Source organism: Enterococcus sp. E5-162 (assembly GCF_035725965.1).
GTDB lineage: Bacteria > Bacillota > Bacilli > Lactobacillales > Enterococcaceae > Enterococcus_B > Enterococcus_B lactis.
Map to the genome: position 1 here is coordinate 1 of NZ_JAPRFV010000010.1, position 57,671 is coordinate 57,671.

General features: G+C 36.1%; 64 protein-coding genes, 1 tRNA gene and 5 pseudogenes. 8 read left to right on the forward strand and 62 right to left on the reverse strand.

Features of this window, described 5'->3' with window-relative positions:
• Nucleotides 1-609, forward strand: a 609-nt coding sequence (locus OZZ83_RS10230; RefSeq protein ID WP_278023916.1) for an IS66 family transposase, incomplete at its 5' end; no start/stop codon positions are given.
• Nucleotides 610-1,258: 649 nt separating this feature from the next.
• Here OZZ83_RS10230 and OZZ83_RS10240 read toward each other — a convergent pair.
• From OZZ83_RS10240 to OZZ83_RS10375, 28 genes and pseudogenes are all read right to left on the reverse strand, one after another.
• Complete coding sequence (locus OZZ83_RS10240; protein WP_278023800.1) at nt 1,259-2,020, reverse strand: oligosaccharide flippase family protein; 762 nt, start codon at nt 2,018-2,020, stop codon at nt 1,259-1,261.
• 8 nt (nt 2,021-2,028) lie between these two features.
• Nucleotides 2,029-3,138: a hypothetical protein gene (locus tag OZZ83_RS10245; RefSeq protein ID WP_278023798.1), complete on the reverse strand. Its 1,110-nt coding sequence runs from the start codon at nt 3,136-3,138 to the stop codon at nt 2,029-2,031.
• A 22-nt stretch (nt 3,139-3,160) separates the two neighbouring features.
• The gene (locus OZZ83_RS10250; RefSeq protein ID WP_010718199.1) at nt 3,161-4,165 is read right to left on the reverse strand and encodes a polysialyltransferase family glycosyltransferase; all 1,005 of its coding nucleotides are present in this window, start codon (nt 4,163-4,165) and stop codon (nt 3,161-3,163) included.
• 1 nt (nt 4,166) lies between these two features.
• Nucleotides 4,167-4,922, reverse strand: coding sequence for a WecB/TagA/CpsF family glycosyltransferase (locus tag OZZ83_RS10255; RefSeq protein ID WP_010718200.1), 756 nt, complete (start codon nt 4,920-4,922; stop codon nt 4,167-4,169).
• Nucleotides 4,923-5,199: 277 nt separating this feature from the next.
• Complete coding sequence (locus OZZ83_RS10260) at nt 5,200-5,889, reverse strand: sugar transferase (RefSeq protein WP_278023810.1); 690 nt, start codon at nt 5,887-5,889, stop codon at nt 5,200-5,202.
• A gap of 98 nt (nt 5,890-5,987) precedes the next feature.
• Nucleotides 5,988-6,751: pseudogene (locus OZZ83_RS10265) on the reverse strand (tyrosine-protein phosphatase).
• A gap of 27 nt (nt 6,752-6,778) precedes the next feature.
• Nucleotides 6,779-7,477, reverse strand: a complete 699-nt coding sequence (locus OZZ83_RS10270) for a CpsD/CapB family tyrosine-protein kinase (RefSeq protein ID WP_278023796.1) — start codon at nt 7,475-7,477, stop codon at nt 6,779-6,781.
• Nucleotides 7,478-8,513: 1,036 nt separating this feature from the next.
• The gene (locus tag OZZ83_RS10275; RefSeq protein WP_278023795.1) at nt 8,514-9,425 is read right to left on the reverse strand and encodes a conjugal transfer protein; all 912 of its coding nucleotides are present in this window, start codon (nt 9,423-9,425) and stop codon (nt 8,514-8,516) included.
• A 16-nt stretch (nt 9,426-9,441) separates the two neighbouring features.
• On the reverse strand, nt 9,442-10,449 hold the full coding sequence (locus OZZ83_RS10280; protein WP_010754258.1) for a bifunctional lytic transglycosylase/C40 family peptidase: 1,008 nt from the start codon (nt 10,447-10,449) through the stop codon (nt 9,442-9,444).
• Nucleotides 10,446-12,569 carry an FUSC family protein gene (locus OZZ83_RS10285; RefSeq protein ID WP_278023793.1) on the reverse strand — a complete coding sequence of 708 codons (2,124 nt, stop codon included), beginning with the start codon at nt 12,567-12,569 and terminating at the stop codon, nt 10,446-10,448. Before OZZ83_RS10285 ends, OZZ83_RS10280 begins: the two co-directional genes overlap by 4 nt.
• Nucleotides 12,570-12,573: 4 nt before the next feature.
• The gene (locus OZZ83_RS10290) at nt 12,574-15,021 is read right to left on the reverse strand and encodes an ATP-binding protein (RefSeq protein ID WP_278023791.1); all 2,448 of its coding nucleotides are present in this window, start codon (nt 15,019-15,021) and stop codon (nt 12,574-12,576) included.
• On the reverse strand, nt 15,008-15,397 hold the full coding sequence (locus OZZ83_RS10295; RefSeq protein WP_081185903.1) for a conjugal transfer protein: 390 nt from the start codon (nt 15,395-15,397) through the stop codon (nt 15,008-15,010). The genes OZZ83_RS10290 and OZZ83_RS10295 overlap by 14 nt, the downstream gene beginning before the upstream one ends.
• Nucleotides 15,398-15,456: 59 nt before the next feature.
• Nucleotides 15,457-15,960, reverse strand: coding sequence for an antirestriction protein ArdA (locus OZZ83_RS10300; RefSeq protein ID WP_278023788.1), 504 nt, complete (start codon nt 15,958-15,960; stop codon nt 15,457-15,459).
• Between the two features lie 12 nt (nt 15,961-15,972).
• Nucleotides 15,973-16,194, reverse strand: coding sequence for a hypothetical protein (locus tag OZZ83_RS10305; RefSeq protein ID WP_010718211.1), 222 nt, complete (start codon nt 16,192-16,194; stop codon nt 15,973-15,975).
• A 93-nt stretch (nt 16,195-16,287) separates the two neighbouring features.
• Entirely contained in the window at nt 16,288-17,469 is a 1,182-nt protein-coding gene (gene mobT / locus OZZ83_RS10310) for a MobT family relaxase (RefSeq protein WP_278023808.1), read from the reverse strand.
• A gap of 259 nt (nt 17,470-17,728) precedes the next feature.
• The gene (locus tag OZZ83_RS10315; RefSeq protein WP_278023784.1) at nt 17,729-18,019 is read right to left on the reverse strand and encodes a hypothetical protein; all 291 of its coding nucleotides are present in this window, start codon (nt 18,017-18,019) and stop codon (nt 17,729-17,731) included.
• Nucleotides 18,009-19,147: pseudogene (locus tag OZZ83_RS10320) on the reverse strand (DNA cytosine methyltransferase). Before OZZ83_RS10320 ends, OZZ83_RS10315 begins: the two are co-directional and overlap by 11 nt.
• Before the next feature lie 109 nt (nt 19,148-19,256).
• On the reverse strand, nt 19,257-19,565 hold the full coding sequence (gene trxA, locus OZZ83_RS10325; RefSeq protein WP_278023782.1) for a thioredoxin: 309 nt from the start codon (nt 19,563-19,565) through the stop codon (nt 19,257-19,259).
• On the reverse strand, nt 19,549-20,745 hold the full coding sequence (locus OZZ83_RS10330; protein ID WP_278023806.1) for an MFS transporter: 1,197 nt from the start codon (nt 20,743-20,745) through the stop codon (nt 19,549-19,551). The genes trxA and OZZ83_RS10330 overlap by 17 nt, the downstream gene beginning before the upstream one ends.
• 37 nt (nt 20,746-20,782) lie before the next feature.
• Nucleotides 20,783-21,730, reverse strand: a complete 948-nt coding sequence (gene trxB / locus OZZ83_RS10335; protein WP_104670544.1) for a thioredoxin-disulfide reductase — start codon at nt 21,728-21,730, stop codon at nt 20,783-20,785.
• Nucleotides 21,731-21,743: 13 nt separating this feature from the next.
• Complete coding sequence (locus OZZ83_RS10340) at nt 21,744-22,064, reverse strand: DsrE/DsrF/TusD sulfur relay family protein (protein WP_104670520.1); 321 nt, start codon at nt 22,062-22,064, stop codon at nt 21,744-21,746.
• Between the two features lie 202 nt (nt 22,065-22,266).
• Nucleotides 22,267-22,914 carry an ArsR/SmtB family transcription factor gene (locus tag OZZ83_RS10345; RefSeq protein WP_278023779.1) on the reverse strand — a complete coding sequence of 216 codons (648 nt, stop codon included), beginning with the start codon at nt 22,912-22,914 and terminating at the stop codon, nt 22,267-22,269.
• Nucleotides 22,915-23,130: 216 nt separating this feature from the next.
• Nucleotides 23,131-24,483 (reverse strand): annotated as a pseudogene (locus tag OZZ83_RS10350) (FtsK/SpoIIIE domain-containing protein).
• A gap of 69 nt (nt 24,484-24,552) precedes the next feature.
• Nucleotides 24,553-24,906: a type II toxin-antitoxin system RelB/DinJ family antitoxin gene (locus OZZ83_RS10355; protein WP_104670683.1), complete on the reverse strand. Its 354-nt coding sequence runs from the start codon at nt 24,904-24,906 to the stop codon at nt 24,553-24,555.
• Nucleotides 24,907-25,281 carry a YdcP family protein gene (locus tag OZZ83_RS10360; protein WP_104670682.1) on the reverse strand — a complete coding sequence of 125 codons (375 nt, stop codon included), beginning with the start codon at nt 25,279-25,281 and terminating at the stop codon, nt 24,907-24,909.
• A gap of 12 nt (nt 25,282-25,293) precedes the next feature.
• Nucleotides 25,294-25,608: a YdcP family protein gene (locus tag OZZ83_RS10365; RefSeq protein WP_104670681.1), complete on the reverse strand. Its 315-nt coding sequence runs from the start codon at nt 25,606-25,608 to the stop codon at nt 25,294-25,296.
• Nucleotides 25,609-25,720: 112 nt separating this feature from the next.
• The gene (gene fss3 / locus OZZ83_RS10370; protein WP_325066059.1) at nt 25,721-28,960 is read right to left on the reverse strand and encodes a fibrinogen-binding MSCRAMM adhesin Fss3; all 3,240 of its coding nucleotides are present in this window, start codon (nt 28,958-28,960) and stop codon (nt 25,721-25,723) included.
• 81 nt (nt 28,961-29,041) lie between these two features.
• Entirely contained in the window at nt 29,042-29,704 is a 663-nt protein-coding gene (locus OZZ83_RS10375; RefSeq protein ID WP_278023775.1) for a hypothetical protein, read from the reverse strand.
• A 614-nt stretch (nt 29,705-30,318) separates the two neighbouring features.
• Between OZZ83_RS10375 and OZZ83_RS10380 the strand changes: the two genes are divergently transcribed.
• Nucleotides 30,319-30,549, forward strand: a complete 231-nt coding sequence (locus OZZ83_RS10380; RefSeq protein WP_002337499.1) for a hypothetical protein — start codon at nt 30,319-30,321, stop codon at nt 30,547-30,549.
• 5 nt (nt 30,550-30,554) lie between these two features.
• Nucleotides 30,555-30,854 carry a DUF5960 family protein gene (locus OZZ83_RS10385; protein ID WP_113783928.1) on the forward strand — a complete coding sequence of 100 codons (300 nt, stop codon included), beginning with the start codon at nt 30,555-30,557 and terminating at the stop codon, nt 30,852-30,854.
• Nucleotides 30,855-31,367: 513 nt separating this feature from the next.
• Here OZZ83_RS10385 and OZZ83_RS10390 read toward each other — a convergent pair.
• From OZZ83_RS10390 to OZZ83_RS10530, 29 genes and pseudogenes are all read right to left on the reverse strand, one after another.
• Nucleotides 31,368-31,441: transfer RNA gene (locus tag OZZ83_RS10390), tRNA-Ile, on the reverse strand.
• Between the two features lie 331 nt (nt 31,442-31,772).
• Nucleotides 31,773-32,222, reverse strand: coding sequence for a protein-export chaperone SecB (locus OZZ83_RS10395; RefSeq protein WP_002334686.1), 450 nt, complete (start codon nt 32,220-32,222; stop codon nt 31,773-31,775).
• The gene (locus tag OZZ83_RS10400; RefSeq protein ID WP_002334687.1) at nt 32,222-32,503 is read right to left on the reverse strand and encodes a hypothetical protein; all 282 of its coding nucleotides are present in this window, start codon (nt 32,501-32,503) and stop codon (nt 32,222-32,224) included. Before OZZ83_RS10400 ends, OZZ83_RS10395 begins: the two co-directional genes overlap by 1 nt.
• A complete protein-coding gene (locus OZZ83_RS10405) occupies nt 32,500-33,078 on the reverse strand; it encodes a hypothetical protein (RefSeq protein WP_278023432.1) in 579 nt (192 codons plus the stop codon). Before OZZ83_RS10405 ends, OZZ83_RS10400 begins: the two co-directional genes overlap by 4 nt.
• Before the next feature lie 318 nt (nt 33,079-33,396).
• A complete protein-coding gene (locus OZZ83_RS10410) occupies nt 33,397-34,416 on the reverse strand; it encodes a peptidoglycan recognition protein family protein (protein WP_278014535.1) in 1,020 nt (339 codons plus the stop codon).
• Nucleotides 34,417-34,426: 10 nt separating this feature from the next.
• Entirely contained in the window at nt 34,427-34,624 is a 198-nt protein-coding gene (locus OZZ83_RS10415) for a phage holin (protein WP_014386998.1), read from the reverse strand.
• Nucleotides 34,625-34,646: 22 nt separating this feature from the next.
• On the reverse strand, nt 34,647-34,940 hold the full coding sequence (locus tag OZZ83_RS10420) for a hypothetical protein (RefSeq protein ID WP_002306392.1): 294 nt from the start codon (nt 34,938-34,940) through the stop codon (nt 34,647-34,649).
• Nucleotides 34,941-34,976: 36 nt separating this feature from the next.
• Entirely contained in the window at nt 34,977-35,114 is a 138-nt protein-coding gene (locus OZZ83_RS10425) for an XkdX family protein (protein ID WP_002290625.1), read from the reverse strand.
• Nucleotide 35,115: 1 nt separating this feature from the next.
• Complete coding sequence (locus tag OZZ83_RS10430) at nt 35,116-35,562, reverse strand: hypothetical protein (RefSeq protein WP_108144930.1); 447 nt, start codon at nt 35,560-35,562, stop codon at nt 35,116-35,118.
• Complete coding sequence (locus OZZ83_RS10435) at nt 35,559-35,708, reverse strand: hypothetical protein (protein WP_002290627.1); 150 nt, start codon at nt 35,706-35,708, stop codon at nt 35,559-35,561. Before OZZ83_RS10435 ends, OZZ83_RS10430 begins: the two co-directional genes overlap by 4 nt.
• A 16-nt stretch (nt 35,709-35,724) precedes the next feature.
• Nucleotides 35,725-37,761 carry a BppU family phage baseplate upper protein gene (locus tag OZZ83_RS10440; protein ID WP_325066060.1) on the reverse strand — a complete coding sequence of 679 codons (2,037 nt, stop codon included), beginning with the start codon at nt 37,759-37,761 and terminating at the stop codon, nt 35,725-35,727.
• A gap of 17 nt (nt 37,762-37,778) precedes the next feature.
• Complete coding sequence (locus OZZ83_RS10445; protein ID WP_240388954.1) at nt 37,779-38,603, reverse strand: hypothetical protein; 825 nt, start codon at nt 38,601-38,603, stop codon at nt 37,779-37,781.
• Between the two features lie 3 nt (nt 38,604-38,606).
• Nucleotides 38,607-39,656: a hypothetical protein gene (locus tag OZZ83_RS10450; protein WP_071244211.1), complete on the reverse strand. Its 1,050-nt coding sequence runs from the start codon at nt 39,654-39,656 to the stop codon at nt 38,607-38,609.
• Nucleotides 39,653-40,525, reverse strand: coding sequence for a phage distal tail protein domain-containing protein (locus tag OZZ83_RS10455; RefSeq protein ID WP_002342059.1), 873 nt, complete (start codon nt 40,523-40,525; stop codon nt 39,653-39,655). The genes OZZ83_RS10450 and OZZ83_RS10455 overlap by 4 nt, the downstream gene beginning before the upstream one ends.
• Before the next feature lie 3 nt (nt 40,526-40,528).
• On the reverse strand, nt 40,529-42,037 hold the full coding sequence (locus OZZ83_RS10460; RefSeq protein ID WP_325066061.1) for a transglycosylase SLT domain-containing protein: 1,509 nt from the start codon (nt 42,035-42,037) through the stop codon (nt 40,529-40,531).
• Nucleotides 42,038-42,560: 523 nt separating this feature from the next.
• Nucleotides 42,561-42,932: pseudogene (locus OZZ83_RS10465) on the reverse strand (major tail protein); the annotation flags it as partial.
• A 60-nt stretch (nt 42,933-42,992) separates the two neighbouring features.
• Nucleotides 42,993-43,403 (reverse strand): hypothetical protein, encoded by a 411-nt coding sequence (locus tag OZZ83_RS10470; RefSeq protein ID WP_077974383.1) that lies wholly within the window; start codon nt 43,401-43,403, stop codon nt 42,993-42,995.
• A complete protein-coding gene (locus OZZ83_RS10475) occupies nt 43,400-43,804 on the reverse strand; it encodes a hypothetical protein (RefSeq protein WP_073357564.1) in 405 nt (134 codons plus the stop codon). Before OZZ83_RS10475 ends, OZZ83_RS10470 begins: the two co-directional genes overlap by 4 nt.
• Before the next feature lie 15 nt (nt 43,805-43,819).
• Nucleotides 43,820-44,182 (reverse strand): hypothetical protein, encoded by a 363-nt coding sequence (locus tag OZZ83_RS10480; protein ID WP_002371762.1) that lies wholly within the window; start codon nt 44,180-44,182, stop codon nt 43,820-43,822.
• The gene (locus OZZ83_RS10485) at nt 44,172-44,450 is read right to left on the reverse strand and encodes a hypothetical protein (protein WP_002371763.1); all 279 of its coding nucleotides are present in this window, start codon (nt 44,448-44,450) and stop codon (nt 44,172-44,174) included. Before OZZ83_RS10485 ends, OZZ83_RS10480 begins: the two co-directional genes overlap by 11 nt.
• A 75-nt stretch (nt 44,451-44,525) precedes the next feature.
• A complete protein-coding gene (locus tag OZZ83_RS10490) occupies nt 44,526-45,686 on the reverse strand; it encodes a phage major capsid protein (RefSeq protein WP_071244203.1) in 1,161 nt (386 codons plus the stop codon).
• A gap of 4 nt (nt 45,687-45,690) precedes the next feature.
• On the reverse strand, nt 45,691-46,395 hold the full coding sequence (locus tag OZZ83_RS10495; RefSeq protein WP_002371767.1) for a head maturation protease, ClpP-related: 705 nt from the start codon (nt 46,393-46,395) through the stop codon (nt 45,691-45,693).
• Nucleotides 46,382-47,554 carry a phage portal protein gene (locus tag OZZ83_RS10500; protein WP_073357563.1) on the reverse strand — a complete coding sequence of 391 codons (1,173 nt, stop codon included), beginning with the start codon at nt 47,552-47,554 and terminating at the stop codon, nt 46,382-46,384. The genes OZZ83_RS10495 and OZZ83_RS10500 overlap by 14 nt, the downstream gene beginning before the upstream one ends.
• Before the next feature lie 43 nt (nt 47,555-47,597).
• On the reverse strand, nt 47,598-48,680 hold the full coding sequence (locus OZZ83_RS10505) for a putative phage abortive infection protein (RefSeq protein ID WP_158182303.1): 1,083 nt from the start codon (nt 48,678-48,680) through the stop codon (nt 47,598-47,600).
• A gap of 34 nt (nt 48,681-48,714) precedes the next feature.
• Nucleotides 48,715-50,091, reverse strand: a pseudogene (locus OZZ83_RS10510) (terminase TerL endonuclease subunit); the annotation flags it as partial.
• Nucleotides 50,085-50,831, reverse strand: a complete 747-nt coding sequence (locus OZZ83_RS10515; protein ID WP_281666643.1) for a Sak single strand annealing protein — start codon at nt 50,829-50,831, stop codon at nt 50,085-50,087. The gene OZZ83_RS10515 and the pseudogene OZZ83_RS10510, both read right to left, overlap by 7 nt.
• On the reverse strand, nt 50,824-51,165 hold the full coding sequence (locus OZZ83_RS10520; protein WP_109023184.1) for a hypothetical protein: 342 nt from the start codon (nt 51,163-51,165) through the stop codon (nt 50,824-50,826). Before OZZ83_RS10520 ends, OZZ83_RS10515 begins: the two co-directional genes overlap by 8 nt.
• 55 nt (nt 51,166-51,220) lie before the next feature.
• The gene (locus tag OZZ83_RS10525) at nt 51,221-51,349 is read right to left on the reverse strand and encodes a hypothetical protein (RefSeq protein ID WP_267896184.1); all 129 of its coding nucleotides are present in this window, start codon (nt 51,347-51,349) and stop codon (nt 51,221-51,223) included.
• Nucleotides 51,342-52,040: a Rha family transcriptional regulator gene (locus tag OZZ83_RS10530; protein WP_109023185.1), complete on the reverse strand. Its 699-nt coding sequence runs from the start codon at nt 52,038-52,040 to the stop codon at nt 51,342-51,344. The genes OZZ83_RS10525 and OZZ83_RS10530 overlap by 8 nt, the downstream gene beginning before the upstream one ends.
• A gap of 53 nt (nt 52,041-52,093) precedes the next feature.
• On the opposite strand from OZZ83_RS10530, the gene OZZ83_RS10535 reads away from it, so the two are divergent.
• The gene (locus tag OZZ83_RS10535) at nt 52,094-52,882 is read left to right on the forward strand and encodes a hypothetical protein (RefSeq protein WP_045136053.1); all 789 of its coding nucleotides are present in this window, start codon (nt 52,094-52,096) and stop codon (nt 52,880-52,882) included.
• A 50-nt stretch (nt 52,883-52,932) separates the two neighbouring features.
• On the opposite strand, the gene OZZ83_RS10540 is transcribed toward OZZ83_RS10535, so the two are convergent.
• The 4 genes from OZZ83_RS10540 to OZZ83_RS10555 are packed head-to-tail and all read right to left on the reverse strand — an operon-like array spanning nt 52,933 to nt 53,756.
• A complete protein-coding gene (locus OZZ83_RS10540; protein ID WP_159086156.1) occupies nt 52,933-53,106 on the reverse strand; it encodes a hypothetical protein in 174 nt (57 codons plus the stop codon).
• 3 nt (nt 53,107-53,109) lie between these two features.
• A complete protein-coding gene (locus OZZ83_RS10545; protein WP_002351656.1) occupies nt 53,110-53,280 on the reverse strand; it encodes a hypothetical protein in 171 nt (56 codons plus the stop codon).
• A gap of 30 nt (nt 53,281-53,310) precedes the next feature.
• A complete protein-coding gene (locus OZZ83_RS10550; protein ID WP_002325021.1) occupies nt 53,311-53,559 on the reverse strand; it encodes a hypothetical protein in 249 nt (82 codons plus the stop codon).
• Nucleotides 53,560-53,570: 11 nt separating this feature from the next.
• Entirely contained in the window at nt 53,571-53,756 is a 186-nt protein-coding gene (locus OZZ83_RS10555; RefSeq protein WP_002315391.1) for a helix-turn-helix domain-containing protein, read from the reverse strand.
• 285 nt (nt 53,757-54,041) lie between these two features.
• Between OZZ83_RS10555 and OZZ83_RS10560 the strand changes: the two genes are divergently transcribed.
• The 4 genes from OZZ83_RS10560 to OZZ83_RS10575 all read left to right on the forward strand — a co-directional run bounded on the left by OZZ83_RS10560 (nt 54,042) and on the right by OZZ83_RS10575 (nt 57,106).
• Nucleotides 54,042-54,416: a helix-turn-helix domain-containing protein gene (locus OZZ83_RS10560; protein WP_002337457.1), complete on the forward strand. Its 375-nt coding sequence runs from the start codon at nt 54,042-54,044 to the stop codon at nt 54,414-54,416.
• Nucleotides 54,417-54,420: 4 nt separating this feature from the next.
• Nucleotides 54,421-54,849: an ImmA/IrrE family metallo-endopeptidase gene (locus OZZ83_RS10565; RefSeq protein WP_070676686.1), complete on the forward strand. Its 429-nt coding sequence runs from the start codon at nt 54,421-54,423 to the stop codon at nt 54,847-54,849.
• Between the two features lie 90 nt (nt 54,850-54,939).
• The gene (locus OZZ83_RS10570; protein WP_077974389.1) at nt 54,940-55,854 is read left to right on the forward strand and encodes a DUF4352 domain-containing protein; all 915 of its coding nucleotides are present in this window, start codon (nt 54,940-54,942) and stop codon (nt 55,852-55,854) included.
• A 115-nt stretch (nt 55,855-55,969) separates the two neighbouring features.
• The gene (locus tag OZZ83_RS10575) at nt 55,970-57,106 is read left to right on the forward strand and encodes a tyrosine-type recombinase/integrase (RefSeq protein WP_077974390.1); all 1,137 of its coding nucleotides are present in this window, start codon (nt 55,970-55,972) and stop codon (nt 57,104-57,106) included.
• 131 nt (nt 57,107-57,237) lie between these two features.
• Here OZZ83_RS10575 and rplS read toward each other — a convergent pair whose 3' ends face one another.
• On the reverse strand, nt 57,238-57,585 hold the full coding sequence (gene rplS / locus OZZ83_RS10580) for a 50S ribosomal protein L19 (protein WP_002290284.1): 348 nt from the start codon (nt 57,583-57,585) through the stop codon (nt 57,238-57,240).
• Nucleotides 57,586-57,671 lie beyond the last annotated feature (86 nt).

Sequence of the window (57,671 nt, forward strand, 5' to 3'; positions counted from 1 at the left end):
TATAATGCCGTGGAAAGTGTACGACTTGTCTATTGTTTCGCGCATGTTCGGCGGAAATTTTTCGAAGCAATTCCAAAAGGAAAGAAAAACACGGATATTCCCGCAGCTCAAGCAGTCAAACAATTGGATAAATGGTTTGTCCTAGAAAAGAAATGGAAAGACTTTTCTCCTGAGAAGCGATTAAGCTGTCGGCAACAAGAACTGCGTCCATTATTTATTGCTTTTTATGAGTGGATGGCAACGATAGATCCTGTTGCAAAATCCAAGTTGGATGCAGCCGTTCAATATGCGTGTAAACTACGAAGTGGTTTTGAACCTATTTTTGAAGATGGTCGTTTAGAACTCACAAATAATCGTGCGGAGCGAAATATCAAAGAGCTGGTGATAGGACGGAAAAATTGGTTGCATTCCACAAGTCTTGAAGGAGCACGAACTTCAGGAATCATTCTGAGTGTATATAAAACAGCAGAACTTAACGGATTGAATCCTGTAAAGTATCTAGAGTTTCTATTTGATAAGATACCAAATCTTCCCGTACTTTCAGCAGAAACTTTAGATCAACTGTTGCCTTGGAACAAGGATGTACAACAACATTTTTCTCGTAACTAAAAACGTCAAACATTCCCGATTCTATTCTATAGGTCGGGTTATTTGACGTACAGGTACTGTTCTATGGGGCGCTTACCTAATAACAGAGTATATCTTAAGATTAGATGGTTAATGACTAAATGTAACACAACAGAAAAAATAATCATGAAAACAATAATAAACCATATTTTAGAAGTGTTAAAAAGTTGTCGATTTGTAATTTTTTTTGCCATAAAATAATGAAATAGAAATAGTAAGAAATACGTGACAACTGTAGTATACCCTGCCGCGATAATCCCCAATTTTGGTATAAAAACAATATTTAACCCAATATTAACAATTGCACTTGCCACTGTTCCTAAAGCTATATAAGTTGTCTTCTTTTCATAAAACTCTACGTTAACAGGTAAGCTATATAAAAATTGAAAAAAATACCCTAGTGAAATTGGAATTACTAATGACAAACCAGAATAGTATTCTTCAGGCGCCATAATTCGAGCTAAATCAACAGATCCGACCATTACAACAATAGATAATACGGTAAAAGCTAATAAATAGTAATTACTTACTTTTTTAATATTAGTATATTTTTTTATTCATTTCGCCATAGAACCATGGAACCCATGCATTATTAGTAGACTGCCAAACTACATTCAAAATAATTCCGATATTACTTATATAAGAGTAAATCCCTGCTTGTGAGGCTCCCAGAGATGAATTGATCATTCATTATTCTACCAAATTGTGCTAGCATTACATTAGACAAAGTATGAGGAATAAGTGGTAATGAAATCTTAAGTGCATATTTCCAATATGATATATCAATTAATTTTTTTCCTTTAAACATTATTATCATATATAAAATTACAGCTATTATCCCTAATCCCAGAGCACCTCCGAGAGCTCTACCTAAGTACTTATTACTTTGTAATAGTGTTTGCATTAACAAAACAGAAATTCCTACATTTAATGTAGTGGAGATTAGAGACAAGGCTAAATATTTAAAATGTTCAAAATGAATTGTAAAATAAGCCTGTACATAAGCAACAAGAAAAGTAGAAAAACTCTGACTTAGCATTAAATTAAACACTAAAGGATTCATATCAAAAATACTGTTTCTGAATAAAAACATGATATTCCCTAAAAATACAAAAATCAAAAAACTACTAGTTGCTAAAAATAAGACACTAGATAAAAACTCCTTAATTTCATCACGATAATCAAAACTAGCATTATTAACACACGAATTTAAACTCAATCCAACAACTAGAGAAAAGATTGAAACAAAAGAAGTAAAATTATTAATTAGTCCATATTCAGCTTGTGAAGTAATATTAACAAATATTGGAATCGTAACAAAAGAAATTCCTTTAATAAAAAAATTACCGATTGTATACCAGAAACTAGATCTTATTAATTTTGATTTTTTCAAGGTTGTAATTATAATATTTCAACTCCTTTCTGGTTGACAATAAAACTACTTAATTCATTCTCTGAATGAATTAAGTAACTCCAAATTAAGAAAGTATAGGTTAGACCTAGTGGGAATAATAGTAAATTATGAAAATTGGCTACCACTATTATTCCCACTATTGCAATATTGAGTCTTCTATAAATTAATTTAACAAAAGCAGCTAATAAACCAAAAAAGAAAATCCCAAAATCATAAGCAATCGCTAAAAAATCAAAATGTACTGGGAATTTCATCCCAACAAGCCCACTAACTAAGTTATATGCTGAGCCAGCACCATTCCCAATAACAATTCCTACTGGATTTGCAAAATAGTTTTTAACCAAATTAGAGTATAAGAAAAGCCGTGTACTGTTACTCTCCGTACCATTATCCCGTTGATTCAGTATCTCAGTTAAAATTTGATAAAAATATGGAACAGAAATGATAAGAAGAGATATCAAGGCAAATCTTAGAAAAAAATTACGATTATTATATAAGCGTTTAGATATAACTATTACAACGTACATTAACGCATACATCAATACACTTCGAGATTCAGAACTATATATTAAGTAAAAGCTAAGAAAAGTATACGGAATAATACTAAATATTTCCCGTATATCTTGGTGGCGATAATGTTCAACTAACAAAATCAAAGATAAACAAATAATTACTGAGAAATTGGTTGGACTTGTCACAAAGAAACCCGAACCTCTTTCGGAAAAACTTCCATTTTGAAAAATCATTTGTGAAATAAATCCATTAATTATAATACATTTTGATAAAAATACTATTGAATTTAAAACAATCTTAGAGCAAAAAAAGATAATTGATATATCTAATAAATACCTGATGCTTTCCGAAAAGACAGAATTCCTATATAGAATATTTAATCCTATTCCTGTTATTAGCAATGTAAATAAAAGCAATTCTTTTGTAGTAAATTGAATTTTAAATAAAAATAATCCTAATAAAAATAATAAAAAGAAATATATAGATATATATACATTGTAGACTCCAGATACTTGACCAGAATGAATATAAAGCCGCTCATTTAAAAAAAATATAATTGATAAAAACACAATAATTTGATACAAGTAACAGCTCTTTATTTTCATTTTAAAATTCCTTACTCATCTCATTAATTTTATTTATAACGTTATTAGCATTAGGGACATCAAAGAATGACTCACAAACGTTTAGTTTCTTGATGGCGGGAACAGAAAATACTCCGCTCGTATTCACACTGATTGCTAAATCAAATTTAACTAAAGTAATTCTAAATAGCTCAGATGGAACAAATTGGTTTATTTTTTCTATACTTTTTTCAAATTCGTAGATTGTGGTGTCCAATGGATGTTTTTTTAAAATAACTTTATATCCCTTAATAACTAATATATTATACATATGATTAAATACTTCTTTTTTTTCCGTCTCTTTAATATAGTTTGTCTCTGAAAGAGGTTGAGTCATTAATAGAGCAGTTTTACCACTTTTAGCTAGATTCTCCAATTCCTTAGGGAAATCAAAAAAATCAAGAACAAACTGTTTGTTTTTTTTGCTAATTACTAATTTATCCAGATTTTTAACAATAGAGTAATTAATAGCTTTTTTTTGAATATTTTCTTTGAATTTTTTTCTATCTGTCAAATAAAACTCTTTTACTTTCTCTTTATCTACAAAATCATATTCAATTCTATAAATTTTTTCTCTCAATAATCGCTTCAAGTAGGAATCTTGAGGATACTTATAAACTAGTTCTGCATCTTCTATACAGATAACAGATTTAGATAGTTTAAAAAAAATATTTGAAGAAAAAAACAAGCTATTTGGATTCCAAGTATAAGTAATCAATCTAAATTTTTGATTAATTATTTTTTTATACATCAGATAATCAACTAAATAACCTAGGAAAGATCTATCTAACGATGAATTTCTTTTAACGATTTGAATATCAATAAGATAGTTAAAAATATCAATATTTTTCTTTCTTTCCTTATAAAAATTGTAAATATCTTGATTATAAGTTTCAAAAAAAATTATTGCGCTATTTTTTCTTTGAGGTATTAAAGAGAACGCTGATAGCATATGTAATGGTGTCCCACACATGTATACATCTATCATCTTATAAAAACTCCTTATTAAATTTATGTTTTATTAATAAAAGACCAAAGGACATGTTTCCGTAAAAATACCTTCTAAAAAGTCTTTTGGGTTCCTGTAAAAATCTATAAAACCATTCTAATCCAATTTTTTGCATCCATTTGGGAGCACGTTTAACATTTTCTGCATAGTAATCGAATAAACCACCACAAGTCATTATACATTTAACATTCAACTTGTGAAAATTATCATTTACCCATTTTTCTTGTAGGGGACACCCAAATCCAACAAATAAAAAATCAACATTTGCTTCGTTTATTTTTTTTATAATATTAGAAGAATCTTGAAAATCAATGCTATATCCATCATGGTGTCCAACAATTTCCAGATATGAGTATTCTGAAGAAAACTTTTCTGCTACCTTTCTCGCAGTATTTTTTTTTCCACCTAATAAGTAAACTTTTTTTCCAATAATCTGTTTATTTTCAATGTAAGCAAATAGATACGGAAATAAATCAGTTGTAGAAATTCTTTCGGAAGCTACTGGCATTTTTAAAAACTTTTGTCCATATATAATTCCCATACCGTCAACATAAACACTTCCATTAGAATTTTTCAAGATATCTCTATATTCGGAATCTTTCTGAGCAATTAAGTAACAATCTGTATTAATAGCAAAAAAGGCTTTTTTTTCAACATTATTAACAATCTCAGAGGTAAGTTGTTCCATACTTCCCAAAAACAAAGGAAAACTACCTAACAAATTTGAATTATTCATTTTACTTTCTCCATTGAATTTTATCAATTTAGTAATTATTCTAGTTCTTTTTTCAATAATTTCAGTAGAAAATATTTTTTACTAACAATCATCTAAATTTCTAAATAGTTCCTTCGTTCAACTTTAAACTGACAACTTAGTCTTTTCTTGATACTTATAAAAACCACAATCAATGAAAAAACAATAAACTATCTTATATTAAGTCATTCTTACACTCTAGTCACTATCGCTATTCGTTATTCTCGTTATTAAAAAAACACTTGGTACACTCACTAATTTAATATGCCCCATTCGGCTTAATCATTACTTTAATAGTTTTGAATATAATCTTGATATCATTCAAAGTACTACGATTTTGGATGTACTCCACATCGAAGTCCACCATTTCTTCAAAGCCAACTTCATTTCGTCCGCTGACTTGCCATAAACCTGAGCAACCTGGTTTTACCAATAACCCTTGCATGTCATGGGGAGAGTATTCAGCGACTTCTCTTTCCAAAGGTGGTCGAGGACCAATCAGACTCATATCCCCTTTAACGACATTTAAGAGTTGAGATAGTTCGTCTAAACTGGTGCGACGAATCATTTTACCAATTTTGGTAACTCGAGGATCGTCTTTCATTTTAAACATAGCACCATCGATTTCATTTTGTTCCATTAGTTCTGCTAATTTTTCTTCAGCATCGATACACATAGAACGAAATTTATACATGGTGAACAATTTGCCATTGCGCCCGACCCGTGTTTGGGCAAAAACCACTGGCGAGCCAGGTTCTTCTTGGCGAATTTTATAAGCTACATATGCCATGAGCGGTGAAGCAAGAACTAATCCAACGGTTCCGCCAACAACATCAATTCCTCGTTTAACAAAATCATAGCCTTTTTGTCTTTTCAATTTTTCTTGATCGACCCATTGCAACTTAAAATACTGATCTTGGTAGTGCTTTTTTAAATCATCCGCCTTCATGATATAAAAAAAGTTTTCCGTCATCATCATTTATACTCCTACTGTTTTTCTCATCTCTCTATTTCCAAAAAATTTTATAAGTAACATCGTCAGCTCAACTAAAATAATCCAAACCGTTTCTTCTTAACTTCTGTATAATCTGGGTATGTGACCACATCCCCATTTATCAAATCTTTCGCCACTTGTTCCATAGCTTTGACTTTTTCTTCATCAAAGTCATGTCCGATTTGGTGAAAGGCTTCTTTCATTGCAAACGTTCTTTTTTTGATACCATGAGCGTCAGACGCCATCATCTGAACGAGGTTATGCTCAACCATCTGCTTTGCCGTCTTTTGGATGTCTTTACCAAAGACACCTATGTAGCTTGGAGCGGTGAGTTGCGCGAGGCACCCCATCTCCAAGTATGGAATAAGGCGATTGGGATCTTCACGAAACTTCGCATTTCTTTCCGGATGGACGATGACTGGCACCTTTCCCATATTTCGCAGCTTGAAAAAAGTTGCTCTGTATAGGCTAGGACATCCATCGTAGGAAATTCAATCAAAAGATAGGTATCTGCTAAATCTGTAAACAAAATCTGATCTTGTTGGATTTCTTCTACTAAATCCCCCGTAATCCGCACCTCTTGCCCTTCCAGTAGGGTCAGAGGGAGGTTACGACGATCGAGTTCCGCCTGGAGCTCAGTCACTTTATCGATAACCGCAGCTTTCGGATTCACATATTTCCCATTATTATGATGGGGGGTACACAAGATATGTGTGATGCCTTGGCTGATGGCTTTTTCTGCCATGGCAATGCTATCAGCTAACGTATCTGCCCCATCATCTACTCCCGGTAAGATATGACAATGAAGATCAATCATCCAATCTCCTCCTCAAATCAATTCAACTTAATTACCATAATAATAGTAGTAACCTTGGTCTTTCATATTTTGCGTGCCATTGTATACCACGCCTAATACTCGCGCTTGTACCATTTCCAACATATTTTTCGCATTGGTTAATGCATCTTTTCGCGTGACGTTTTCTCTAACAACTAGCAGTGTGCCGTCAGCTTTTGACGCCATAATCTGAGCGTCCGTCACGGCGACCACGGGTGGCATATCGAAAATAACAACATCATACAGGTGGCGTGCTTCCTCAATGACTTGGTTCATACGTACAGAGCCCAGTAATTCAGAAGGGTTTGGCGGCTTAGGACCACTTGGTAAGATGGCCAGATTTTCGATTCCGACTGTGCGCGCATTTTCCAAGACGCTTTGATTGGCACTCAAGACGAGGCTCAGACCGGTATCATTACTTAACCCAAATGTTTTGTGAACAGTTGGATTACGCATATCCGCATCCACCAAAAGCACACGTTGACCGGAACTAGCGAAAACTACGGCAAGATTCGCTGAAGTCGTGGATTTACCCTCTGATGGTCCAGAGGAAGTCACGAAGATGGTCTGAATTTTTTTGTCTGCTGAAGCAAACTGGATATTGGTCCGAATCGTCCGGTACTGTTCTGAGATTGGTGACGTTTTGTCTGCTAGTGTGATGAGACTGACGGCTACGACAGCTAGGCCTTTTGCTAAGGGTCTTCCCATCTAACTTTACTCACTCCCAAAAAATTATTATTTGTCACAATTGTTCATATTATACTATTTATACTATACTCAACTAAATATTTCCAAAGTATCCAAAAAAGTGTTTTTTGAAGCTATTTGCGATAAAGATTCAAAAAAACTAAGCATTGTACACTTTTAACTCTAGTGATGCACCAACTATAGTACGTTTCGCATAAACGATATTTTATCAAATTGGATAGTCAAAATATGACTACCTACTTCGATATGCAAAAAAACATAAAAGTATGAATCTATCAAATTATGCAGCATTCTGGAATAAACTAGTTAGCTGAGTACAAGTCTCTGGCTGTACTTAGTAGATTTTCCTGTTGTTACTATCATAATGGCCATCCAGAATTATTGCAAGTAGTATTTTCTGAGTTTTTTTCGAAAAAATGACTTTTCTATTTCCCGCAAAAAGAATCAGTAACTAGAAAAGTCACTCATAGATGTTGTTTAATGTAAGTGTGTAGGATAAGTCTGCCGAATAACTCCCGGCAGTAGCATCAAATTATGATTTTCAATTTTAGCACTAAGAGCGTACTGCTACATCCCAAGTCAAGGATGTAGTTATTCCCAATTTAGTGTTACCAATCCAAACCGATAGTAACTTATAAATATCCGTCAAATAAATTGACACTAAACTTAGGAGACAGTTTTATGAACAGATACAGATGCTTATTTCTTTTGTGAGTCTCTTTTTGATTTGCATACAAGAAAAAAGTGTTGGCAGAAAATCGGTTTCGATTTTCCACCAACACAAAATATTATAGAACCTTGATTTCATACGCATTACTTAGCCTTGCTCCACTAAATGATACAGATTAACTAGGACACTCGTATCATTTTCTCCTGCGGTTCCCTTCCAAAAAAACCATTAAATCAATATTAATCTCAGAAATTAATACTAAAAAACCGCATCATTTATGATACGGTTCCCCATGATTGATCCACCTTACTTGGTGAATTCACTCTACCAACAATAACATCATTCACCTATTATTCTAACTTGTTTTTATTCAGAGACAATAATTCTCCAATTTCCATCATTTTGTAATTCCAATTCATACTGAAAGTAATTCGTTACTTTTGATAGAGTATCAAGGTATTTTACATCAACTCTCACTTGAATACTTTTTTCATTTTGTGTATAAATTGGATTCACTAATTCCACAAATTTAAGATTCGAATTGATTGGTCGCATAACATCATTTTCTACATAATACTCAAGTTCTTTTTCTGATGCAGTTGGATAAAGCTTGAAAAATGTCTCTAAAAATTCAGTGATTTCTTCCGCTGTTTTGGCATCAATTTCTGAATCACTTGCCACTGGTTTTTCCACATACTTCACTTTTTCTGGTTTTCCAATCATCGTAGACAGACTCGTCACAATATGGTTGCCTTTTTTATCTTCAAATATCCTCACTTGATATGCAGAAAAAACCTGTTGTGTCTTTTTCCCCTCTGTAATCTTTTGCTCCACTAAAAATGAAATAACAAATTCTTCTGAGTGCTTCTCAACATCTAGAATTTTTACTACTTGAACTTCGGAACTAGTGGGAATATCCGCTCGAACCATATCTTGACTTAAAGTCACCCCTTCCTCAGTCAGATATTGTTCAAGAGTAGTCATTCTCTTTTCGATGGCTTCTTTGTCATTCTTCCAAGAAAAATACTCCTTCGCAAAATCAATCGTAAAGTTCTCGACACCAGAAGTATTCACTATTTTTTCTTTCACAACCACTTTCTCATGAGTCGTGTGTCGGTCAATTGCTGTGAAATTTTTGTATATCCCAAAAGCGAGACTACAAAACAATAAAAACCAAAGGACAAGAACCATTTTTCGATGCTTGCCCACTGAAATTACTCGTTCTTTCTTCTTTTTTGGAGTCTTCTCCTTCTGACTTCGTTCAATTTTTATGTTCATTTTCCATTCCTCTTTTCTATTGTTTGTATCGACCGGCTCCGATAAGATGTTGCTGCCAATAGGGTTCGGTAAGATTCGTCCAGCCCACTGGATCTCCCGCATGGAACATCTGATTCTCTCCTGCATAAATGCCGACATGAGTCACGTAAGTACCAGCATCATAAGTTGAGTGAAAGAAAATTAAATCTCCTGGCTTGGCATCTTTTAGGTCAATATGACTCATGGCATCATACTGATCCTGTGCCACCCGTGGAAGTTTCAGACCAACTTTGGCATAACACCATTGAGTTAAGCCACTGCAATCAAAACCCGTTGCGGGACTTGATCCACCAAATACATAAGCCATTCCTTCATACTTAAATGCCTCGTCAAAAATCCCTTGGACTGTTTTATCATCAAACTGTATCGTGGTCAGATATTGTTTCACCAACAAACAATAAAACATATTTCCGTAGTTGTAGCGCCACCCGCCATTTTCTTTAATGGCGATTGGATTGGGGTAATCAACTTTTTGACCACCTGATTTTTCTTTTGAAAAGGATTCCGCCAAAGCAAAACTATGCTTCTTTCCATTTTTTGCGACATGATTTATATAGCCTCCACCATAATTATAGGCTTGGATGATACTATCTTGATCACAGCCTAACTCTTTAGCTCGTTTAACCAGAGAAGCAAAATAGAAACACCCTTGTTTAATGGATGCCTCGGTATCTAAAGAATTAGGTGGTAAGCCAGCTGATTCAGAGCTTTGCATCACGTCTTTTGCTGTACCACCCGACTCCACTTGAATAATCGCCAAAAGAATCGGTACATAATCTGAAATGTCCGATTCCTTGGCATACTTTTCTACCAGTGACCGATGTTTTAATACTTCTTCTGAGACACTACTGCCACCGGGAGAGGTACCAGAACTGTTGCTTCCTTCACTATCCTCACCAAATAATAAGCCAACACACATCAAGATGCCCATAAAAGAAATCGTCAGGATTGCCAACGAGATTGTACTCAAATTTCTTATGGTCATTTAGTCTCACCCGGCCTTAGTTTTGGAGGATGACTCACTCTTTTTTGTACTTTTCGATTGCCTGCTTTTGCAAGAATAGATCGCTTCTTCGCCTGTTGGATAGGAGTCACTTTTCTTACTGGTTGATTATTTTCTTTCGTACTCAATTTTTGATTTGAGAGTCTTCTTTTGATTTCAGGATTCGAATTCATTTTTACAATTCGATTGGCTGGTACATTCTTTGGTATCTTACTTTTCTGAGATTTGGATTCCTCTTTTATCGGAACATTGCTCCTACCTTTTCTATGACGATTTGCTGAATTTCCCAATACTTTCCGCTTTTCAGCCATTTTATCATCTCTACGTTGTCGTTGTTTTTCTCGCAACTCCGCTCGATTCGCTTTTTCTTGGACAAGTCCACGCTTGAATTCTTCTGGTGCTTTTTTCGTCTTTTCGATTTCTTTATGCAGATTGTATTTCAAATTAGTTGGTGTATTCCTTACTTGATCCTTTACTTGTTGTGCTTTGGCTTTTACCATTGATTGGGTATCTAGTACCTTGCCGATTTTTCTTCCGGCCAAATTCATTCGAGATTGTTTCTTATTTTTTGAGATTGGATTTTCCTTATTCGGGTCAAATATTACCTCTTTATTGTTAGATAATGATGGATTCTTTCGTGGAGAACAACCAGAAGACTTCGATCTGGTTTTTGATTGATCTTTTGCTAGTTTCCCACCAACTGCTGCACCACCACCAAAAGCCAATGTTCGCCCAACATTTCGATTAAGTTGCCGTAGTTTACGATTCATCAACATTTGCGGTTTCCGCATGACACGTCTGCCCATTGACTGGCTATCATTGCTTTGGAGGTTGAACATACTCATAATGTCCCCCAATTTGAAATAAATCCCGGCAAAAGTCACAATTTGCAGAAATGCTACCATAAAGAAGGGATAGGTCGCTGAAATATTGAAAAACATGGTAGAAATACTGAATGCCGTGGTGATAACCAAGGTCACTCCCGCTCGCATCATAATCGTATTGAATAAGCGAATAATCGCCTTTTTCCCCAAACTTTCATAAGTTGGCAACATCGACAATAAAAAGCTAATAGGTAGAAACATCGCAAAGATAATGAAGAGAATTTGTGAAAACAACATAATTCCTGTCAGAAGAAAGACAAAGAAGGAAATCCCAATATTGAACAGCACCAAAAAAATCACGGTCCCTAAGCGGCTCATGGTCTTGGTTATACTTAGATTCGCATTGTCATTGTCTTCAATCTCCGCTTTGACCGCTTCTTCCCGATCCTTGCCCTTGTTTTCATCCGGACTCACGAATAGAATCTTGTTGACCCAATCTTCGCCAATTTCCTCTATATTGGAATCATCAAATTGCAAGAGTAACCAAGGCTGCTGGACTTGAATTGAAAACAAACTATCCCGAATCAAATCCACGCTATCTTTTCCTTGGCTTTTTGAATTGGGTACAACAATCTCGGTCCCAAGGCTAAGAGCCGCTTCACTAACATCTGAACTAAAGTCATTAATTTTTGTGATATAGGTAGGCGCATACGCAATAAAAGAACCCGAAAGTAGAAAAATCATCACAAAATTAATCACGGCTCGAACTGCTTTCGTGGTTTCTCGTTTTAATAATCCGGTATACGCCACATACATCCCTAGAGCTAAAATCATCAATAATAGAAACCCAAAATAAAATCCGGAGGTCTGGAGTCCATTTTCAGTAATACCAGCCAATGTTTGGATATTCTTTCCAATACTTTCAGCCGTATCCGAAATGAAATCTAGTTTATAAGCTTCTTGAACCACATAACCCGTGGCGTTCGACAAATACAAACTCACCGTCCAAATGAAATTAGTAATGGCATAAAGACCATACATTACGCTCTTTCCTAAGCCATCGCCCCAATTCCACGGTAGCCAATCCCATGAACTATCCACAAAGAAATCCAACTGATAGTTACCAAGTGAATATTGGGAATAAAGATTTCCGGCTTCAACTGTATCATCAACCAGACCAGTTGCCTCAGCTATCGTACCGACTAAACTCAATAGAACTGTCAGAGTGATGATGCTAATAAAAACGATTCCCACAATCCGAAAAAGTTTCTTTTTCATCCCCTCACTCCATTCTCTCATGAATAGGTGGACGGGTATCAAAAGCATGGAAGAGTTCTTCAAAGACTGGATGAACTTGAACCACACCTACTCGCCCATACAAATCTTGCATTAAACACTGACCGTTTTCCAAATCTCTCAGGCGTTTTTGATTGCTTTCATCTTCTCGATCCAAGCCAAAGAATTCCAAGGTTTTCTTGATTTCATGAATATCGGTACTGCGAAACGCAAACTTCAACCCGATATTATTCTTCAAGCGTTCATCCAGTAAATCATCACTATTTTGCGTAACAAAATAAACTCCGGCATTCATGGCCCGCCCAGCACGAACGAGCTTATTCGATAATGTTTTTCCTTGTGCCACTTGAAGAAAACTCCACGCCTCATCCAAGTCCACTATCTTGAAAATTTCTCGGTTGCTATGGATGAAGTCCAAAGCAAAAGTGGAAATGACGATTAGCATAGAAACACTAAGCAACTCCATGGTGGTATATTCTTCAAAAGTGGTTTCTGCATCTGGTAAAACTAAATCCGCTACTTGAATGATATTTAACTGTTTATCTAAACTAATCGACTGGGTAATCGAACCATCTGAGAAAAGCAAATGGGCAAAATCATAATCGGTAAAGGACTCGATATGATCGGCGATATTTTCCGCAACTGTTGAGCCCTCTTTTCGAAGCTCATTAATAACTTGTAGTAACCCTCGTTGATCACTTTGAGTAACGGTTCGAATGGCTTTGCGCAAAACAGGAAACTTCTCCCCATCCCGACTAGAAATTCCTGTTAAAAAAGTCAGGATATCAATCGCTAGACTTTCTGAGTCTTTCTTTTTCTTCATGATGACATATGGATCAAGTAAGCCTTGATTTTCTGGCTTACTAGTCAAGTTGAGAATATTAATTTCATCCGCAATTTCTGGCAAGGTTTCTTTCCATCCACCACGTTCCCCTTTTGGATCGACAATCACAGCTTGACCACCAAAAAGGACGGCATAATAGACTAAGAGATTATTACTAAAGGATTTACCTCCACCAAGAGAACCAAGAAAAGCTGCGGCAAGTGCATTGGTAACTGACCCCTTTACCCCTTGTGAAGCCAATGCCGGTTTTAGATAAACATTGCGCCCCGTATCTACATTGTAACCAAAGTAAATGCCTTCCAATTCTCCTAACATTTGAGTGGCGCCAAAACCAAGTCCTGCTAAAAAATCAGACGTAACATATTGGATATAGTCATTCATATATCGCTTACTAGAAGGTAAGAATTCTTCATGTAGACCCATCATATCGCCAAAGGGCCGGACTAGTTTTACATTGGTATCGTCATAAAAATCCAAGACTTCGTCACAGCAGCGTTTTAGTTCATCAACTGATTCTGCACTCACTCGAACCACATAGCTCAATTTGTACATGGATTCCTTGGACTGATCCAAGGTGGTTTCTAGTTCATCTACTGAATCCAAAGCGTCCAAAACATTCGAATTGGTCTCATTGTCGGATTGATAGGCGTGGTTGTCTAAGTCTTTCAGTTCCTTTTTCTTGTTGCGAACGGTGGCAAGTGCCTTTTTATTGGTGACAATCTCTACATTCATACTCGTGTCGATAGGAAACGTGAATTGTTGTTGCTGGTAATAAAAAAGTTCCGAGGAAGGAAATTCCATCTCTCCCACAATCGTGTTGATTGTTAGATACGCGACATAAGACTCGTGATTTTCATGTTTAATCCGTAAGTAACGGGACTTTTCTTCAATCAAACAACGACTGGGACGTAATAAGTCATAACGTTTCACCAGCGTTTCTGATTTCAGCTTTTTCTTTGGCAGCTGAAATTCATATTCTTCAAATGGTGTACCTTTTTCACCATAGATATGTTCAATCAAGTAAGTCAGATCACTCGGTGTGACTCGTCTGACTTTAAATCTCCGAGCTAATTTACTTTCCATTAATTTTTCAAGCTTAGTATACCGGCGAATTTCTTCATTGGATAAAGAAACAAAATCCCCCATCAAATGATGATTCACCCCATAGACAAATTCTTGAATCCCAGAAAAGAAAGATTTTTTGAGACTTTTTAGATTGACCTCTTCATCTGTCGCAATCAGTTTGAAGCCAATAAAAAAGCGATAATCAATCTGACTATCGCCAATCATAGATACTAATGCATCTGTCTGTAAATCAATTCGTTGTAATGCAACTTCTTTGAGTCGCCCGGTAATCTCTTTCTTCGATCGTTCTTGCGTGGCCCGAATACTACTTTCTGTGGCAATTTGTAAGGCATGGATCTTGCCTTCTCTGTTCTGGGCAATCAATTGACGAAAGCTATCGTGTACTTGATATTTCTGTTCAGGTGATAAGAAGGAATAGTTATAAGGCACTAATTCATAGTAGGCAAAACACTCGCCTTCTTGGTTAAAGACAAGATTATTCTCGATATACTTAATCGGGTACATAGTTTACACTCCTTACCAAAGTGACAGGTTCATCCCATCGTTTCTTCTTTTCTTTGACTTTCTTTCCTGCAAAAGTAACCTTAAACCGCAAGTGATAACTGATAAAGGACCGTAAAAATCCCAATGGCTTCTTGCCGTCAAAGGTCTTTTGCGACATAAACCACATAACCGCCGCCGGTATGCCCAAGTATTTTAAAAAAGCCCCCTCTATCATAGACAGCGGAGGCACATGGGCAAATACGATGACAAACAGCAAGGACAAAACAAACCAAGCCATCTGGTTAAAGGTCACAGGAAAAGGCAGCTGAAAGTCATTAATCGCGTATATGACTTTTTCAACTGCCCAGATACTAGTATAACTTTTTATTTTCTTCATCAAATCATTCCTTTAAAAAGAAGGATAGTTTAGAAATCAACTACCCTTCAATAATTTTGTTAATATGGATACTCAAAAACACCTCGACTCGTTACCAAATAATTTTCCCCAATCTCCAAGTCTCGACCACACGCATCAAAATCAATATACGTCTTCAAGTGTTCTGGTACTTCGCCAAAATCACCATTTTCAACAATCAAGAAATACGCTACATCACTCATATCATCACAGTCCGGATAATAGACAATATCATCCACATGCTCTACCATTTCTTCAAAAGAATTAAAGAAAGCGTGTTGAATCTCTGAAGCAACTTCACCAACTGGTGTTCCTTCAAGTTCCTCCGCTAAGCCACACAACCGATTAATTTCCTCAATTGGCGTATATTTATCAATCTCAAAAGGCAGTTCATAATCATGAATCGCATATTCTTCATATTCGTCATTTAATCCAATCCGTTCTTTCACTTCATCAAAATCGATAGGTGGGGTAAACCACGCCCCCACCAACTCACCTTCATTGTATTTTCCAAGATTCGCGATATAAATACGCATCTGTTCCATCATGATTCCCCCTTATGCACCGACGATTCGATTAAACAAATTCAGTAAGACATCTTTCACACCAGAAGCATTAAAGACTAGACCTACCGCAATCAAGGCAACCACCAAAAAGCCAATCAGTTTAGAAAACTCTCGCTTAAATCCTAAAAATAAACCAATGACTACAATCGCCAGTAAGACTAAAGATTGGGCGTTGGTCAAAAACCATTGATACAAATTTTGTCCGAAATTCATTTCATCACTTTCCTTTCTTTTCCATTGCTTGATCCGCCACTACCACCAAAAACCAATAACATATCTTTCCAATTTCCATCAAAATTCCTCTTTTCATACAATCAAGTTTTCAATTGCCATACTTTGTTGTTCTAAAATCTTTTTGTGCCGTTCAGATAATTCGGCGTTTAATACCATGTCACTAATAAAAGAGGTTCCTCTAATACGATCCAATTCAATCGTCATTTTTAAAGTAGGGGCGACTTGCCTTCCTAACCAGTTGTAAGTTCGTTCTATCGTGTACGGCTTTGGCTCTGAGGTCAATTGAATTTCTTTACGATTTCGACCGACAAATCGGCCCCACTTTTCATTAAGAGGCCAGTTGGTTCTTCTTTTTCCTTGTACCTTGTCTGCAATTCGCATGTAGCGAGTAATGATTGAAAACGTAGTGCTCTCAATACTTCTCCCTTTCATCAAATCCATAATTGCGTGGTAAGCACGTTCATTTTTCAACCGAATTTCAAATCGATTCTTCGTTTCTGTCTGGTCGAGAGGTATCCCTAGTTTGATATATTGCTCATAGTCTTTTTCATAGAGACAAAAATAAACCTCACTTTTGAGACTGCCTATATATAAGGTATTCCCCATGCCATCTTTTTCATCAGCTTTCAACAGCTCCCCCGACCGATAACTTTTAAAGGTTCGGAACAAGGAAATACATTCTTCGTTTTGGCATTTTTTGGTTAAATAGGGAATATTTAGTAATCCTGCACGGTCATTGATTGCCAAATCCAATCGTTTCATCACGCCGCCTAACTTTAAACTTGTCTCAAAAAAATCATACCAACTTCTTTTTTGCGCAAGTAAAAATGTTTCGAATTGCCGACAACCACGTCCTTTCATTTCAATGAGAATACCTTTGTCTTCTTCCTGAGATACCATCACTACAATATCTCCCATAACATATTGTTCTTGGTAAGAATAAAAGGCATAATCCTCATGAAGCATATAATCAAAATTTAGATGCAAAACCTCTTGTATAATTTTTCGTGCGTTTGTAGTTGGAAATCGAATGCGTACATAATCAAATAGCAAAGTTAAAGGTAAATCAGGGTTGAACGTTTCTAGCTGTTGAAAAATCTTTCTCATGACACTTTTAGCCGGAACCTTCTTTCCCGACTCAATTTTATTGAGATACTCTCGTGATAAATCACAAGCTATTGCCAATTTGTTTTGAGTGATCTTATACTCCTTCCTTTTTTCCTTCAATAGTTCTTTTGTAAAATTTCTTCTCATTGATGATTCACCACCAAATTTCAAAATGTGAACTATCCAACTTGAGTTCACATTTTCTAAAAATACTAATTATCCTTGATATACCAGCAATTCTTAATCGTTGCTTGCTTATTTTTTGTGTTTTTGTACCCCCCTGTTAGATACGGGGGGTGAGACATCATGGCCGGCTGGCGCCGTCCATGAACAGGCACAGCACCACGGCGAATTTCTGCTTCGCAAATCCCCCGCGGTCAGCGCCTATCGGTGGTTTATTTCCCTATTACTCCGCGGTGATACCCTCAATTTCCAATTCCGCTTTTATCTCAAACAAGTATTGGCGGATATCCAGTTCTTTGGCAAGGTCCGCAATCCGTTCAAGTTCCGTGATTACTTGATTTAGTTCAATTCGAGCATCGGTTTCCTCGTCCAGTACATATGAATCACCAGGGACTTTCACCCCATTTTTGCGAATATCAAAATTGAGCCGGTGCAGTTCTTCTTCCAGTTCCGGATCTGACTGAATCTTGCCAATCACCCAATAGATTTCCCCAATCAACTCATCATAAATCATCTATTTTTACCTCCTTTAATCTTCTGGCAATATCAAAAATGACCGGAACTGTTACTGAGTTTCCGGCCTGCTTATACAACTGACTATCTGAATTAACTTGAGAAGCTCGGTCAAAAGCCCAATCGGGAAACCCCTGAAGTCGCCAGCACTCCCTAGGCGTAAGTTTCCGAATTTTATACTGTTCTGTGACGACCGCTTGTTGGTCTCCCGTTAGTAAGGTATGCACACTTCGTTTTCCCAAACGGCCTCGACGACTTGTGGAATTAGGAAAAGCCAGGTTCACACTGTCCCCTGGCTTCACCTCTTGATATTCTGTTTTATTTTTCCGAATCATAATCTTCGTTCCCCCTTGCTTCGTTGACAAGGTGGGAGCTGTTCCAGTTACCTCATAAACTCGATTGCCTTGTTCAAAGTTTCCCGGCAACATCCCGGCTACAGAAATTCCCTCATTTACCGGCAATGCGATTTTGATTCCTTCATCCCCTGTTAAGGTTGGGGCAACCCCATCTGAACCATAGACTTGTCCACCCATTCCTCGATTGGAAGGATTGATATTTACCAAGTTTCGGATGTTTTGATCAGATGTTGGAGACGATCCAATGATAGGAAATACTTGTTTGGTACGTGCGTCTCGAGAATGTCCGATAAGGAAGACCCGCTCGCGGCTTTGGGGAACGTAGGCCTTTGAGTTAAGCACCTGCCATTCCACATCATACCCCAATCCATCCAGCGTTCGGAGGATCGTCTCGAACGTAGCCCCTCCTTCGTGATTGAGTAATCCCCGGACGTTCTCAAGGAATAAAAACTTAGGTTGGAGAAGAGTGGCGAACCGAGCGATTTCAAAGAATAAAGTACCTCGAGTATCGGAAAATCCTTGCCGCTTTCCCGCAATTGAAAAAGCTTGGCACGGAAATCCGCCGCAAAGGACGTCCACTGGTCCGAGGGATTGAACAAACTCGTCTGATACACTTGTGATGTCATGCATTTCCACCTCCTTGTATCATGGATTGCCTTATAACTCCTCCGAGCAAATTCATCAATTTCACAAAAGCCGATACACTGGTGCCCTGCCTGTTCCATACCTAAGCGTAAACCACCAATCCCGGCGAATAAATCTAAAAATCTCATAAATCACCTCATTCATTACAAAGAAAAAAGCCAAGAACATTTTGCTCTTGGCTAGAAAAATTAGTTAATTATCAAACACTCTACATAGATAAGATAACTCACTTTCTAATTACATAAATTCATTCAGTATTTTTACTAAAGCATCTTTGTCATGCAGCCCCACTAGTTTATCCACCACTCGACCATTTTGTTTTATCAATAATGTCGGAATACTCATCACGCCAAATTCAGCAGGTATCACTGGATTTTCGTCCACATTCATCTTAAAAATAGAGACTTTTTCCTTCATTTCAGCTGCCAGTGCTTCCAAAATAGGAGCTTGCATTTTACATGGACCACACCATGGCGCCCAAAAATCGACTAATACTAATCCTTGATTTGTTATTTCTTTAAACTGTTGATCATTTATTTCTTTCATTTAGTTTCTTCCTTCCTATTAAATATATCAGAATGTATACAATCAAAAGAAACGATATAATCATTCCGAATAAGCCTAGTGTTCCATAACTGAATCGGTTGAGAATCACACCGGAAATCGCTCCACCAAAAGCGCCGGCTAAAGCGATAAAGACATCTACGCTGCCTTGGACCTTTGGCCGTTCCAGTAAATCAGTAGCATCTACCAACATCGTTGTCCCACTTATCAAACCGAAATTCCAACCTATCCCCAATAGCGACAGCGCTACTGAAAGAATGGCAGTAGAATCTGGCGGCGCCACCATGGCAGTGACCGCAGCCATAGCAAGGGTAACTCCAGACAAGATGCCTGTTTTATAAGCACCAAATTTTGATACTAAAATCCCCGTGACTAAGGAGGGCAAATACATGGAGCCGATATGAATACCGATAACAATTCCTACATCCTTTAATCCATGTCCATGTGCTTTCATATGGATTGGGGTCATGGTCATAATCGCTACCATCACCATCTGGGTGGTAATCATAATTAAAGCGCCAATAAAAACTCCTTTGTTATCAGTTTTCTGTGAACCTGCCTTAGGTTGAGAATCCTCATTTTCTAAATGATCTAGCTCCTTAGCTACTTGATAAGGATCTGGACGTAAAAAAAGAAACAAGACAATACCAGAGCTAAGATAAGCCATCGCCGATAAAATGAATGCGCCTGTCAAAGGTGGCAAAGAAAAATGATGTGCTACCTTTGTCATCAAATCACTCGTATTCGGTCCCACAATCGCGCCAAAAGTCGTTGCCACCATGGCAATACTAATCGCTTTTGAGCGATCTTGCGGCTCCGCCAAGTCCGAACCAGCATATCGCGCCTGTAAATTCGTAGCCGTACCAAAGCCATAAATAAATAGCGCAAGGAACAAAAAGAGAATATTTTCGACAGTAGTAGCTATAATCACCCCGATAGCCCCTAGACCGCCAAGGATAAAACCTGTGGATAACCCACCTCTTCGACTACCTAATTGGGTAATTCGACCAACCATTAAAGCAGCCAAAGATGAACCCAAAGTAAAAACCGCAGAGGGCAATCCTGCTAAACTGTCAGTCCCTAACATTTCTTGAGCAATCAAAGCTCCCACGGTAATCCCCGCAGATAAGCCTAGACCGCCAAGGGTTTGAGAGACAATCACTATCAAAAGTGTTCGACGGTGAATCCTTTTTTATCTGCTAATGTATAGATGGCTGTTCAACTCGCTTTCTCAGGATTTCGACGTATTCAAAAGCCTTTTGTCCAGCGATACTACCGTCTCCCACTGCAGTAGTGATTTGTCGAAGTTTCTTTTCTCTCACATCTCCAACGGCAAAAACGCCAGGGATAGCGGTTTCCATCTCTTCATTCGTTGGAATCCAGCCTGCTTTATTAGTGATTCCACAAGGTTGAAATGGTTCAGTCAAAGGATCTAGCCCAACATAGATAAAGACCCCGTCCACAAGCTCCTCAGATAGCTCTGCAGTGTGAACATTTTTTAGTAAGATACTACCTACTGCTTGAGCTTGAGTATTCCCTTTAATTTCTTCTACCACAGAATCCCAAACAAAACGGATCTTCTCGTTTTCAAAAGCACGTTTTTGTAGAATTTTTTGTGCTCGCAATTCATTCCGCCGATGAACGATAATCACTTCACTGGCAAATTGCGTTAAGTAGATCGCTTCTTCTACCGCGGAATCACCACCACCAACAACCATCACTTTTTTATTACGGAAGAAGGCCCCGTCACATACGGCACAATAAGAGACACCACGCCCAGCGTATTCTTCTTCCCCTTTCACATTCAGCTTTCGATGATCACATCCAGTAGCTAAGATAATGGCTTTTCCTTGGTAACGACTATCCTCAGTGATCACTTCTTTCATCTCTGAAGCAAGTTGGAGCTCCTTTACCGAACCATAAATTTTTTCGGCACCAAATTTTAACGTACCTTGAAGCATTTTATTAGACAAATCAGGTCCTAAAATACTTTCGTAACTAGGATAATTTTCAATTTCTGCCGTATTATTCATCTGCCCTCCTGCAAGGCCTCTTTCAATCATCGCTACCGAAAGATTTGCCCGGGCAGCATAAAGTGCCGCTGTCATTCCTGCAGGACCTGCACCGATCACGATTACATCATAAATCATCTTTTCACCTCTAAAACGTTACTGTTTTATCCGCCCAAGTTACCATGTCGACACAATCAAACATTGTCGAGATTGGGCATGCCGTATGATCTTCTAGCTGACGTGATTTCAGGCAAGTCCCACAAGCCAATAATTCACCATTCTGCTCTTCAAATTTCTTTAACTCACTTTGTACATCAAATTTTTCATCGACAATCTCTTCAATCTCCACTGCTTCGCCCATTAAGAAGAACTTCACTTCATTTCCCTTTTTCAATGCGGCTATAGCAAAGCGTAGCGCATTCCAAGCTTTTTCACGCTCTTTTGTTTCTAAGATAATACCAAATTTCATTTGAATTCCTCCACGTTTTAATTTCACAATCTATTCAACTGCATAGTTGAATAGTATCATATGTTTCTTTTCATGGCAAAAGTTTTTTAGCCAATCATTATTAAAATTGCTAGGATGAAATTTGCAACGTACTAATGAAACTTTTTTTATATTTCTGCCTACAAAAAAACACATATCGAGAGGTGTTTTTAGAGCAAATAAGTCAAATTGCCACATGATGTAAGTTCCAATCATTTACACTTTGACTAAAGCGAACCGCCTGCCGTCCATGTTTTTCTAGAATCATAATCGCCTCTTCTGACATCAGGCAATGAGGGCCCCGACAATAGGCAACAACTTCTTTATCCTTTGGCAAACTAGCAATCCTTTTCTCCAATTCTTGAACAGGAATTGAAATCGCCCCGGGTATATGAGCGGTTAAGTATTCCTCTGAAGGTCGAACATCAACTAAGACAATCTCATTTTTCTGCATTTTTTCTTCTAAATCTTCAATCGACAAAATATACTCTTCCTCACTAGGCTGAGCAAAACTTTCTATGATTGCATTAGCCTTAGTTAGCTGCTCCTGAGCTGTTTCGAAAAACAAAGTCAATAGCTTCTCAATGTTCTCATCAAAAACTTCATAGTAAATATAATTTTTATACTTACGATTCTTAACCAAATGGGCTTTCAAAAGTGTTTGCAAGTGTTTAGAAGCATTGGCAACAGTTAATTCTGTTTCTTTTGCAATATTTTCAACAGTTTTTGGTGCCTGTATCAGAAGGCTCATAATTTCCAGTCGATTTGAATTTGATAAAGCTTTTCCCATCAAAGCATATTGTTCAAATAAATCTTTATTTGTCCGATTCACCTTAATTTCTCCTTTAAGACTTTCAATTCCTTCCAATGAAGGTAGTTCAACTACTTAGTTGAATAATATCCACTTCCTTGCTTATTGTCAATTGCTTTAACCTTTTTACTTTTCATTCTAACTTTTTCATATGGTAAAATTTTTAAATTATGAATATTATTCTTGTCGTTCTAGAAAATTAGCGAAAAAAACTGCTGGAACAGGAATTTGGCTATCCTACTCTTTAGAGTCAAACTCTGCTTGTATTATTTCCTGAACAACACCTAAAAAGTTATACCCTTTGGGAACGATTGGCGTATAAAACTCACTAATCACACTCCCTCCTGTATCCACATATCCTCGACCTTTAATTCGTTTCATGAAGAAATTTTTATCAACTTCGCCAAACATCATGGAATATCCTAGTTCACTCATGCGACCTAGAGCGATCCGGAAGTTGAATTGATCCCGAATCCCATCTCCTAAATATTTCGCATCCGGTCTTTGACAAGCCAAAATCAGAAAGAAACCAGACTGACGACCTAACATGACAATTTGTTTGAGCTTATTCAAAATCACCGCACTCTCCTTAGTTGTTAACATTTCCATATAAGCCACGTATTCATCAAAGATTAAAAAGTTGGGCGGAAGTCCAAGATACGCATAGTTCTCTCCTGTTTTGTAGTTAGGCATTTCTTTCATTGTCCTACTACGAGCCATCATACGTTCATAAAAATCTTCCACACATGCAGAAATCTCTTCTTTTTGGGAATAAACATGGGGCATTACCGTACCTAAATCGGCAAGGTCCGCATTTTTAGGATCAAGAACAAAAAGCTCGGTATCCGACTTCAATAAAGCTTGGATAATGGTGAGTAAGAAATAGGTCTTCCCACCGCCTGTACCACCAGCAATTAACATATGGGGTAAAGAATCATACGCCTATACTTGATTTTTCATCAATCGCAAAGCTCCGTTTTCTGCCACTACTTCATCTATCCCAATTCGATTGGCAATCATATCGTATAACAAGGTATATTCCACATAGGAATCTTTGAGTTCTTTTTCTACTAACTCACAATACAGCCCACTTTCGAGTTTCTTTTCCAACTTCAATAACTGATCTTGATATTTTCCCAGTGAGATTTGAACGCGAATAGAAAGTAAGCCATCTTTCATTTGATAATAAATTTTTGGGAAGTAACTGATACTCTCTTTGGTCCGGCTCCTATTCAAATCTTTGAAAAAACCTTCACTTTGAGTTTGTTTCACTTCATACCAATGGTTCTCTAGGATCATCCGAGCTAGCTTTTGTCGATGCCACATACTTCGCCAATGATCCTGAAAAAAGTGAATATAAAGTAACATCATACTTCCTGACAAAACAAAGCTCCCAAGCAGACATACTAAATCTTTCATGGACCAAACGATTTTACTAGTGGAAAGTGAGAGCTTAGAAATCTCAAATTGTCTAAGCTCATGAAAATAAAAGACGCTCATCCAACCGATGAACAAAGCAATGATCCAGCCAAGAACAAAGTGATAAATCAAGTGCTGATCTCCTGCGCGTATGCGATGCCCTTTGTACATTTTGATGGTTTCCACCTCCATTCAAAAATTGCCCAATAGGATTTTATTGGGCAATTTCAAAAAGTTATGCTAGTCATTTACTGCGATGGGAAGTTGTTTCGCTTCAACCAATTGTGTTAAAAAGCTTTCAATGGCATCCGTCATCTCCACACCGATTTCTTCCAAGACAGATTTCGCCTGCCGACATAAGTTTTCATTTACTTCGACAACCATAAAGAAGGACTCTTCCTCCCCTAACCAATCCAGTACATCAAAGTCTTCTTTGGCATCGTTACCTACATCCAGTAACCCTTGATGCATAATCAGAAACATTTTTTCATCATAGGTTAATGCTTTCGTAAGTTGTTCCTCGGTTAGCTCGCCTTTTCCATATTGATCGAGACAATCTAAAATATGTTCGACATTAATTTCCATACGCTTCACCTATTTCTTTCCTTCATTTTGGTTTGTAGAGTTTCCTTGATTCGGTTGCCGTTTCAAGACTAAATCATCTGCCTTAATGAACCAATTAACGGTGGTTCCTTCTCGAAAAACATAATTGGCAACGGTATCCACGATTGGATTGACCAGCTCTACCTCTGCATCATAAGCAAACTCGCGTAGGGGCACATTTGCCGGAATACTAACTTGAATCATTCGACCTTGCGCGGAGGATTTCAAATTATAGGTTCGTTCTTTTACCTCGTTACTAACCGTTCCATCCTCGTTTTGTTTCCATACTTCTCGACGTAATGCAGAAAAGCGCAACTTCCCAAACGTTAATCCTGAATCTACGACAATACCTTCTGTTAATCTCATCTTCTTTTCCTCCTATGCTTTCACTAAATCATCGACATACAACACGTAATCAGTAAACCCACGATTCTCAATCTCATAGCCTTTGGCTACCAAATGGGGATTCACGGCTTTTAGTGGTTGGTCTTGGTCAAAATCCTTTTCGCCGGCTTCCGCAGCTACCACCACTTCAATATCATCGGCTCGTTGTTTACTGGAATACAAATGATAACTGCGGCCAGCCACCGTAGTATTCCGACCATATCCTTCTGTTAAAACTTCCCCTTCTCCGGCATAACTTATCTTTCCAAAGGTTTCGGCCATATCTGGCACAACAAATTTCAATTCCATCTTCTTTTCCTCTTTTCATTGTTAGTTTTGGATACAAAAATAGCGCAACCACTTTTTTAGGAGGCGGTCGCGCACGTTGGTTTTTCCTATTTAGTTGTTTCATCACATCACCTTAGTTTCGGCGATTCCAGAAATAATAGCCAGCCGTCGAAAAGATTAAGGTAAAGCCAATGAACAGTAATACATTGGAACTTTTCTCCCCCGTTTGTGGGAATGCCTTCACTATAGAACTAGATTCTTGAGAGCCACTTGGAACAGTTGGTGTTTCTGGTGTTTCTGGTGTTTCTGGCGTACTTGGTGTGGTCGGAACTTTTTTGGGAGTTAAGGTTTGGGATTTTTCTTTCAAATCTTCATTGTGTTTTCCATTGATGTTTCCATCTTTGTCATAGTTAATTTCTTTGAAGGTAAAACTTGTGCCTTCTGGATATCTACTTGTATCCACTTTTTCTGCAAGCACGGTTTTGGTAAATTCTTTATCATTCACTTCGTAATCAATCTTGCCAGATTTCCAAATCTCTTTGTTCGTACCATCTGGTAGTAGTGCATACAGAATTGTTTCGAAAGCTTCTTTTGAGCCATCCAGTACATCATGAGTAATGGATACATCATCAAACATATCCACCACGTCACCATGAGTAAAGGTCTGAGAACCGTCTTCTAGGTGGGCTTTTGTTTGGATGGAAACATGGCGTTCCACCGTACAATTAACAGTTTGGGCTTGGTTAGTCAAACTAGCATCCTTCGCTACAGGCTCATCGCCAGCTTCAAAGGCTTCCTTGTTTTCATACACATAGTTGAACAAGACGATGGTTTTATCCAAAACTTGTTCGGCGGTTAATTTATGCAGAATTTCCCAAGTTCCTGTTTTCTCTTTGTTCGCCAAGGTAGCCGTTGTTTCGGCAATTACCACTGGTTTGGCTTTTTCATCTTTTTCTTGAGCAGCTTTTGTCGCTTCTACATCAATGGCTTGTGCTACCACATACCAGTCTTCTTTGATTTCATGAAGATTGTAACTCAATTTATCAACTAGATCGGTAGAATCAAGGGTAGTCAATTCTTTGCCTCCGTCTTTCCAGGTCGCAAGAGAAGTTAGACTATCTTCTTCCTCAGGCAAATCATAGAGCATTAAACGATTCAAACTAACAAAGAATTCTTTGTTCGTCAGTTTCTCGTAAGGAACGGTCACCGTCTTAATTGGTTGTTTTTGGCCTTGTTCGGTAATGGTAAAGACATACTCACTCTTGGTGTAATCCTCTTTATTTTCTTTAAAAATAGAATGGATTTCTAATGGCATAATCTTTTGAAATCCTTCTGGTGCTTCTACTTCTTCAAGTAAATAATCCCCATAAGGAAGATTTTCAAACTTGCCATAGCCATCAAAACCTAGTTGCTCGTTATAAGCTGTGATTGCTTCATCTTCAGCTCCAGTAATTTCACTAGTCCCTTCTAATGGTGTTAGTTTAAAAGTTAAATCATTGAAGCCAGTTTCGGCAGTTCCCGTAGCTGATCCGACGAACTTGAAGAAATCAAAGCCAAAGCGAATCACTTGTTCTTTTGCCGTAACATCTCGGGTAATCACAGCATTTTTTTCGCTATCATCCACCTTTTTGATGGAAACAGGATACTTCGTTTCATCCAAAGTATATCCTTCAGGTGCTTTGGTTTCTTGCCAGTAATACTCGTTGATGGCTAAGTGTTTAACCGCAACTTGATTCTTTTCATCTAAAGTCAAAGTCACTGTTTCATCAGAAGCTTTCGTTCCTTTCACTAGTTCTGGTTTAAAAGCCTCACCCCATTTAACAGCTTGACCATCTTTTGCAGTAAAGAGAGTATATTCAGCTCCTTTAAACTCCGCTTTCCCTTGGGTTTCATTACCGGCATCTTTGTCTTCTTTTGTCAAAGTGGTTTCACCAGTGATTTCTTGATTTTGCCCTTTTATGTTACTGGTCACAAGGTCCACCGTCTGATTGGCATACTTCAATTCAACTTTTACGGGTTTGAAAGTATTCACGAAACCATTAGATGCTTTGGTTTCGGTCACGTAGTAAGTTCCCAATTCCAACGCATTGGCAATCTCTTTTGGTGTTTCCGCATGGCCTTTTTCATCCGTGGTCATTTCTTGAACAATTTCACCGGTTGGACTATCTTTGCGAATCGCAAACGTATTTCCCGCTAAGGAGTAATTGTCATTCCAAAGGTCAGTCCCTGTTTCAACTCCGGTTTTATCCAACAGAATTTGACCTTTTTCTCGCGTATTTTTTGAAGTCACGGAAATGGTTTCGCCTGCTTTAATCGTGGCAGTCATGGGTGTGGTATCAATCGTATAAGGCGCTGGCACCGATTTTTCAGTAATGGTTACCTTTGTACCATGAGTAATCCCATCCAATGTCGCAATGCCTTCTTTATCGGTAGTCACGTCTTTTGCAGGTAAAGTTTTTCCAAAGTCTAAATGGAAAACCGTTCCTGGTACAACTTCACCTGATTCTTTATCGACTTTTTTAATCTTTAAAGAACCCTTAGTTTCCACATCAATTTTGATCGTGTAAGTATTCGGTTTATCAATTGCCCCGGCCATTAAAGTTTGTTGGCCAGCCATTTTGTAAGCTACCGGTGTCCCCGTTCCAGCAGATTTCTTAAGCGTCAGCACACCATTTTCATTAGAATTGGCATTTGGGGTGATTACCAATTGATTGCCGTTGACACGATAATCAATATTTGCAGTATTTTCCACAACTTCATCGAACTCTGATAAGTTCAAATTATTAGTATCCGTTATTACAGTAGTCGATTGACCTAACACAGTTTTAGCTGTGCTATTATGGAAGCTTGGTTTCTTCTGATAATCGGCGATAGCTTGATTAATTTTTGCTTCAATGGCTGCGATATTTACGGCACTACCATCTGATCGTTTGATTGAGTGAAGAGTATAGCCATTCACTTCTTGCCAAATCATCTTTTGAGCAACCATTTGTGTATCAGTGTCTGTACCGGCATTTTTCCATAACACTGAAACTAATTTCGCTTTCTCCGACATATCAGGCAATGGATTTTTCTCATACCCTGGAGTGAATTCATTATAAATTGGAACTCCTGGTTCAATACAGAAAATATCTTGTTTCTCCCCATTATAGATAGCATAGTGAGGGACCGTTACCTCAGATAATGTTCGACCATCATTAAAAGTTCCCTCAACAGAATAAAGATGAGACTGATCACTATGCACAGTCACTGTTTGCGGATGAGTAATTTCATCGGCCAAAGCAACCGTAGGAGCAATTGCTCCGCCAATTGTTTGACTCAACAGAGCTAAAGTCGCAAATAATCGCCAATTTTTAAATCTCGGCTTTTTCATAAAATAAAATCTCCTTTCGTTTTTGAGAAATAAAAAAAGACGTTCAAATTTTTAGTTTTGAACGTCTAATCTCTCGTATTACTATTTAGTTTTCTTTGTTTGAGATAAGTTATTTCTTTGTTTATAGATTTTGATTCTTCGATAATCAAATCCTATTTCTGCCATCAATTCCTCCCAATTTTTATTTGTTCTTTTCATAATTGTATCAACTGACGGAAGTTTCGAGGATTGGACAAGTTTCCGAAATTTTGTCATTGATAAATCATCCTGTAATTTTAGTCGGATTATTTCATTTCTTAGTTCAAGCATCAGTTCAAAATCAGTAAGTGAAGGTTTCTCTATTTTCTTTCTGAATAGAGGTTTTACATCTCCAAACCTCTTTTTCAATGTACTTAATGGAGGAACATCTTTTCCCACTGATTTTTGTTCATATTTACGCTGAGAAGTTATTTTCTCAGCCACAATAAAGGACTCTACTATTTCCAATAATTTTTTTTCTGATATTTTTGACCATTTCCCATATTCTGTATTCTCCAGACCAATACTAACCAATAAATTTTCCCATGATCCATATTTTTGATTAATAAACCACATACTTGGTGCAGAATTTGGATTCTCTGATAATTTTTTCTGGTACTGACGACTAGATTTTATTCCGTGTTTTTCGATGAATTGATTGATTAGCAAAATTAGCTTGAGGTCACTCAAATTTTTCCATACGATTCGTCCATCATCTTGCTTCACGATAAAAACTCCTAAGAATTGTTTAGATAGAAACCTATCACATCAACTTTTTAGTAGAAAAGTACATGTTTTGTCTTTTTTGAAAAAAGTCAGCCTTTTTAGTAACTCGGGTTCAAAAGTTGCTAAATTCGGTAAATGTTTTGGTATTTTTCGTATTATATTTGTCGTCAAGCTGACTACTAAATTTTGCCCTATTTTGACGACACTGATAGTCAATATCGGACAATCTAGGACAATTTAGGGGAATATGGGTGAAAAATGAACCAAACCAGCCAAAAATGGCTTGAAACTGTGATAGAGAAAAAAGAAAAAGCCCTTGATATACAAGGACTTTTCACAAATTTCAGATTTCCAAGGAAGTTTTCCGTGTTTATCTTCTAATTTCTTTGATACGAGCAGCTTTTCCGTGTAATGCACGTAAACAAAACCACTATATTCTATTATGTATCTAACACCCTCAAAACAGCTATAAATCAACAATACCGACATAAAATAAACACTATGTTCAATCTGAGATATATCAAAGGTAAACGCATTTTTGCCCCCTTTTTGCCCCTCAAATATCGCTTTACAACAAGAACGTAAGTTCGTATAATCGTTTTGAGGTGATTTTTATGATGGAAGAATTTATTAGAAAAAATATCAGTGACGAATATGCAGACTTTTATGAGCAAAGCAGCAAAAAAGATAAATTCCAGATGGATGTTTCAATCTTAGCTATATTAGCTTTTTCCGAAAATAACCAACCTGTAACTGCGAAAAAAGAAACAGTATTATCTGAAGGCAAAATAAAAACTCGATATATATTAGAGGTAGAAACTAAGTTTAAAAATAGATCGGAGTAATGGCTATGCTTTTTAATGAGACGCAATTATGGTTTAAATTTGATCCTTCGAATAGATTTGTCAAAGATTTTTATAAGGTGTGGGATTCAGAAGTTTTCTTTTTAGCAATCGAAGATAGCTTATTAATCAATCTCTACTATTCTAATAAGAACTACTTTAAAATCCCTGCTGCAAAAACTAGAATGAAGAAAGACGTATATTTTTTGTTTGATATCGTGACTGATGTGCCAGACGCACGGAGCGATCATCGGCGTTATGACTATTTGAAGTATACTTTCGTTGATCCAGAAAGGTATAAAGATTAAAGTAGGCTACCTAAAAAGGTAGCCCGGAACGGATTTTATCACCATACTTATAAAAGGGATATTTTTTAAGTTAGTATTAAGATTGTGTAATATGATGATATCTATATTTTATAGTATCAGTGCTATAAAATCAAAAATAAGTCACTAATTAACTACCACTCCAATTATAAGCCTTTTTTCTCACTTTTTTCCAAAAATATGGTATGCTTTTTAATGGCTTCAAATATAAAAGAGTTTAAAGCGTAACACACTTATGGGGGAGTGGTTTTTGGGGAACGCTTTAAACTCTTCTTTATTATTATCTCACAATATAACCCAAATGTCTTTCCATTTAAAAATCAAAGTAAAACTTTTCAAATATACAGAAGTATAACTATGTGAAACATCCTTTCATTAATCCATAAAAGGATACATAAAAAAGCCACTCATTTGAGTGGCAATGGAGAAAAGCTTTAGCTTGTATAATACTCTTCAAAAAATTCTAACACACAACGATTCAAATGGCTACGTTAATGTACCCTGTAGGACTCGAGCCTACGACCGGGCGGTTATGAGCCGTCTGCTCTAACCAACTGAGCTAAGGGTACAGGTTGTTGCCACATAAAGCCATAAACAATCAACCAGTAGAATGTGTGGCAACAAACCTGTTATCGCATATCTTGGAGTGTGACTATTTATGAGTGATAGTGAAGATATGCAATAACATTACTATTTTATCGAATGATTTTTATAGTTTTCAATATAATTATGTACTGCCCCTCATTGAGGGGCTATTTTTTTATTTAGAGTTATAACGTTGTTTTTTTAGAGACTGATAATCTTTTGAATTTTCACAAACTGAATAAACATCACCTCAATCAAATATATTTTTAATCAATAAAAAACCGTATATTACATACGGTTTTTTCGTTATTTTATTTAGTCATCAAATCCGATGAAGCTTATTCTTTCCTCATCAGATACCAACTTTGCAAAATTTACTACTGGAAGAATGTAGGTTGGAAATTGATTTGTGTTTGCCGTTAAAAATGTTATATATGATCGAAGATAAGGATACAGAATTGCTAATGCATTGCTACCTAAAAGACTTTTTAATTGAGATTTTTCTTCCTTTTCAAACTCATGAGAAAATATTCCTCTTATAACAACTTCTAAAAAGAAAGGTGTATTATTTATATATTTAATATCATCTTCTTTATTTAATATAACTTTAATTTTTACATATCCTTTATCATCTTTTATTCCTACTTCAGCACTAATATCTTCTTCAATCACTAATCCATACTCTTCATGAGGTTTTTCAAAGTTTGGGTTTGATCGATAATTTGAACTTTCTATAATATAATCCTTAAAAATTATTGAAGCCATTAAGCAGCCTCCTGCGTCACTATACCATATTCAAATTCAGATTCTTTCTTAACTTCAGAATATTGTACTTTATCTACCTTAATAAATGAATTTCCTTTTATTACTAGTGGATCAATACTCTCAAGTGATGTTTCTGATAACTTAAAAATTTCAAAATTTGATTCTCGTCTGTCTATTTCGACATCATAAACTAGTTCTGTTAAAGCATCGATTGCTTCCTGAGGTAACCAGCTATCTAATTCTAGGATACTTTCATCTAAAACAATTTTATTGTAAGTCATAATTTTACCTCCTTACATAATTCCCAACATATAGATTTGTTACATCTCAAACATACTTCTTTTCCGTTTGGAAAATTAGAAATATTGCGGTCTTCGTTGTAATACGGAGTATAGCTTTCTCCCATAACAGCATCTATTTCATTTTTATATTTATGCTGAATCAAAAACTCAATAATTATACCGTCTAGATTCGCTCTTTTCTTACTTCCACTTTCTTTCACAGATATTTTATAGTTGTAATATATACGCTCAAATATCTTTTCTCTCAATTTTATAAATATATCACTATTTTTTTTATCTCCGAAATCAAGACATCTTATATCATCATTTATATTTATTTCTAACACCGATGAAGGTCTGTCTTTAAAAACACTAGCATATTTACGTGCGCATTTTATACCATCATAGCGCTCATTACTTAAGAACATATAAATACCTGAACCAAAATCATTAGGCATTTTTTGACGATCCTGAATCTTGAAATCTCCAGTTATTACAAATTTATCAATATTAAAATTTTTTGATTCAATAATTTTTGTGGCACAATCTTTACTTGTTCCATGATATCCTATCATAAATATAATTCCACCAATTGAGTAATATTAACAATAAAAAAGTGTACAAAAAAATTTGCGCAGTAAAACTTACGCTCAATACCTTACAAACCAACTATAGCATTTTAGATTCATGAACGTCAATCAAATTAGCTAATTTTGTTAACAATTTTGTTAACATATCTGACAGTAGATCAATAGTAAAAGTGCCTGTATATAAGGAAAAAACTGTATTTTTACTATCTAAATTCGTAAACATTTTTGCTTACAAATTAGCTAACAATATTAGCAACTATATTTAAAACTATATGTACTACCCCTCATCGAGGGGCTATTTTTTTATCGTTTCGGAATATTCAAATACCAACGTTTGTCATGAAAATCTTGTGCTCCGCCTTTAGTGTTCCCTTCTGGATCATTCGTTGCACGCATCATTACATAGACTTTCTTATTAGGAAAATTACGCATATTGAAAGATACATGATAACCAACGTTTCCAGAAGTATTATAAGCTTGATTTACATCCGGTCTATAAATTCCATCAGCTCTTACTCGAGCTAATTCTTTCCCAGTATTGTAGTCCATAATGAAAATATACTCGTATTTATAGTTAGCGATGTGCCATCCAGCGACGTGTAAGTTCGCATTTTCGATTTCTCCAAACTGATCAATGTGAGAATGGTTCGTTCCATCTGATAAAGTTGGATTTGCTGCACCTGCTCGGGTTGGATCAATGACAGGCTTGTTCTCAGAAATCGTTGGGTTTTCGTCTGTAAATCCATGAGCTAAATCGTAAGCCAGTTTTTCCTTACTTACACCCATTTCTGATAAGTATCCATACGGATCAGTGTGATCGCCCCAAATGTTTTGAGTTACCCATAAATGCGATTTGATTCCTGGTTGGTTATAAGGCGTGTCTAATGTTAATGGAATACCATATTTCATTGCTGAATCTCTTGCCAATTCAACATATGCTTTATAGTTCTTTTCAAAAGTTGCTTTGTCGTGCGTGTGTTGTAACTCAATCTGCACAGGACTGTTGGCATTAGCATATGAACCAGCGCCATACTGTACATAACCAGGTTGACCGACTTGATAAACAATTCCACCGTCTCCCACAATGTAAGCAGTGTATGCACTAGTCCATGAACGTTGCATATACTGCGCTTCATTGCGTCCTGTCGCAGTTTCGTTTGCTGTTTCATGCAATAGAATATATTGGTTATTTGCTACTTGTGAGCTACCTTCATTTACACCTAAATTAAATTCATTGTTAATCGTATAGGCAAACCCATTAATCGGCAATAAAAAAAGAGCCGTTAATAGGCTCATCGCAGTAATAGTAATTTTCTTTTTCATTTGTTTCCTCCTATTTTTTCAAATTATAAGCCGACACACCAGTGATAACACCTAAAAATGTTGCTGCTGCATTGATAGTCAGAACTGCCATATCTGTTCCATTCCATCCATATGCTTTGCCTAATGTGGCTACTAATACAGATAAAGCTGGCAATACTGTTAAAACTGTCCATTTAATGACTTGATAATACTTATCGGGTAAAATCATTTCTTCTTAACTCCTTTCTTTTTTACCGAGACCTTTCCCTAAATAAAGTTTTAATTTGTTGTGTGTGTTCTACCAATTTTTCTGCATGTGTATCTAATCTTTCATCGTGTTTCTTTAGTTCTTCATGAATCATCAATCGATCTGATTTGCTCGATTCTAAATCTTTAGTCAGCAAATCTAAATTGTGGCTTACTTTTGAAAGAGTTTCAGTAATCTTCGAGAAAGATGCAGTGACTGGTCTTATTACTAATAAAATCAAAGAAACAATCGCAGTGATTGATCCTGCGATTGTTCCCCATTCTCCTAAATTAATCATGTGACAACTCCTTTACCTTAAATAAAAACGCATCACTTAAGATGCGCTCTCTTCTTTGCTAATGATTTTATCCGCTTCTTCGTCTGTAATGCATAGTGGAACGAATAGTCGAACTTGATCGTCAGTAAAACAGCCCCAATCATACATCATTTTCACATCGCTAAAACTAAACATACTACTCACCTCCCTTTGAAGCTGGATTTAGTTGCTCTTTAATTTCTGAAATGTCTTTGCTATTTTGTAACGAAGCAAGCATCATTTTTGAATTGATTTGTGCTAAACTGTCAGCTTTTTCTTTCAATGCAGTATTTTCCTGTTTAATCGCTACATCGCTTAGCATGAGTTTGGCATTGAGCTGTTTTAAATCGCCATTCTCATTTTCTAACGATTCATACATTGCTTTGAGATTGTTTAAATCGTTGTGATCCAGTGTGTTCGCTAAAACAATCCATTGGTTCAGTTTAGGATCAAACATCTGATCAGCAATCGTTAGTGGTTCCCCATCAGCACGTACCCCTTCAAGTGGTGGCTGATCCGTGTAAGGAACGGATACAAGCATGTCGTCCAATACTTTTCCTGCGTACTCTCCGCCAGTACGTCCATATTTCCAAATGTTTTTCATTTATTTCCCTCCCAGTAATTGAATTTCGGTTTCCAATTTGGAATCGGTGGTTCGACTTCTGTGCATTCTTCCGGTAAATGTTCTTCATCATTCACAATGATTTGCTCGAATCCGTAAGGTTCAATTGGTCTATATGCTGCCTTCATATCGATTCACGCCTTTCTAAATCGTGTAAGTAATTGCAAAGGTATAATCCGATCCATAACTTGAGTTTCTTCGCCATTTAATGGCTCCATCTGCACCAATAGATAACTGAGCACTGTTCAAAGTAGAACGGTCTATCGAGCCAACCAGTTGCTCAAAACTAATTGGTGGCCGATAGCCTTCTGGAACAGTTAAAATAACCGACTCATTCCCGCCACTACTTTTTCCGTTTAAAGCCACAAAATATATAGAAACTGTTTTTCCTTCACGATAAAGCTTTGCTGATCCGGTATTCCCGTTTGTAACTGTTAAGGTTACGACTTCATATTTGTTGTCGTCTGATGTCAATACAGATTTTCCTTTTGATTGAATACCATCTTCGAAATTTTTCAATCCTTCGATGGATTGCGGTTCAGTCAGACTAACCGTATTATTCAAGCCTTTTTCAGTATATTCAGGCGTGATGTCCCAGCTGTAGTCGTTCGGATTGTTACTGTCTTTCAATCCTTCACCAAAGTATTTAAACTGACTAATATTCGGTGTTCGTGTGTCGCCTTTTTCAATTTTTAACCATTTTATGGTACATGAACCTAAAGAAGTATTTGGCGTTTGAGAAAGGTATACCCATTTTGTGTTCTCCCCTAGCTTAGTTATTGTGACAGTTGCGACCCATGTATCAGTCAATCCCTCAACTGGTTTAAAGACATCGAATTGTTTTTGAGTTAAATAAACCCTAATCGTTTGTGAGGCAGGCTTAGTTGCTCCTATCGTCACAGTATAAGTTTCACCTAAAACAAAATCTTCTGATGCATTTTTTGCATAGAGTGCCTCCCCACTCAGCGTGATTGGGAATTTAACTGTAGGATTAGCAATATTTTCACCCAAAGCCACCTTACTCAAATAATATGGCGCATCGAGTAAATTTGGCTGGTATGGTGTGGCTGTTGGACCTTCTTCGATTTTGATGTCATAGCTCATTTCTATTTCCCCAAGTATCCCCGCCTGAGCATAAAATTGTATCCAAGGATCGTTTGTTTGTGGGCTAAATGTTGAAGTAGTTCCAGTAACACTAAACTCTTGCCACTCCTGAGTTAGTGAAGCACTGTTAACGTGTAAGTCTAACGGCATCTGATTAGTTCCATTATCAACATACCTATATCTAATCATTATTTTTTTTCCGTCAGCTGGACTATAGTCAACTCCAGCTCTAAGTTTAACGGTCATTACAAGGTTTTTATTAGATGGTAGCCAGTTAGCTATACCTCTTTGTTTATAATATAAAGCCACTCCACCGTCTACTTCGGTAGATGTCTTAGTATATTTAAACGAGTTTTCACCCTCAGAAAGTGTTCCAGCGGAAACATTTTGATTTGCCAACAAGTCGTATGATAACTTACTTAGCAAATTCGGATTTCCACTATAATCATAGTCCCCGAAGTCGATGCTGTTACTGTACATCTTTTTCAGCTTGCCGAGATCGCCGATTTGCTGATTGGTTTGATCAATACGATCATTTACTTGCTTATCTGATTCATTTATCAATCTTACTAATTCGTTATATTTCGAGTAGATTTGATCGTATTGGACCTGTTTATCACTAATGAACTGATTGAAAGTGGTTTGCATTTCACTCTGTAATTTTTCCAATGAAGAAATATAGTATTTCGCTTGCTCCGAATTAATATCCACTCGTTCTAACACGTCTATGATGAAGTTCTGAAAAGTTACTTTTTTGCCGTTAGGATCTACATATTCAAAATATGCTTGTTTGAATTGATGACTCGTGCTGAAATTTGACTTAGTGAACGTGTAACTAATTAACCCATTAGTCGAATCGATTATTTCTGGTTCTCCCTCGGTATAGTTACCGTTTGAAACTTCGCCCACAAATTTCAAAGTACCGTTTAGATTAATTACAAAAGGTGTAATTTCATCTTCCTCAAGAAGTTGTACATTGATTGTTGTGAGCCCCCCATCACCAACTCTACCAACAACACGGTGACGTAGATAAGGCTGTCTCTTATTTGCAGATAATTTAATTTCTAAATTTGCCACTTTTCCATACCTCCTAACTAAAAAGAAACTATATACCTAAGCACCATATTTGCGTTATCTCCACTTGCATTGCTTGCTGCACCTGTAAATATATTAGTATTCGAATTATAGTTTATTCGTTTACTAAACCACTTTTTGTGATAGTCATCAAATCCTGAAACAATTTCTCCTAAAACATTAGTAACAGTTACACGTTCCTTATAAAAAGGTGTAGTTACATATCTATCCTCAATTGCTTGCCCGTTTTCGTAGGGGAGCCATACTAATAAAAAACCTGAAACTGTCTGCCAAATTTTTTTTGAAGGTTGGACAGTTTGAGTATCATGCATTAACGCAGTCCCCCTCCACAAAATTTCTCCTTTAGAGAGAGTCAGCTCGTAACTATCCGATATCTTTGAGATTGAAACAGTTGATCCAGTAGAAGTAACTGAGCATAGTGGTAAATTATAGACCTTATCACCATTGTTTAAATTACCTTCTATAACTTTTGTTATAAATTCTAGCTTGACTTGATTATTAGTCCATTCATATTCTTCCGATTCTGGAAGAATAGATCCAGGTATAACTTCTTGTGTCAAATCCACTGTTAATGCTATATAACCACTTGAGTTTGCTGGAACTGTTATACTTTCTTCTTGTCGAACAACGACCATACGACCTTGAATAATCGCTGCTCCTGCACCAACTTTTACTGTTAATCCGCTTGAAGATAAATTCATAGACTGATCGTAACCATCAATAACCTGATTTTTCCGATTATATAAAACGTGATAAAGTCTAGCATCATTTTCTGCGCTTACTTTCACGTTTTCAAATTGATATCCATCCACATTGCTAACCATTTTTTATCCCCCATTATCTTCAAAATAATCCATAAAACGACTTCGGACATTACCAAATGTCAATTCTATATTCTTTTTACTGCTGGATATTCGCCAGGCAGTTAGAACAGATTTGTAAGTCTGCTCTTTGTAAACAATAGTCGCTAACATTCCTGTTTCGATATTTTCTACATTGATATTTCTAGCATTTAGCACAACATTAACTTTAATTTCATGTGAATAGGCGTTGCCTTTAAGCTCCGATTTAGCTACCTCTTCATAAGAAGGTCTATCTTCTTGAGTTTGATCATATATATTTACTAAATTAACGGTAGGCAATGCAATGTTCTTATTCGTTGAATCTTGCGTAAGATTATTTTCGTCATCTAAATACCACGTAGACAATACCAAGGGATTTTCTATATCTTTCATTGCTTTATCTACGATCAATAATTTGTTCTCGTTCCCTGGTCCAGGAGATTGCACAAAAACATCCCAGTCATTAAACTCAGATGAATTATCTTTAATATAAATTGAATCATCAACTGCTCGAATACCAGTATATATTTTTTTACCTTTAATCTCTTTGACATACCATTTAACATTATATTTTTTGAACCCATTTATTATATATGCATTCAATCGTCTCTTATTTGTGTCAACAGCTTGATAAGAATGAGAAGTAACGCTTTCTGTTTTTACCTCCAAAATATTTTTTAGTTGTTTTGTTGGATCGTTCAATAAGTAGTATTCAATCAGTCGTCGAATATGCTCTTCATAATTAGCACCTGATATTTTTACAGTCGGTATCTCGCTATCGGCCAAACTGAGTAATCCTTTGCAATTTATTTTTTTGTCTTCTTGCGAGCTAATCACTCCAAAATAAGCAATCTTCCCGCTAGGAATAAATTTTGCTAGTAGAAAATCTCCTGATTTTACATGGACATATTTATCTGTAATAAAATTACTTACTTCTTCTCCAATTTCATCCGTTCCAAATTCGAACTCAGTCGAAATTAAACGTTCGTTATATAAATTCATATCTCGGTGAAAGAGGGTAATGGCTAAAATCAAAATAGATCACGCTCCTCATAAAGTTCAATCTCTACATTTGCATGTCCAACATGAAAAACAACGCTGAATTCTCCTAGAGGCGCTTGGACGAAGTTTGATTTAGTAAAATCTTGTTGTTGATAAACAGAAGATTCAACTCCACCTACATCTTTTAAAATTGCCGTTTGGTCTTCTAGCAAACTAGACACTTCTAATATTTGTGTGTCTTTCATATTAATAAAATAGCCATCTGAAGCTACTACTTTAGAGTTTTGGATAACTTCCCAATATGGATTTGAGCACTCTCCAATAATCCTTATTTTTAACGGAGACATTCGCTCTGTACTATTTGTCAAATATACAGAATTATTACTGAACTTAAATACACCTTTCTTTTCCCATACATTTTTGGTGTAGACATATGGTCGAACAAATGAGTAAACTTTTCCACGTGTATTGAGAGAAGTTGAATTCTGTATTAATTTTTCACGCTTAATAGAATACCAGCTTGAAGTAAAATATAGATTCAAAGTATCTGTTAGCAATGAGCTTTGGGAATCAATTTCTGTTTTAGATAATGATTTCAAACTACATTTCCTGATCATTGTTTCTGAATCAAAAGAAAATTCTAGTTCAAAAGGTCCATTAGCCAGAAATTCAACTAATGAACCATATAATTGTTGTTCTCTAAATCCGTGAACAGAAATCATAACTGATGATTGAAATTCAGACAATTCAATACTCTCTCCTATTTCTCTGAAACTCCCCCATTGTCCAATATGCTCTTTTGTAACTTCAAAACCTAGATTCGACATTTCAGTAGCAAAATAATCTTCTGTGGACAAATCAATTTCTTCATTCAATTTATTTCTTAATATTACTGTCCTCAAATACTATGTCCTCCTGATTAAAATTTTCTGAATATCTAAAGCTAGTTCTTTATCTGATCGATTGTTACTTTTAAAAAACGAGAGTAATAATGATAGCAGATCATTTGTCATACGAGACTGTTTTTCTATCGCTTGTAGGATATGTCTATTATCTACAGAATTAATCTCACTTTTCGTTTCTTTTTTATTGCTTCCAGAAAGGAAGGCTAATGCTTGACCCATAAGTTCGATAGCTCTTGTTTTTCTTGTCAATGGAATAACCATTTCTGGTTTATTTCCTTCTCCTGCTCGATATAGTCCGTCTTTGGTAATCAAGCCGCCATTGGCATATCCATGTCCTTTCCCGATAACTTGCAACATACCTGCAACTCCGTAACGTTTCTTAGCATAATTGATTGCTGCTAACATGTTATCAAATCCGTTCATAATATTTCCGTGACCAGGAAAAGCGTTAGCTGCAAAAGTTCCGGGTTTCGTTTGAAGTAATCCTGTTGCATTGCCTTCGGCGAGCCCATCATTGCCGCCGATTGCTTTCTCATTACCACCAGATTCCGTTTGGATTTGGGACATCCAGGCATTTATATACGCTGCTGTAGCTGGTAATCCATTCATTTTCAATGCTTTAGACACATAAGAACGCCAGCGTGCAACACCACTTCCTCCAACTCCTCCATTGAATATATCGCCAGACCCCATCGAACCGTTTAAATGAATATGATCGAAGTGATCGCCATCTGGCCAATTCGTCCATTGTCCGCTTGACCTTGTTCCAGATAATCCCATGCGGTCACGTACACGTCCATTCGTAATGACATACGCAATTTTTGAAGGGAATTTTTCAAAAGCGTAATTTGCTGCTGCTGTATATCTCGGATCTCCAGAAATACCTGGATAAGCCAAGTCGATAGCTTGCCGTTTTCCGTGATAGTAGGCATCTCCTGCTCGATATCCAGAAGTTACTGTAAGTCCGGGGAACTTACCCATTACTTTCTGTGCCACATCAACTAAATATTGATAAACACCATTGGCATTTACTGCACCATCAAAATTGCCATGAGTGAAGAATTCACTTAATTTTGATTGAAGCATTGTATTTGCAGCTTTGGACATTAATGACGTTCCTGATTTAGTCATATCAAGCCATGGTTCATTAATGCCTGAAAAATCAACTTTGCTAGTTAAGAATTCTAACATTCTTTTTTCATCATCTAACAAATCAACAATATCTAAATTGCCAATACCTTTTTCGTAGTGTGGAATATTTAAACGTTCCTTTAATTTCTTTGTTAAAGAAGCATTTAAGACCTGAGCACCTTTAGGCAAATTAACAAGAAGATCTCTACCTTTGGCAATAAAACTACGTCCATCTGGCATCTGAACATATTCTTCGTGAACTAGGCCTTTTTGATCATTAATCATAGCAAGTCCACCGGGATGTCCATCAGTTCCCTTAGCGTATTGTGGAATTGGCCAGTTTCCGATATTCTTACTTGATTCGACTTCCTTAAGCACATAGTTAACTCCCGATATGACGCCATTAACTCCTTTGCCTATACCACCAACCATTGTATTAGCGACATTGTTCATTGTAGTAGAAAGAGAATTACCTAACGAATTCATTCCGTTTATTAAAGATTGCAACAAGAATGTCCCTGCATTGTAAAAACCACCACTTTTAGAACGAAGGTTGTTAATCGAATCGTTACCAAGCTGATTTACACGGGCTATGAATGATCCATACAATGAATTCCAACCATTAAGATTATTTTGCTGCCACGTTCGGCCATTGTTGTACATAGGAGTGTTGTAGTTTCTAAGCGTGACCATTGCTTGATTACAAAATGAATTGATTGTAGCAATAAAGGTCCCAGTTAAACTATTCCATCCATTCAGTAAGTTCTTATTCCATGTTGCTCCTTGCGTATAATTAGGATTGTTTTGAAGTTTTAGCGCATTGAGATAGTTTGTAATAAAAACCATTTCACTATTCATATATTGAGGAACCGCTGAGTTCCAACCATTCATTAGATTAGTTAACCATTGCTGTATCGCCGTTCAAATCCTCCGATTCCATCAAAATTGCACAATATGGTGGCTCAGTATCTTCTCCCAAGAAGCTGATTTTGTTTGTATCGGTTTTGTAACCAAGAATTTTGTCATTTACTTCTGTTGGTAAATCTAACAATCCAAAAGTAGCTGAAACATCGCCTGTTCCTTTTTGAGAGACATAGTAAGCGATGTTCGATCCGTAAACTTTTGATGGTTCTTTTGATAGCCCACTGATTTCAGCAGATACAGTCGCCCCTTTGTTTTGTTCACCTTCAATTACATATAAATTTGCTGCTGGAATCTTCCCTGTGCTGTCAAAGACCCCGATTGTCATTTTTTTGAATCCTACTAAAGTCATAAAATTTTCCTCCTAATTTTGGGTAATAAAAAAAGACACGTTATTTTCGTGTCTTAATTTCTAATATTCGGTATCGTAAATTTTTGTATTTCCTTCGTAACGACGCGCGTCTACAAAGCGGTTTGTTTCAGTAAAGTATTCATCTAACCCTTGACCGGAAATTTGGCCAAAGCCTAGTTTTTTCATCTCTTTTTTTATCTCATATTGAATCTGCTTGCATGTTGCTCTATATTTCGATTCAACGTCAATCTGTATCATATGCTCCACAGAAAGCTCTTTGTTACTTCCGTGGTACGCTTCGTTAGGTGTATCTACAGGACGAATTGTGATCATTGGACCTGTTTTATCGGCGGTTTCAGGTTGCTCATAAAATTTAATACGATATTGCTCGGTATTCTCGTTGTAGGTCATTGAATGAATATACTCATTCAAACAAAGAGCCTCGTAAATGATATTAAGCATATCTTTCATAAACTCTTTTTAACCTCCTCTCCTACAGCATCAAAGTACAACAGCTCGGAATTCTTAAGAGATTTTGTTATTACACCAAATCCTCTCGGTCTAATTTGTTTGCCCTTTCGTGTATATCCCCATTCATTCAAATGAATGATTCTATATCGTTGATGTGGACCATTCCAACCGATTTCAGCTTCTGCCTTGTAATCTCTATACGTAGCGTTCTTGCGAACAACCTCAGCGATCGTATAACCTTTGTCTTTAAAAACGGTCATGTCCGTTTGCAACTGTTTTTCTACTTTTTCAGCGCCAACATTGATTGCTTTTTTTGTTAATGTCTTAGTTTTCTTTTCTCCATACTTTTTTTCTAAAGCTTGGATTGTTTCTTGAACGCCTTCAAACTTTACGTTACTCATCATTTATCACCAAATTTAAGTAATTAATTCTAATACTATCTTTACAATTGAATTTTCTTCCAAATCCGGTGAGACATCGATTATTTCCCAAACTTTATCTCCATATCGATAATCTAATATCCTTACTTTATGTTTGTTAGTAGGAATATAAGATTGATGGGGATCCCGTATTTTTATCGTAACGCCTTCTTTTGTGCCAAGAATGTCACGATCTTTCATTGATGGGTTGTAAACTAGTGCTGTACAAAAATACAGTTCCTTTTTTTCTTCATCACCAGGTTCTGGACCCTTATTAGGTTGAAACTCAAAAAAAGTAACTGGCGTATTTAGATCACCAGCTACAATTTTAGGCTTCTTATAATTTGATTTAATTGGCATATCCAGCACCTGCCAGATCAATTGATGCATCCATAATCATTGTTTGAAAATTGTCGTAAAAGTACTCTAGTGATTCGTTCCGTAGATACCGAGTACGTTCATAAACTAATTCTTTTCCTTTCTCATAAGTGGAAGGATCAAAACTGCCGATTAGAGATTTTATATCGGCAAACCCGCTCTCTAACTGTTTCCCGATATCCTCATCTTCGGAAGTATGGAAAATACGAAATCGGGCCTTATATTCTTTTATAAATTCTTCAGTGTTCATACTCTAACCCCATTTACGAAAGATTAATGACTGCCCCATCAGTCGTCGGTGTTATCTCACCAATTGCAGGGGACATTACTCCCCCGCTGTAAAGTCCAAGTCATATACTTGTGCTGCATCATTATTTGTTGGATAGCCATTACCAAGCATGTCGACAGCATACAAAGTTGCGCGTTTCATTGCAAAAGTTTCTTTATATACATAGACTTTTTCAGCTCTTGATTGAGTAGCTTCATACTCTTTATCAACGTATGCAATACATTTACTTTCTGGTACGTCTACAGATTCGATGATATGATCAACAGCGATAAATGGCATCGTAGTCCCATACACATTGTTTAAATTTGCAAATGTAACTCTAGCTACGATATCCCAGTAATCAACAGGATTAACAATTAGATACACTCGTCCAGCAACAGAACGGTATTTCACTTCACCTTCATCGTCACCATCTACTTTGTATGTGTATTTAGATAATTTTTTCATCACCCCTGCAAGTTCAAGAACAATCTTCTCTTTCGCAAAAGTTAATGTCCCTGCGCTAGCTTTATCTGGATATACACCACTTGTGACCGCACCATCTAGATCTTTAAGCAATCCAATTGGCTCATCTTTACCAGAACCTGTAATAATTTTTTTAGCCCAAACATCACGTACTGCTTCACTTAAAGAAAGATTGATAAAACGGTCAATCCATCGTGGTCCTAAATCTAAGGTATCATTAGAAATTAAGAAAAATGCGGTCAACGCAAGTTGAACAAATTCAGTTGCACCAAATTCAGCATCTAGTTGGCCTTCAAGGTCTTTATGCAATGGTCCAAAAACAGCAACACCTTTACGACGTGCTCTAATTACTTTGACACGACCTACAGTTGGTGTAAAGTTAATGAGGCCTAAAATAGGATGATCGTTTTGAAGATTTTCAAAAACACGTTCCAAAATCGTTTCTGGCCAAACTACGTCAGAATCGAAACCTCCAGATTTTACGGCTTCATTATAAAACTTTGTTTCTTCTGCTGTTAGTGTAGGAATTCCACGAGCCTCTAATACACGGTTGTCCGTCACATTTTTCAATTCTTCATATTCAGCACGCACCTGTTTGCCGGCATCTTCTGCAATGGCGGTTACATATTCTTCTAGAGCAGCATTAATTTGTTCGGGTGTTGCATCTTCTTTCGAAGAAATAGCATTAAATGCCTTTTTTGCATCTGCAGTTTTATCTGTAATTTTTAACATATCTTTATTCTCCTTTTCGCAATCGTGCGATTAATGATTTTTGTTTTGATTCTTGTTCGATTTTATTAGTAACAGGTTCCTTTAAATTCGCTATTGCAACGGCAACAGCATCTTGAATCATCGCTGCAATATTTTGAGGTTCATTTTGTGGTTCTTCACGCTTCACAGAATTGGCAAATCCATATTTGACAGCTTCATCTGCTGTAAACCATTTTTCTTCATTCATCCATTCACGCAACTTATCAACAGATTGGCCAGTCTTATCTGAATAAATAGCTAAGATAGAATCATCGATCGTTTCCAATGCGTTTAACGTTTTTTGGATGTCCTGTTTATTCCCCCAAGCAAATGTAGAAGCTTCATGAATCATCAAAGAAGTCCCAACATTCATAATCACATCATTGGCACCAGCGACAATAAACGTTGCTGCGCTTGCGGCAAGCCCTGTAACTTCTACAGTAATATTTGATGGGTGATCTTTTAAATAATTGTAAATCTCAATCCCTTCAAACACATCACCGCCTGGGCTGTTCAACTTGATTACAATATCATCGGTTACAGTATCTAGAGAGTCACGAATATCTTTAGCGTTTATGACATCATCATCACGCCAATATTTTTTCTGTACATTTCCACTCAAGGTGAGAATGTGCTTACCATTCTGAATTTCGTTAGTAAACTGAAATGGTACTTTTTTAGCTTTCGGCATTGTCGTTCTCACCTCCCTTCACAGTTTCTTCATAGTTTTTCGTACGAATACGAATTTTTCCTTCATTATTTGGCAACTCATCATAATCAACTTCATCACGAACTTCGTCAATATAAAACGCACCACCAGATGTTATTTTATCAATTTGAGTAGCATACTCTAATAGATCTTTTTGGAGAACTTTTTTAACTTCTATACGTTCCCCGTTTTTGTACTCTTGACGACTAATTATTTTTGCCACCAATTCGTCTTGAAGTTTTTTAACTAGTGGAGCAATACACAATTTACGAAAAGCTTTAATATTTGAATCCAGTTCAGCTTTTTCACCATAAATAAGCGCCGTAGGTACTCCTATGGCGTTGGCAACATCATCAATTAAAGACGACTTCATCTTATTCAGTTCATCTAGCGATTGATTCGATACGCCTTGTTTATTGGTGTATTCCTCATACTCAAAGCCTTTCACTTTGGGAACAATTGCAACTGAGTTAGTTTTAAAAGAGTTCCAAATCCTATCAATATATTCTTGTAATCTTTGAGATCTAGTCTTACCATCTTTTCCTTTTTCATCATTCGCCGTTCCCGTTGAATCAATGGATACAGACCCACGAATTTGGTTGTTACGCATTGCAACTTCTAGAATCCGTCCGAACAACGCGGCGTAATCTTCAAATAAACCTCGTGTAAACCTTTCTAATTCTTCGTTATTATATTCCATATAAATGACGTCAGACATGTTCCATGAACGTTCAAAGACAAAATTTTTTACCATCACATTTGTAAAAACATCATCATACACGGCATACTCCGTTCGACTAAAATCATCAGCAATCAGCAATTGATTATCATCTGTAAATATTACTAACACTTCGTTGTCATCTAAGAGCCGATAAAAAAATTTTTGCCAAAATGTAGCTGCTGACATATCAGAATTAGGTCGAACATTTAGAATATAATCCCAGTCTGATGTCCCATCTTTATTTTTAAACTTAACTTCTAACGTTGACATAGTTCTTGCAACAAAATCTAAAACAGTATTTTTTGCCATAATTTTGAGGTATGCCCGAGCAGATACTTCCTCTCCATATACAAAATCCGGTATCCACTCAGAAGGCTCTTCATTTCTTATTGACTGCTTAAAGATATCAAATAAGCTCACATGTTTTCACCACCTTTCAAAGAAAAATAAAAAAGCCCTATTTCTAGAGCTTAGTTTCATTAAAGAGTTTATATAAACTTTCAAAATTAGCTATTTTTTTATATTCTACGGATCCTAATTCTTTAATATATTCAGATAATTTTTGTCGCTTTATAGAGTTATCACTGTCAACAGTTGATAGTGATAGAAACCACTGTTCATTGATACTTGTTTCAAAATGTTGATTAGTTTCAAAATCAAAATCATCTCCAAAAAAACCACTTCCAATAAGTTGAATTCCTAAGCCAAAACCTCGTTTTATATATAGAGAATTGAATAAAATCACTTGGAATTCAGCTGGAGAAATTTGTGTTCTTAATGTCCCTATATATTTTGTATACCTCTTCACATCAAAATCATTATAATCGTCATAATACTCATTTAATGTTTTAACTATTCGGTGAAACATTTTGAAGTACCGTCCAAGATATATTTGCATCTTTTCATATTGTTCATTCAATATAGCTACTTTCTGATCGTGTAAACTTGTAGCAACGTCTTTTGTTTTTGTTTGATAATTCCCCATCGACTTGCTTACATCAAATGTTTCAAATTTTATATATTCAACTGTGCCCTTCAGCGGTCCTGATTGTTCAATTGTACTCCCAATTTCACTATCTGATAAATCTTTAGAAGTAAATGCATAGTCTTGATTAAAACCCTTTTCGTTAAAAATTGCCAACTTCTGTAAAGCAATAACAGCTTGTTTGGCATTTTGATCTTTTTGTATTTCAATAAACATATTTAATAAAAAATAGAACTCACGATCTATCTGTGTTAACAGCTCTTTTTTTGCTCTCTCGTTCTCAGCCTTAGCTTGCTTTACTTCAAGCTCATTTTGCTTTTGCTCTGTTTTTTTCTGCATATTTAAAGTATTCACAAATACCATTACAGTCAAAATAGGACCAAACACAGATGCACATATTTTTATAAATTCTAGCCTACTTAAACTAGTAACGCTATCATCTACTTTTGTGGTAAATATCCGATAATTTAAATACTCAGTAATTTGTGGTAAAAATACTGTCAAAACACAAATTGCTATTATTATAAATATTGTAACAAATAGAAAATATCTCTTTTTCACTTCTATAACTACCCCTTTCAATAAGGAGTATACCTTAAAATTCAATCTCATCCAACATATCAAATGCTTCCTCATAATCCATATCAGTTATTTCTTCTCGTTTATATAAAGCTGCCAAAAAAGCATGAAACCCATCTGTTTTACGCCTTACTGGCTCTTTTTTCAAAAATGTTTTATTCCCTAATTTGTCTTCTTTGATAAACGAATTATTTGTATACCAACGCATCATAGGATCATCACCAAAAATAAACCGTTCATTTGCAAAACCATCTTCAATAATAGGAGCAACTTTTGACTGCACACCTCTTATATTTCTGATAAACTCAAAATTATATGATTCTTTCTCTAGAAGAGGTTTCAGCAAATCCATACGAAATCCGTCGGCACAAACGATTTCTATTTGATGGATTTTTCTTTTTTCATTTAACCAATCAATTAAATGACGAGGATCAATTGATGGCTCATCAACGATTGTCACTAAACCTTTTTTCTCCCAATCCTTAATAGGCGCTTTCAGTTTGAATGTATCTAGAAACTTTTTCCTAGCAAAACTATGTTGCTGCCAGATAAATTTATCATCAATTTTAAAAAGCAAACCCACTGTTGCAAAATCACGAATACTTGCATAATCAAATCCAGCCACACAAGAACGACCATTCAAATTTGGCAATTCTTGTTTAGTAGCCATTAATTTTTCATGAGTCGTAATATCTGATTCTGCATCACCTTCTGTAAAATTCATTCGTTTAACAACAAATTCACGCCTACCTGATGGCTCATCTTCTAGTTTTTTATATTCTTTCATCACTGTAGAAAACAGACGTTTTGAATATGCTGAATCTTCTTCGAACATTGGATTAGCCTTTGACCACATTTTAGGATTATCCATTTCATCAATGTTATCCAGTTTACAAATAAAGGGAAACAAGCGATCATTCTTGTTCTCTCCACTAAAAATCTTTTGTGCTCGTTCCAACATTTTGTCATAAAAACCTTCTCTAACATGACCATTTGTACCATTATAAAAAGTTCGAGGATGTTTTATTTTCCCTAGCCCACTACGCTGAATATCAACTAGGTCTGAAGATTCAAACTGATGGATTTCATCAAATTCTAAGCAGCCATCTCTTGCACTATCCATAGTCTTAGGATTGTTTGTCCTATAACTAAAAATCGAATTAGTTACATTGTTGACTATAGCCATCTTAGTCAAATAAAATTGTTTTTCCAGTTTGCGCATTTGTACCATTTCATAAACTTCTTTAAAAGATACCTTTCCCTGCTTCTCAGAATTCGCTGTAATCGTTACATCATAATTTCTGACACCGTAGAGAGGGCTAATAAAAAATGAGTCTCTTGCTGACATGAACCCATTTTTCCCGCCGCCTCGCGCAATACTATTTATCACTTCTCTTTTGTTTCTTCTCTGTACTGATCTTCAATCCAGTTAACGCCTCGTTTTAGAATGCCCAAGTCTCTCTTGGTCCATTTACTGTCATCAGCGGTTATAGAAGCCGCATCAGTCAATGCAACAATTGCTTCATCAATCGATTTTTCGTACTTGTTAGCAACCAGTTGTAAAGCATCCAAGAATAGCTTTTTGCTTCTTTGAGTAGCTGGTTCAAGCATTGAGACATCTTCTGGCATATCTTCGCCAGCAAATATATATAGCCCTAGCCCAAACATTGCTAGATTTTTTACAAGACAGCGCATGATCGTTTTGTTGATATCAAACATAGTTGCTGCTTCAACTCGCTTTTCGATTTTTCCAACAATCTCTTTTTTCTTCGTTTCGTTATTCCACTGATAATCATTGACTTCGTAGGTATATGGCTCATCTTTCATTGCCTTGTTTGCACCATCCATGACAGGTAACCACATTTCACGTTTGATACCATTGACTGTGATACTGGTAAAAACCATATAGCCTGTTTTCTTATCAAAGATATACGGCAGATGTGTTTCTGGATCATGATAGATTTCATAATCTACCGCCTCACACACTTTGCTCACTTCTGCCCAAGCCCATGCCCACGAAAGATAAGTGAGGTTATTTCGTTTTTCAGTAACACCTTTCACATTTATTTTGTATAAGCTATTAAAAAGCGTATTATCACTTCTATTTTTCAAAGGTTGTTCCTTTTCACTCATCAAATTCTGCCTCCATTTCAGCAATGTATTTCTTACCTGCCCCGTAATAAGAGATATCAATCAAGTTATCTCTGTCGTACTCTTCTAGTGCATCAATCAAGCCATCTTCGATGACATAGATGTATTCAGGTTTTCTGGACCGCTTCGATAGATGAATAAGATAGACATGATCCCAAATACTCACAAAATTCCCCAAATCATCTTGATCACAGACTAGTTCTTCATCCGTCAAAAGATTACGTCTGATTTTTCGATTATTTGTTTCCTTGATATTCGATTTGCCCCAACTAGGATCAGTCAAATATTGATCTAGAGTGGAAAGTTCTTTTTCCATGTGGTAACATCTCCTTAGATGTATTTTCTTTGTGACTCTATGCTTGTCGGCGGAGTCACTTTTTTATTTGTTGCCATGCTTTTTGATTTTCGATGTGTTGTTGGCTTAAAATAATAGGGCGACTATTTGCCCACCAATTATCAGCCATCACTTTACCGATTTTTAGCGCTTCAGCTCTATTCATTTTCATCACCAAAAAGTCTTTGTTGTCTGTTCAGTTGATCGATTTCCATGCGGATCGCAGTTTCTGGCAACCACATTTCAATAAATGAAACAGCATCATCGAATCTCTTACGAGGTAACTCGCCATATCTTGGGATTGAAAAGGTACGTTTAAATTCAGACCAAAATTTTGAGAATACTTTTTTGCTGATTTCTTCATAAGCTCGGCTTTCTTTACCACCTATAACTTCCATAACTTTCATATTTCCTTTTTGCTTAATTTCAAACTCTTGTTGTCCGCTAATTCGCATAGTATCTTTAAGCATTGAGACATCTTTTTTTACATCTTTCATTTCTTCTAGTTGGTAGATCATCATGTCTTCAATTGTTTGAGGAACAGTATTCTTGCGAATAACATCTTCCATTTCGTTGAATGCTTCAATGTATTTTTGTTTGAAGTAAATAGCTTTCTTTCCTGTAAAACCCATAGCCAACAAGAAAAAACCATCTCTACTAATGAAAAAAACTCGTCGATTTCTGCCGTATGAATCTGGTTCATTACCTTCCACAAACATCTGCTCAAAATTGAGCACATCTTCTTTTAACTTTTCAATATCTCTCAAAACATTTTTGTGTTCTTTTTCAAAACTTTCTGCCACTTGCAAGCTCGTAGTCACAGCTTCTTTATTTTTCAAAATTACTAATTCTTGCATTTTTTCTTCTCTCCTTTTGATATAATTTAGGTAAAAAATGGTGGTGTATATAATTGGATATTTCAGATACTCCTTACTCTCAAGAATTGATAGCTTCTTCAAAATTAATTGGTGAAATCATTGCTCCTTCTCTAAACGTTGTTAACGCTATTGAGCCTGCGTTAGAACAAGCTAAAAGAATAATTGCAAGGCAAGATGCTCTTATAGCTTCGCGAGCAACACTCAACGATCCTTTCATTCAAATTGTTGAGAAACGTAACAAATCTATTGCTAATATGATTCCTCCTTCTGTTTTCGCAATACAGAAACAATTAGACTCTCCAAGTTTTAATATTGCTAAAAAAATGGCAGCTACTATGCCAAAACCTTATTTTTCTGATATCTCTAAAATCACAGAAAAATTCGTCGTTGACATGTCTAAGTATGACTTCAGAGTAGGTGTCGCTACCCAAGAATTAGAAAAAGCATTTGCTTCCGAACCGGAAGTTAGTACAAAAAATCTACTTTTTAAAGACACTTCCAATCCATCTGATGAGTTCGAGGCTAAGTTTTTTGATATCCTTAATGAGCAAAGGAAAGTCCTTGATGACTCTATAAAGCTTTTTGAAGAAATAAATACAGCCAAGAACAAAGATATAACTAATGAACCATCTGAAAAACAACAAGATTCACCTGCTTTCTACAAAGATAAAATGTGGTATGCTGAGGAAATTGCTTCAGATTTATTAAGCCTTGTGGTATCTGCTATTTTTGTAAATGTTACTTCAGACGACCCCTCAAATACGTTAATAATTGCTTTTCTTTTAGGTTGTTTACTACGTTTTATCAAACCAAATAACTAACGTGCTATATTACCTGACAACAAACCTATTATGATGGTGCATTACTAAATTCAATAGATTTGTTTCTTCATCTCAAATTTCACAGCTTGATACCGGCTATGCCCCTCCGCAACTAGATGAATTTGATTAGGAAATTCTCCAGTTTCTTTTACAAATTCTTTGATGAGATCATTAAAATTTTCTTTCAATTGTTTTTCGTTTATAGTCATTAAACTTTTTTTCATTAGTCAGTCCCTCCCGACTGGCTTTTTCGCTCTGTACTCAGCTTCATCAAGCCCCATAAAAATCCAGACCATGTAAACAATCGTTCCTATCAACGCTTGTTTGCTTCCCCAAAGTCCTAAAGCGTAGATGATTAGCGGTGCGCTGAATACCAATGCTCTGTTGAATTTACCCATTAACCTTCACCTCTCAAAATGTTCTGTTTTTTATAAATCAACTAAATGCTTCTCGATAAATTCTTTAGGTGTTACCTTTCTTGTGCGTAACCTGTTATAGGATTTGAAAGACAAAAATTTATCGTATAATTCTGTATTGATCCAAACTTCTTGTCCTGTGACCCGTTCATACGCCGCTGAGAAAATTGCTGTATTTTTTAGTTCCGACATTCGACGTTGATAAGTAGATGGAGAATAATTGTATTTTTTTACAAAATCTTGTTTTTTTAGTTTTGTCATCGCCTACCCCCCTATCGGATGTCCAATATTTTTTTCACTGTTTCGATATGCTGTTGTGCTTTCTTTCCATCACGATTGCCGTTTAGAATATCTGATAAATAAGCTCCTGAAATACCGATAAGCGCAGCTAGTTCTTTGAAAGTCATTCTTCTTTTTCTCATCTCCGCTCGAATTTTTAAGTCTAAATTCTCAGACATAAAAATAGCTCCTTTCTAAAAAAATAATCTGTAAGCTAAAAAATTAGCTAATATTCGTTGACAATAACTAATATTTTTATTAGTATATAGACATAGCTAAATAAGACACAGAAATGCCTAGTAATTTACATTTCAGAGTTTGCCGACCGTGAAGTGTTTATTAGTTATCAAGTCTTTTTAGCTAATATTTTAGCTTACGAAAACAGTATACTAACACTTTTATTAGTTGTCAACACCTTTAACTAATTTTTTTATTAGTGTTTTCGTAGCTTGTGAGGTGCGAAAATGAATTTACTAGATAGAATAAAGGAATTAGCTCATAAAAGAGGCATAAGTATAACTCAATTGGAAGAAGAATTAAATATACCTAAAAACACGATTTATCAATGGAAAAATAGAACTCCTAGTACTAAAAGACTACAACTTGTAGCAGATTATTTTAATGTAACTACTGATTATTTACTCGGTAGAAACCAAGTTCCTGACTGGGCAACAAAAGATGAAGTAGTTGAACTTGATAAATTACTAGATTCAAATGTCAATATGTCTTATGGCGGAGAAACACTGACGCCTGAACAGGTCCAACGCGTAAAAGATATCCTTATTGGAACCTTCTGGGATATTGTGAAAGAAGACAAAGAAAAAGGCAAAAAGATGTGAGCTTATGGAGATGGATACGATTAATTTAGTCGAGGAGTTGAAGCGGAAATACCAGTCCGCTAATCCTTTTTATATTTGTGAAAAGATGGGCATTAAAATTCAATACGTTCCTTTTATCGAGAATCCCAAAGGACAGTTTCAAGAAATTAGAGGTCGTGCAATAATCTTCTTAAATGATGAACTGAGAGACTCTGAGGAAAGATTCTACATTTGCGCTCACGAATTAGGTCACGCTATTTTTCATCGTGGCTTATCCAGTTACTATGTATCAACAAGAACATCTAGAAGCAAATCTGAAAGCGAAGCTAATTGCTTTGCTGCTAATCTCATTGTTTCTCTATACAAAGAAGACAATGATCAATATCCTAAACGAATTGAGGAATTAAAGAATCTTTACGGACTTCCAGAAAGCGCTTATCGCTTTCTTATATAATGTAAAAAAAGTCCGTGCTGCAACACGGACTAAAAACCTTATTTCTAAGATACTACAAAAAAATCATATCATAGAAGTGAGGAATTAAAAATGAAAAAAATTGTTTTTGGGTTGCTTTTTTTAGGCTTGGTATTAAGCGGATGCTCCACTAGTCCTAATTCTGCTAGCACTAAAGAAAATACTGTTTCATCAACATCTGAATATGAAACAAAAAAACTAACTTCATCAGACGTTCATAAAATAAAAGTTGGTGATGATTTAACTCAAGTTTATCAGACACTTGGTTCACCGTTACGTAAATGGACAAATGATTTTGTTTACAAAGAATTAGACAATGCTATCACACGGGATGAATTAATTGTATCTATTTCAAAGGATGCACAAGGAGATTATTATAAAGAGCACTCTGAATTAATTGAACATGGAAATAGTGCAAAAGATATAAAAAAATTAGAGATGCTCCAATATACTTATTCAACTGATTCTGATGATGAAACAATGTTAATTTGGGTTAGTCCAAAAACTGAACAGGTTGTATATTATAATCAACGAACTTTCTTAGATAAAGATGGAAAATCCAAAGATTCAAGCTCTACTACAACTACAACTACAACTTCGTCTTCAGAACCCCAGACGGCATCAGTTGCACATAGTATAGGAGAAGCAGTTCCTTTTACTTCTGAAAATGGTAACTCTATTAACGTAACTGTCCAGTCTGTATCAAAAGATTACGGTGATGATTTCTATAAACCAGAAGGCCTATTTTACGCAAAGGTAGATTTTCTTGTAGAAAACACAGGGACTACACCTTTTGATGCAAGTTCAAGTTATTTAGAATTTTATGATTCATCAGATATTAAATCTGATTTAGCTAGTAGAGATTACTTTTCGGAAACCATCCAACCGGGTAAATCCGCACAAGGAACAGCATATTTTGAAGTGAAAAATGATGGAACAACATTTGAAGTGTTCTTCGCAGATACTTCATGGAAAGGTAGCTACTAAACAAAAAAACACGCCCCCTCCCTCGCCAAAGTTTGTGGACGTGATGAAAAATAAACCTGCTATAATTGGCTTACTTATCCATTCCTATTATAGCAACAAATAGGAGATGAAAACAATGTGGATTGAAACCAAAACTGATAAAAACGGAAAAAAAGTATATAAATATAATGAGCGATATATTGATCCAAAAACTAGAAAAAGAAAAAAAGTGAGCATTACTTATAAAAATAAATCTCGAGAAACTCAGAAAGTGGCATTGCTAGAGTTAAATAAAAAAATTGATATAAAATTAAACGAAAAAACACTTCAGAAGCCTGATCTAACATTTCATGAGCTTGTCGAAGAATGGTTAGTTATTTACAAAAGACAAGTTAAGGAGTCTACATATTATCCTACGAATAATATCTTAAACACTATAAAGAAAAAGATACCTGAGACTTACATCGTTTCTGGTATTAATACAGTAGATTTAAATAATATTTTTGAAGATATGATATATAAAGATGACTTGTCAAATAAGTACGTCAGTGTAATTAAATCCAAATTGAATCTTCTTTTTTCATACGCTATGAAAAAAGGCTATGTAGAAAAAAATCCTATCAACGAAGTAGTTATTGATTATAAACGAGAGTCAAAAACGATAAAAATTAAAGATAAGTTTTTAGAAGATGATGAATATAAAAGACTAGTAAATTTCACAACTTCACACAATAAAAGATACTCTCTCCTTTTCCAGTGGCTATATTTGACTGGAATGAGGCCTGGAGAAGCAATCGCATTAAGTAAAGACGATGTACACATTACCAATAATAATGCATCAGTAGTTATAAATGGGACGATGATGTATAGAGAACGTTCAATAGCTGATATGAAAAAATCTGATTCTACAAAAACTGCTGCTGGAATGCGAGAAATTGATTTACCAAAAAAAGCGATAGCTATTTACAATGAGCTTCTAGAATTAAATCCGAATGGTCAATTTCTATTTCAAACAACGAAAGGAACTCCTTTCCAACTAACAGCAATTAACACCTATTTGAGAAATCATAAAGCTGACATGAAGATTGATAAAAAACTTAGTTCACATATTTTTAGACATACCCATATTTCAAAATTAGCGGAACTAGGAACTCCTCTGTATGCTATTCAGGATCGCGTTGGGCACGAAAATAGTGATATCACTGAAAAGATTTATTTGCATGTGACAAAGGGAGTAAAAGAAAAATTGAAAGAAGATATAGAAAAACTGTAACTTGTTGCCCCTTTTTTGCCCCTTTTTATTAATCAAAAATGTCCCAAATAGAAATCGTTAATATAAAAAAACAGAGAACAAAAAAAGAACCCTTGAATACCAAGGGTTCTTTCTCAGTCTGATAACGATGATTAACGACGGATTTCTTTGATACGAGCAGCTTTTCCGTGTAATGCACGTAGGTAGTACAATTTTGCACGACGTACTTTACCGTAGCGAACTACTTCGATTTTTGCAACACGTGGTGTGTGCAATGGGAATGTACGCTCAACGCCCACTCCGTTAGAAACTTTACGTACTGTATAAGTTTCGCTGATTCCAGCACCGCGGCGTTTGATAACAACACCTTCAAATAACTGGATACGTTCACGAGTACCTTCGACAACTTTTGCGTGAACACGCACAGTGTCACCAGGGCGGAACGCTGGGATGTCAGAACGTAATTGGTCTTTTGTTAATTCTTCGATTAATGGATTCATGGTTTTCTTCTCCTTATTCCAAATATTCTTATGAGCTTTTCTCACAGCGGAATATCGTAATAGTTAAGTGCTTGTACACTCACCAT

Bases quoted from the DNA above. Each gene is read 5' to 3' on its own strand.
- OZZ83_RS10300 (WP_278023788.1), bottom strand. From the start codon at position 15,960: ATGGAACAGATGCGTATTTATATCGCGAATCTTGGAAAATACAATGAA.
- OZZ83_RS10315 (WP_278023784.1), bottom strand. From the start codon at position 18,019: ATGATTTATGATGAGTTGATTGGGGAAATCTATTGGGTGATTGGCAAG.
- fss3 (WP_325066059.1), bottom strand. From the start codon at position 28,960: ATGAAAAAGCCGAGATTTAAAAATTGGCGATTATTTGCGACTTTAGCT.
- OZZ83_RS10420 (WP_002306392.1), bottom strand. From the start codon at position 34,940: ATGATTAATTTAGGAGAATGGGGAACAATCGCAGGATCAATCACTGCG.
- OZZ83_RS10570 (WP_077974389.1), top strand. From the start codon at position 54,940: ATGAAAAAAATTGTTTTTGGGTTGCTTTTTTTAGGCTTGGTATTAAGC.
- OZZ83_RS10445 (WP_240388954.1), bottom strand. From the start codon at position 38,603: ATGGTTAGCAATGTGGATGGATATCAATTTGAAAACGTGAAAGTAAGC.
- OZZ83_RS10545 (WP_002351656.1), bottom strand. From the start codon at position 53,280: ATGGGTAAATTCAACAGAGCATTGGTATTCAGCGCACCGCTAATCATC.
- OZZ83_RS10485 (WP_002371763.1), bottom strand. From the start codon at position 44,450: ATGAACACTGAAGAATTTATAAAAGAATATAAGGCCCGATTTCGTATT.
- trxA (WP_278023782.1), bottom strand. From the start codon at position 19,565: ATGAAAGAAATAAATGATCAACAGTTTAAAGAAATAACAAATCAAGGA.
- OZZ83_RS10515 (WP_281666643.1), bottom strand. From the start codon at position 50,831: ATGAGTGAAAAGGAACAACCTTTGAAAAATAGAAGTGATAATACGCTT.
- OZZ83_RS10290 (WP_278023791.1), bottom strand. From the start codon at position 15,021: ATGTACCCGATTAAGTATATCGAGAATAATCTTGTCTTTAACCAAGAA.
- OZZ83_RS10555 (WP_002315391.1), bottom strand. From the start codon at position 53,756: ATGTCTGAGAATTTAGACTTAAAAATTCGAGCGGAGATGAGAAAAAGA.
- OZZ83_RS10410 (WP_278014535.1), bottom strand. From the start codon at position 34,416: ATGAAAAAGAAAATTACTATTACTGCGATGAGCCTATTAACGGCTCTT.
- OZZ83_RS10260 (WP_278023810.1), bottom strand. From the start codon at position 5,889: ATGAAGGCGGATGATTTAAAAAAGCACTACCAAGATCAGTATTTTAAG.
- OZZ83_RS10520 (WP_109023184.1), bottom strand. From the start codon at position 51,165: ATGGAAAAAGAACTTTCCACTCTAGATCAATATTTGACTGATCCTAGT.
- OZZ83_RS10480 (WP_002371762.1), bottom strand. From the start codon at position 44,182: ATGCCAATTAAATCAAATTATAAGAAGCCTAAAATTGTAGCTGGTGAT.
- OZZ83_RS10255 (WP_010718200.1), bottom strand. From the start codon at position 4,922: ATGAATAATTCAAATTTGTTAGGTAGTTTTCCTTTGTTTTTGGGAAGT.
- rplS (WP_002290284.1), bottom strand. From the start codon at position 57,585: ATGAATCCATTAATCGAAGAATTAACAAAAGACCAATTACGTTCTGAC.
- OZZ83_RS10400 (WP_002334687.1), bottom strand. From the start codon at position 32,503: ATGACTTACAATAAAATTGTTTTAGATGAAAGTATCCTAGAATTAGAT.
- OZZ83_RS10470 (WP_077974383.1), bottom strand. From the start codon at position 43,403: ATGAAAGATATGCTTAATATCATTTACGAGGCTCTTTGTTTGAATGAG.
- OZZ83_RS10275 (WP_278023795.1), bottom strand. From the start codon at position 9,425: ATGAACATAAAAATTGAACGAAGTCAGAAGGAGAAGACTCCAAAAAAG.
- OZZ83_RS10285 (WP_278023793.1), bottom strand. From the start codon at position 12,569: ATGAAAAAGAAACTTTTTCGGATTGTGGGAATCGTTTTTATTAGCATC.
- OZZ83_RS10490 (WP_071244203.1), bottom strand. From the start codon at position 45,686: ATGTTAAAAATTACAGATAAAACTGCAGATGCAAAAAAGGCATTTAAT.
- OZZ83_RS10540 (WP_159086156.1), bottom strand. From the start codon at position 53,106: ATGAAAAAAAGTTTAATGACTATAAACGAAAAACAATTGAAAGAAAAT.
- mobT (WP_278023808.1), bottom strand. From the start codon at position 17,469: ATGAGAAGAAATTTTACAAAAGAACTATTGAAGGAAAAAAGGAAGGAG.
- OZZ83_RS10365 (WP_104670681.1), bottom strand. From the start codon at position 25,608: ATGGAATTGAAATTTGTTGTGCCAGATATGGCCGAAACCTTTGGAAAG.
- OZZ83_RS10435 (WP_002290627.1), bottom strand. From the start codon at position 35,708: ATGAAGGCAGCATATAGACCAATTGAACCTTACGGATTCGAGCAAATC.
- OZZ83_RS10550 (WP_002325021.1), bottom strand. From the start codon at position 53,559: ATGACAAAACTAAAAAAACAAGATTTTGTAAAAAAATACAATTATTCT.
- OZZ83_RS10250 (WP_010718199.1), bottom strand. From the start codon at position 4,165: ATGATAGATGTATACATGTGTGGGACACCATTACATATGCTATCAGCG.
- OZZ83_RS10415 (WP_014386998.1), bottom strand. From the start codon at position 34,624: ATGATTTTACCCGATAAGTATTATCAAGTCATTAAATGGACAGTTTTA.
- OZZ83_RS10295 (WP_081185903.1), bottom strand. From the start codon at position 15,397: ATGAAGAAAATAAAAAGTTATACTAGTATCTGGGCAGTTGAAAAAGTC.
- OZZ83_RS10340 (WP_104670520.1), bottom strand. From the start codon at position 22,064: ATGAAATTTGGTATTATCTTAGAAACAAAAGAGCGTGAAAAAGCTTGG.
- OZZ83_RS10405 (WP_278023432.1), bottom strand. From the start codon at position 33,078: ATGATAGGATATCATGGAACAAGTAAAGATTGTGCCACAAAAATTATT.
- OZZ83_RS10430 (WP_108144930.1), bottom strand. From the start codon at position 35,562: ATGAAAAACATTTGGAAATATGGACGTACTGGCGGAGAGTACGCAGGA.
- OZZ83_RS10530 (WP_109023185.1), bottom strand. From the start codon at position 52,040: ATGCAAGAATTAGTAATTTTGAAAAATAAAGAAGCTGTGACTACGAGC.
- OZZ83_RS10475 (WP_073357564.1), bottom strand. From the start codon at position 43,804: ATGAGTAACGTAAAGTTTGAAGGCGTTCAAGAAACAATCCAAGCTTTA.
- OZZ83_RS10560 (WP_002337457.1), top strand. From the start codon at position 54,042: ATGAATTTACTAGATAGAATAAAGGAATTAGCTCATAAAAGAGGCATA.
- OZZ83_RS10380 (WP_002337499.1), top strand. From the start codon at position 30,319: ATGATGGAAGAATTTATTAGAAAAAATATCAGTGACGAATATGCAGAC.
- OZZ83_RS10360 (WP_104670682.1), bottom strand. From the start codon at position 25,281: ATGAGATTAACAGAAGGTATTGTCGTAGATTCAGGATTAACGTTTGGG.
- OZZ83_RS10525 (WP_267896184.1), bottom strand. From the start codon at position 51,349: ATGAATAGAGCTGAAGCGCTAAAAATCGGTAAAGTGATGGCTGATAAT.
- OZZ83_RS10425 (WP_002290625.1), bottom strand. From the start codon at position 35,114: ATGTTTAGTTTTAGCGATGTGAAAATGATGTATGATTGGGGCTGTTTT.
- OZZ83_RS10385 (WP_113783928.1), top strand. From the start codon at position 30,555: ATGCTTTTTAATGAGACGCAATTATGGTTTAAATTTGATCCTTCGAAT.
- OZZ83_RS10305 (WP_010718211.1), bottom strand. From the start codon at position 16,194: ATGAATTTCGGACAAAATTTGTATCAATGGTTTTTGACCAACGCCCAA.
- OZZ83_RS10395 (WP_002334686.1), bottom strand. From the start codon at position 32,222: ATGGCTTCAATAATTTTTAAGGATTATATTATAGAAAGTTCAAATTAT.
- OZZ83_RS10280 (WP_010754258.1), bottom strand. From the start codon at position 10,449: ATGACCATAAGAAATTTGAGTACAATCTCGTTGGCAATCCTGACGATT.
- OZZ83_RS10575 (WP_077974390.1), top strand. From the start codon at position 55,970: ATGTGGATTGAAACCAAAACTGATAAAAACGGAAAAAAAGTATATAAA.
- OZZ83_RS10270 (WP_278023796.1), bottom strand. From the start codon at position 7,477: ATGGGAAGACCCTTAGCAAAAGGCCTAGCTGTCGTAGCCGTCAGTCTC.
- OZZ83_RS10495 (WP_002371767.1), bottom strand. From the start codon at position 46,395: ATGCCGAAAGCTAAAAAAGTACCATTTCAGTTTACTAACGAAATTCAG.
- OZZ83_RS10565 (WP_070676686.1), top strand. From the start codon at position 54,421: ATGGAGATGGATACGATTAATTTAGTCGAGGAGTTGAAGCGGAAATAC.